53 protein-coding genes and 1 tRNA gene (1 of these 54 only partly in view) are annotated in these 56,853 nt (G+C 63.9%); 25 read left to right on the top strand and 29 right to left on the bottom strand.

Going from position 1 to position 56,853, the window contains the following annotated elements; all coding sequences use genetic code 11:
* Positions 1–84: 84 nt before the first annotated feature.
* Together FLO80_RS01405 and FLO80_RS01400 are read right to left on the bottom strand one after the other, a co-directional pair.
* Entirely contained in the window at positions 85–462 is a 378-nt protein-coding gene (locus FLO80_RS01405; protein WP_146610993.1) for a hypothetical protein, read from the bottom strand.
* Between the two features lie 588 nt (positions 463–1,050).
* The gene (locus FLO80_RS01400; protein ID WP_111362118.1) at positions 1,051–1,476 is read right to left on the bottom strand and encodes a PaaI family thioesterase; all 426 of its coding nucleotides are present in this window, start codon (positions 1,474–1,476) and stop codon (positions 1,051–1,053) included.
* 58 nt (positions 1,477–1,534) lie between these two features.
* Between FLO80_RS01400 and FLO80_RS01395 the strand changes: the two genes are divergently transcribed.
* The 4 genes from FLO80_RS01395 to gluQRS all read left to right on the top strand — a co-directional run bounded on the left by FLO80_RS01395 (position 1,535) and on the right by gluQRS (position 5,514).
* Positions 1,535–2,320, top strand: a complete 786-nt coding sequence (locus tag FLO80_RS01395) for an enoyl-CoA hydratase (protein WP_111362119.1) — start codon at positions 1,535–1,537, stop codon at positions 2,318–2,320.
* 326 nt (positions 2,321–2,646) lie between these two features.
* Positions 2,647–4,002 carry a methylenetetrahydrofolate--tRNA-(uracil(54)-C(5))-methyltransferase (FADH(2)-oxidizing) TrmFO gene (gene trmFO / locus FLO80_RS01390; protein WP_111362120.1) on the top strand — a complete coding sequence of 452 codons (1,356 nt, stop codon included), beginning with the start codon at positions 2,647–2,649 and terminating at the stop codon, positions 4,000–4,002.
* Positions 4,003–4,024: 22 nt separating this feature from the next.
* Positions 4,025–4,639: a class I SAM-dependent DNA methyltransferase gene (locus FLO80_RS01385; protein ID WP_111362387.1), complete on the top strand. Its 615-nt coding sequence runs from the start codon at positions 4,025–4,027 to the stop codon at positions 4,637–4,639.
* Positions 4,636–5,514 carry a tRNA glutamyl-Q(34) synthetase GluQRS gene (gene gluQRS / locus FLO80_RS01380; RefSeq protein WP_111362121.1) on the top strand — a complete coding sequence of 293 codons (879 nt, stop codon included), beginning with the start codon at positions 4,636–4,638 and terminating at the stop codon, positions 5,512–5,514. The genes FLO80_RS01385 and gluQRS overlap by 4 nt, the downstream gene beginning before the upstream one ends.
* Positions 5,515–5,569: 55 nt before the next feature.
* Here the strand turns inward: gluQRS and FLO80_RS22800 are convergent, their stop codons facing one another.
* The gene (locus FLO80_RS22800; protein ID WP_188078184.1) at positions 5,570–5,743 is read right to left on the bottom strand and encodes a hypothetical protein; all 174 of its coding nucleotides are present in this window, start codon (positions 5,741–5,743) and stop codon (positions 5,570–5,572) included.
* A gap of 145 nt (positions 5,744–5,888) precedes the next feature.
* Here FLO80_RS22800 and FLO80_RS01375 point away from each other — a divergent pair, with 145 nt between their 5' ends.
* On the top strand, positions 5,889–6,797 hold the full coding sequence (locus FLO80_RS01375) for an MBL fold metallo-hydrolase (RefSeq protein ID WP_188078183.1): 909 nt from the start codon (positions 5,889–5,891) through the stop codon (positions 6,795–6,797).
* 51 nt (positions 6,798–6,848) lie between these two features.
* On the opposite strand, the gene FLO80_RS01370 is transcribed toward FLO80_RS01375, so the two are convergent.
* The 3 genes from FLO80_RS01370 to FLO80_RS01360 all read right to left on the bottom strand — a co-directional run bounded on the left by FLO80_RS01370 (position 6,849) and on the right by FLO80_RS01360 (position 10,219).
* Positions 6,849–7,892, bottom strand: coding sequence for a succinylglutamate desuccinylase/aspartoacylase family protein (locus FLO80_RS01370; protein WP_111362123.1), 1,044 nt, complete (start codon positions 7,890–7,892; stop codon positions 6,849–6,851).
* Between the two features lie 174 nt (positions 7,893–8,066).
* Positions 8,067–9,206 (bottom strand): M24 family metallopeptidase, encoded by a 1,140-nt coding sequence (locus FLO80_RS01365; RefSeq protein ID WP_111362124.1) that lies wholly within the window; start codon positions 9,204–9,206, stop codon positions 8,067–8,069.
* Positions 9,203–10,219 (bottom strand): pyridoxal-phosphate dependent enzyme, encoded by a 1,017-nt coding sequence (locus FLO80_RS01360; RefSeq protein WP_111362388.1) that lies wholly within the window; start codon positions 10,217–10,219, stop codon positions 9,203–9,205. Before FLO80_RS01360 ends, FLO80_RS01365 begins: the two co-directional genes overlap by 4 nt.
* 214 nt (positions 10,220–10,433) lie before the next feature.
* Here FLO80_RS01360 and purL point away from each other — a divergent pair, with 214 nt between their 5' ends.
* From purL to grxD, 4 genes are all read left to right on the top strand, one after another.
* On the top strand, positions 10,434–12,599 hold the full coding sequence (gene purL, locus FLO80_RS01355) for a phosphoribosylformylglycinamidine synthase subunit PurL (protein WP_111362125.1): 2,166 nt from the start codon (positions 10,434–10,436) through the stop codon (positions 12,597–12,599).
* A gap of 131 nt (positions 12,600–12,730) precedes the next feature.
* The gene (locus FLO80_RS01350) at positions 12,731–12,967 is read left to right on the top strand and encodes a BolA/IbaG family iron-sulfur metabolism protein (protein WP_111362126.1); all 237 of its coding nucleotides are present in this window, start codon (positions 12,731–12,733) and stop codon (positions 12,965–12,967) included.
* A gap of 19 nt (positions 12,968–12,986) precedes the next feature.
* Positions 12,987–13,226 (top strand): hypothetical protein, encoded by a 240-nt coding sequence (locus tag FLO80_RS01345; RefSeq protein ID WP_111362127.1) that lies wholly within the window; start codon positions 12,987–12,989, stop codon positions 13,224–13,226.
* A gap of 63 nt (positions 13,227–13,289) precedes the next feature.
* A complete protein-coding gene (gene grxD, locus FLO80_RS01340; protein ID WP_111362128.1) occupies positions 13,290–13,652 on the top strand; it encodes a Grx4 family monothiol glutaredoxin in 363 nt (120 codons plus the stop codon).
* A 27-nt stretch (positions 13,653–13,679) separates the two neighbouring features.
* Here the strand turns inward: grxD and FLO80_RS01335 are convergent, their stop codons facing one another.
* From FLO80_RS01335 to purC, 10 genes are all read right to left on the bottom strand, one after another.
* Entirely contained in the window at positions 13,680–15,092 is a 1,413-nt protein-coding gene (locus tag FLO80_RS01335) for a cytochrome P450 (protein WP_246156506.1), read from the bottom strand.
* Entirely contained in the window at positions 15,070–16,296 is a 1,227-nt protein-coding gene (locus FLO80_RS01330) for a hypothetical protein (RefSeq protein WP_111362129.1), read from the bottom strand. Before FLO80_RS01330 ends, FLO80_RS01335 begins: the two co-directional genes overlap by 23 nt.
* 73 nt (positions 16,297–16,369) lie before the next feature.
* Positions 16,370–17,113 (bottom strand): cytochrome c biogenesis CcdA family protein, encoded by a 744-nt coding sequence (locus FLO80_RS01325; protein ID WP_111362130.1) that lies wholly within the window; start codon positions 17,111–17,113, stop codon positions 16,370–16,372.
* 151 nt (positions 17,114–17,264) lie between these two features.
* A complete protein-coding gene (locus FLO80_RS01320; protein WP_111362131.1) occupies positions 17,265–20,132 on the bottom strand; it encodes an Rne/Rng family ribonuclease in 2,868 nt (955 codons plus the stop codon).
* Positions 20,133–20,583: 451 nt separating this feature from the next.
* The gene (locus tag FLO80_RS01315; RefSeq protein ID WP_111362132.1) at positions 20,584–21,918 is read right to left on the bottom strand and encodes a sigma-54-dependent transcriptional regulator; all 1,335 of its coding nucleotides are present in this window, start codon (positions 21,916–21,918) and stop codon (positions 20,584–20,586) included.
* A 39-nt stretch (positions 21,919–21,957) separates the two neighbouring features.
* On the bottom strand, positions 21,958–23,730 hold the full coding sequence (locus FLO80_RS01310; protein ID WP_111362133.1) for a sensor histidine kinase: 1,773 nt from the start codon (positions 23,728–23,730) through the stop codon (positions 21,958–21,960).
* A gap of 154 nt (positions 23,731–23,884) precedes the next feature.
* Positions 23,885–24,553, bottom strand: coding sequence for a phosphoribosylformylglycinamidine synthase subunit PurQ (gene purQ, locus FLO80_RS01305; RefSeq protein ID WP_111362134.1), 669 nt, complete (start codon positions 24,551–24,553; stop codon positions 23,885–23,887).
* A 17-nt stretch (positions 24,554–24,570) separates the two neighbouring features.
* Entirely contained in the window at positions 24,571–25,614 is a 1,044-nt protein-coding gene (locus tag FLO80_RS01300; protein WP_111362135.1) for an alcohol dehydrogenase catalytic domain-containing protein, read from the bottom strand.
* Positions 25,615–25,675: 61 nt separating this feature from the next.
* Positions 25,676–25,903 (bottom strand): phosphoribosylformylglycinamidine synthase subunit PurS, encoded by a 228-nt coding sequence (gene purS / locus FLO80_RS01295; RefSeq protein WP_111362136.1) that lies wholly within the window; start codon positions 25,901–25,903, stop codon positions 25,676–25,678.
* Between the two features lie 87 nt (positions 25,904–25,990).
* Entirely contained in the window at positions 25,991–26,752 is a 762-nt protein-coding gene (gene purC / locus FLO80_RS01290; protein WP_111362137.1) for a phosphoribosylaminoimidazolesuccinocarboxamide synthase, read from the bottom strand.
* Positions 26,753–26,908: 156 nt separating this feature from the next.
* Between purC and FLO80_RS01285 the strand changes: the two genes are divergently transcribed.
* The 4 genes from FLO80_RS01285 (at position 26,909) to FLO80_RS01270 (ending at position 30,895) form a co-directional block, all read left to right on the top strand.
* Positions 26,909–27,223 carry a DUF1476 domain-containing protein gene (locus FLO80_RS01285; protein WP_111362138.1) on the top strand — a complete coding sequence of 105 codons (315 nt, stop codon included), beginning with the start codon at positions 26,909–26,911 and terminating at the stop codon, positions 27,221–27,223.
* 177 nt (positions 27,224–27,400) lie between these two features.
* Positions 27,401–28,411, top strand: coding sequence for a betaine--homocysteine S-methyltransferase (bmt, locus tag FLO80_RS01280; RefSeq protein ID WP_111362139.1), 1,011 nt, complete (start codon positions 27,401–27,403; stop codon positions 28,409–28,411).
* A gap of 298 nt (positions 28,412–28,709) precedes the next feature.
* Entirely contained in the window at positions 28,710–29,993 is a 1,284-nt protein-coding gene (locus tag FLO80_RS01275) for an alpha/beta hydrolase family protein (protein WP_111362140.1), read from the top strand.
* An 11-nt stretch (positions 29,994–30,004) separates the two neighbouring features.
* The gene (locus tag FLO80_RS01270; protein ID WP_111362141.1) at positions 30,005–30,895 is read left to right on the top strand and encodes an alpha/beta fold hydrolase; all 891 of its coding nucleotides are present in this window, start codon (positions 30,005–30,007) and stop codon (positions 30,893–30,895) included.
* Here FLO80_RS01270 and FLO80_RS01265 read toward each other — a convergent pair.
* Complete coding sequence (locus tag FLO80_RS01265) at positions 30,877–31,962, bottom strand: PA0069 family radical SAM protein (protein ID WP_111362142.1); 1,086 nt, start codon at positions 31,960–31,962, stop codon at positions 30,877–30,879. The genes FLO80_RS01270 and FLO80_RS01265 overlap by 19 nt on opposite strands.
* A gap of 216 nt (positions 31,963–32,178) precedes the next feature.
* Between FLO80_RS01265 and FLO80_RS01260 the strand changes: the two genes are divergently transcribed.
* Together FLO80_RS01260 and FLO80_RS01255 are read left to right on the top strand one after the other, a co-directional pair.
* On the top strand, positions 32,179–32,883 hold the full coding sequence (locus FLO80_RS01260; protein WP_111362143.1) for a corrinoid protein: 705 nt from the start codon (positions 32,179–32,181) through the stop codon (positions 32,881–32,883).
* A gap of 129 nt (positions 32,884–33,012) precedes the next feature.
* Positions 33,013–33,657, top strand: a complete 645-nt coding sequence (locus FLO80_RS01255) for a DUF1638 domain-containing protein (protein ID WP_111362390.1) — start codon at positions 33,013–33,015, stop codon at positions 33,655–33,657.
* Between the two features lie 221 nt (positions 33,658–33,878).
* On the opposite strand, the gene tig is transcribed toward FLO80_RS01255, so the two are convergent.
* Both tig and FLO80_RS01245 read right to left on the bottom strand, forming a co-directional pair.
* On the bottom strand, positions 33,879–35,213 hold the full coding sequence (gene tig / locus FLO80_RS01250; RefSeq protein ID WP_111362144.1) for a trigger factor: 1,335 nt from the start codon (positions 35,211–35,213) through the stop codon (positions 33,879–33,881).
* 140 nt (positions 35,214–35,353) lie between these two features.
* Positions 35,354–35,438: transfer RNA gene (locus FLO80_RS01245), tRNA-Leu, on the bottom strand.
* 141 nt (positions 35,439–35,579) lie between these two features.
* On the opposite strand from FLO80_RS01245, the gene FLO80_RS01240 reads away from it, so the two are divergent.
* Positions 35,580–36,083 carry a Hint domain-containing protein gene (locus FLO80_RS01240; RefSeq protein WP_111362145.1) on the top strand — a complete coding sequence of 168 codons (504 nt, stop codon included), beginning with the start codon at positions 35,580–35,582 and terminating at the stop codon, positions 36,081–36,083.
* 9 nt (positions 36,084–36,092) lie between these two features.
* Here the strand turns inward: FLO80_RS01240 and FLO80_RS01235 are convergent, their stop codons facing one another.
* Positions 36,093–37,619 carry an NAD(P)H-hydrate dehydratase gene (locus tag FLO80_RS01235; RefSeq protein WP_111362146.1) on the bottom strand — a complete coding sequence of 509 codons (1,527 nt, stop codon included), beginning with the start codon at positions 37,617–37,619 and terminating at the stop codon, positions 36,093–36,095.
* A 169-nt stretch (positions 37,620–37,788) separates the two neighbouring features.
* Between FLO80_RS01235 and FLO80_RS01230 the strand changes: the two genes are divergently transcribed.
* The gene (locus tag FLO80_RS01230; RefSeq protein WP_111362147.1) at positions 37,789–38,127 is read left to right on the top strand and encodes a P-II family nitrogen regulator; all 339 of its coding nucleotides are present in this window, start codon (positions 37,789–37,791) and stop codon (positions 38,125–38,127) included.
* Between the two features lie 90 nt (positions 38,128–38,217).
* A complete protein-coding gene (gene glnA, locus FLO80_RS01225) occupies positions 38,218–39,624 on the top strand; it encodes a type I glutamate--ammonia ligase (protein ID WP_111362148.1) in 1,407 nt (468 codons plus the stop codon).
* Positions 39,625–39,716: 92 nt separating this feature from the next.
* Here the strand turns inward: glnA and FLO80_RS01220 are convergent, their stop codons facing one another.
* The gene (locus tag FLO80_RS01220) at positions 39,717–40,781 is read right to left on the bottom strand and encodes a CNNM domain-containing protein (protein ID WP_111362149.1); all 1,065 of its coding nucleotides are present in this window, start codon (positions 40,779–40,781) and stop codon (positions 39,717–39,719) included.
* A 340-nt stretch (positions 40,782–41,121) separates the two neighbouring features.
* Positions 41,122–41,901: a hypothetical protein gene (locus FLO80_RS01215; protein ID WP_111362150.1), complete on the bottom strand. Its 780-nt coding sequence runs from the start codon at positions 41,899–41,901 to the stop codon at positions 41,122–41,124.
* 196 nt (positions 41,902–42,097) lie between these two features.
* Here FLO80_RS01215 and infC point away from each other — a divergent pair, with 196 nt between their 5' ends.
* Complete coding sequence (gene infC / locus FLO80_RS01210) at positions 42,098–42,646, top strand: translation initiation factor IF-3 (RefSeq protein ID WP_111362151.1); 549 nt, start codon at positions 42,098–42,100, stop codon at positions 42,644–42,646.
* Between the two features lie 81 nt (positions 42,647–42,727).
* The gene (locus FLO80_RS01205) at positions 42,728–43,321 is read left to right on the top strand and encodes an SAM-dependent methyltransferase (RefSeq protein WP_111362391.1); all 594 of its coding nucleotides are present in this window, start codon (positions 42,728–42,730) and stop codon (positions 43,319–43,321) included.
* Positions 43,322–43,368: 47 nt separating this feature from the next.
* Here FLO80_RS01205 and FLO80_RS01200 read toward each other — a convergent pair whose 3' ends face one another.
* The 7 genes from FLO80_RS01200 to FLO80_RS01170 form a co-directional block, all read right to left on the bottom strand.
* Positions 43,369–44,160, bottom strand: coding sequence for an FAD binding domain-containing protein (locus FLO80_RS01200; protein WP_111362152.1), 792 nt, complete (start codon positions 44,158–44,160; stop codon positions 43,369–43,371).
* Between the two features lie 13 nt (positions 44,161–44,173).
* Positions 44,174–46,540, bottom strand: coding sequence for a xanthine dehydrogenase family protein molybdopterin-binding subunit (locus FLO80_RS01195; RefSeq protein ID WP_111362153.1), 2,367 nt, complete (start codon positions 46,538–46,540; stop codon positions 44,174–44,176).
* A 45-nt stretch (positions 46,541–46,585) separates the two neighbouring features.
* Positions 46,586–47,071: a (2Fe-2S)-binding protein gene (locus FLO80_RS01190; RefSeq protein WP_111362154.1), complete on the bottom strand. Its 486-nt coding sequence runs from the start codon at positions 47,069–47,071 to the stop codon at positions 46,586–46,588.
* A gap of 102 nt (positions 47,072–47,173) precedes the next feature.
* Entirely contained in the window at positions 47,174–48,202 is a 1,029-nt protein-coding gene (locus FLO80_RS01185) for a molybdopterin-binding protein (RefSeq protein WP_111362155.1), read from the bottom strand.
* Entirely contained in the window at positions 48,199–49,161 is a 963-nt protein-coding gene (locus tag FLO80_RS01180) for an XdhC family protein (RefSeq protein ID WP_111362156.1), read from the bottom strand. Before FLO80_RS01180 ends, FLO80_RS01185 begins: the two co-directional genes overlap by 4 nt.
* A gap of 184 nt (positions 49,162–49,345) precedes the next feature.
* On the bottom strand, positions 49,346–50,602 hold the full coding sequence (locus FLO80_RS01175; RefSeq protein ID WP_111362157.1) for a vWA domain-containing protein: 1,257 nt from the start codon (positions 50,600–50,602) through the stop codon (positions 49,346–49,348).
* 85 nt (positions 50,603–50,687) lie between these two features.
* Positions 50,688–51,596: an AAA family ATPase gene (locus tag FLO80_RS01170; RefSeq protein ID WP_111362158.1), complete on the bottom strand. Its 909-nt coding sequence runs from the start codon at positions 51,594–51,596 to the stop codon at positions 50,688–50,690.
* A gap of 253 nt (positions 51,597–51,849) precedes the next feature.
* Here FLO80_RS01170 and FLO80_RS01165 point away from each other — a divergent pair, with 253 nt between their 5' ends.
* The 5 genes in view from FLO80_RS01165 to FLO80_RS01145 are tightly spaced (at most 1 nt apart) and all read left to right on the top strand, a layout consistent with a single transcriptional unit that may run on beyond the window.
* Positions 51,850–52,881: a glycosyltransferase family 2 protein gene (locus tag FLO80_RS01165; RefSeq protein WP_111362159.1), complete on the top strand. Its 1,032-nt coding sequence runs from the start codon at positions 51,850–51,852 to the stop codon at positions 52,879–52,881.
* Complete coding sequence (locus FLO80_RS01160) at positions 52,878–53,534, top strand: sulfotransferase (protein WP_111362160.1); 657 nt, start codon at positions 52,878–52,880, stop codon at positions 53,532–53,534. The genes FLO80_RS01165 and FLO80_RS01160 overlap by 4 nt, the downstream gene beginning before the upstream one ends.
* A complete protein-coding gene (locus FLO80_RS01155; RefSeq protein WP_111362161.1) occupies positions 53,534–55,924 on the top strand; it encodes a glycosyltransferase family 2 protein in 2,391 nt (796 codons plus the stop codon). Before FLO80_RS01160 ends, FLO80_RS01155 begins: the two co-directional genes overlap by 1 nt.
* Position 55,925: 1 nt before the next feature.
* The gene (locus tag FLO80_RS01150) at positions 55,926–56,654 is read left to right on the top strand and encodes an FkbM family methyltransferase (RefSeq protein ID WP_111362162.1); all 729 of its coding nucleotides are present in this window, start codon (positions 55,926–55,928) and stop codon (positions 56,652–56,654) included.
* Positions 56,633–56,853: the 5' portion of a glycosyltransferase family 2 protein gene (locus FLO80_RS01145; RefSeq protein ID WP_111362163.1), read on the top strand. Its footprint extends 880 nt past the window's final position; the window shows 221 of its 1,101 coding nt (coding positions 1–221); its start codon is at positions 56,633–56,635; the stop codon falls past the right edge of the window. Before FLO80_RS01150 ends, FLO80_RS01145 begins: the two co-directional genes overlap by 22 nt.

The raw sequence follows: 56,853 nt of genomic DNA, 5'->3' as shown, positions 1-56,853 counted from the left end.
GCGCAGGGAGCGGGCTTTGCAAACACTAGGCGGTTTCCCGACAGCAGACCTTCGCGCAATGCGCGGCGATCAACGGCAGGGACCCTAATTCACTTTATCCATGAACATCGCGATCATGTCCTCGGGGCCAGATAGTGCTTGCAGTGCAGGATCACTGCTCATCGTGCAGCCAACAACACCGGCAAGTTTTTCTTCAATCCTGATATGGAACATGCCTGATGCGTCTGGCCCGATCTGCGATGAAGCAATGCCCATCTCTCTGGCGATCTCTGGTCCACCAAGGTAAGTTTCGACAACTTCTCCAATCATCGAGCGACAGGCATCGATGGTCGCAATTTCACGAAAGACTGAGCGCCAGCCATTCGCGTCCGCCGCTACGTCGAGATATCGCCATTCTGTTGGGTATTGCTGAGCGCCAACCGGTGCCGCCATTACGGTAAGTGCTAGTAGTACACGCCGCATTTGTCCCGTCCTCAATGAATATGGTTTGGTTTGAGGTTCTCAGATTTATGGGGGTATGGCAACGGCAGCTCTTTCGCATGGCCGACGGCAATCAGTCCTGACGCATCCCTTGATGAACGACCGGTCCGGTGAAGTAGCGTCGCGGCATCAGCGCAAGTTGTGAATAGCCGCCTAGGGCTGCCTGCCGACATCGCCTCGGATCTCGCGAACGACAGTTCCGACCCGCAGTTTGCCAGTTCACTGCTCATCCGGCGAAGGTCAGCTATCGCGGCCTAGCACCGGGAGCGACGGTTCCGCTTCGGGGCTGGCAGCCGTCATCCGCTTTCAGTTGGTTTCAACACAGTCGCAAAATTTCGCGATCTCGTGTGACCAGCAAGAGCAGCCATAAAATTCGGATACCTATCCGATCAAACGCAACCTGCCCCAACGCGTTTCAGGTCTGCACGAAGACACCCCGACCGAAACGCGCTCTCCGCCCACCCTATTAACCTTTCCACGGTTAACAAATGGTTGATTTCCCCGGCAGCCGGGCGGCAGCCGGAAGTCAGCCGGATGTCACCCCCCCGTTTTCCGGCCATGATTCGAGTGTTAACCGCCCCCCGGCGGCAGCGAATAGGTGAGTGATGCACGCGCCACCGGCGCCGCCTCGCCTTCCGAAAAGATCAGCACATCGCCCACCGCCAGCACCCGCCCGAGCTTGAGCAACCGGCACTGCGCAATGAGGTCCGCCCCCGCCGCGGGCTTGCGCATGAAGTCGATCGTGGCATTGGTCGTCACCGCCAGCGCGCGGCGCCCCACCATGGCCAGCGTGATCGCGTAAACCGCGCAATCTGCTAGAGAAAACATGCTCGGCCCCGAAACCGTGCCGCCCGGTCGCAAGTGCCGATCCGCCACCTTGAGCCGCAGATCGACCTCCATCTCGGCCAGCCGGTCCACCGCGAAATCGCTGCGCACCTGGGGAAAGACCTCCTCGAGATAGGCCATCAATTCCTCGGCGTTCATCTGTAGCGGCATGTCTTCCCTCCTCGCCCGTTCCGCCCTAGGATTGCCGCCAAAGAGAGGGGAGAACAAGATGGCTCTGCTTGAACGTAACGACACCGGCCCAATCGCACACCTGCACCTCAACGACCCGACCCGCCTCAACGCCCTGTCCGACGAAATGCTCGCCGCCCTGCAATCGCAATTTGATGCGTTGAAACAGGACGTTACGATCCGCGCCGTGGTGATCTCGGGCGAGGGCAAGGCGTTCTGCGCCGGCCACGATCTCAAGCAGATGCAGCAGGGGCGCCAGGCCGAAGATGGCGGTCGCGCCTATTTCAAGGATCTCTTCGACCGCTGCACACGCGTGATGATGAGCATTCGCGAAATGCCGCAACCGGTCATCGCCATGCCCCACGGCATCGCCACCGCCGCAGGTTGCCAGCTTGTCGCCTCCTGCGACATGGCCGTCGCGGCTGAAGGCACACGCTTTGGTGTCAACGGCGTCAATATCGGGCTGTTCTGCTCGACTCCAATGGTGGCCCTCTCGCGCAATGTCCCGCGCAAGCAGGCGTTCGAAATGCTCACCACCGGGGAATTCATCGACACCGACCGCGCCCTTGCCATCGGCCTGATCAACCGCGTTGCATCGCCCGACAGCCTCGAGGCCGAAACCATGCAACTCGCCGAAACCGTCGCGTCCAAGCTTTCGGCCGCCGTCACCATCGGCAAGCGCGCCTTCTACGACCAGGTCGAGATGACCCTGGACGAGGCCTATGCCCATACCGGTGCGGTGATGGTCGAAAACATGCTCTGGCGCGACACCAACGAAGGCATCGCCGCCTTCATCGAAAAGCGCCCGCCCGACTGGCAAAGCTGATGCCCTGAGCGGGCATGCCGTCCGGTTGGTTTGTTTCCATATGACTGCCTCATATTTTCCGCATTCGTCATTGTTTTGCTCCAATCGAGGGTGCTAACCAAAACCCGACCAAGGGCATGGATGAAATGACTGCCGTCATGCACAAGCGGGTCATCGGCGGTAATATGTCTCTCCAAGCCTCTCTCTCGGGCTGCCGAAATTCCGGAACCGGTGACCCGCTCTGCTTTCCACGCCACCGGCACGCCACGGCGCTGGTCGCCGCACTCAACCTGCTGACCATCAACGGACCCTTTCCAAACCCCGCTCGATCCCCTACATCCGGCGTCATGACGGAAACGCTTCACATCATCGGTGGCGGGCTCGCCGGGTCCGAGGCCGCATGGCAGGCCGCCCGCATGGGCATACCTGTCATCATCCACGAAATGCGCCCCCATGTCGGCACCTTCGCCCACAGAACCGGCGACCTCGCGGAAATGGTCTGTTCGAATTCATTCCGGTCGGATGACAGCGAGCAGAATGCCGTGGGCCTCCTGCATTGGGAGATGCGACAGGCCGACGGGCTCATCATGGCGACGGCTGATCGCCACAGGCTGCCCGCAGGCGGTGCGCTGGCGGTGGATCGTGATCCCTTTGCCCAATCCGTGACACGCACGCTGCTCGATCATCCGCTGATCACGCTGGAAACCGGCGAGATCACCGCCCTGCCCGATCATGGCCACTGGATCATCGCCACCGGGCCGCTGACCTCATCCGCGCTCGGCGCCGCGATCCAGGCCGAAACCGGCGCCGAACGGCTCGCCTTTTTCGATGCGATCGCGCCCATCGTCTATGCCGACAGCATCGACATGTCCGTCGCATGGATGCAATCGCGTTATGACAAGGGCGAGACCGAGGCGGAACAAAAGGCCTATCTCAACTGCCCGATGACCCGCGATCAATACGAGGCGTTCATCGACGCGCTTCTGGCCGCCGACAAGACCGAGTTTCACGAAGGCGAGACCGCAGGATATTTCGACGGCTGCCTCCCCATCGAAGTGATGGCCGAACGCGGTCGCGAAACCCTCCGCCATGGCCCGATGAAGCCGGTGGGCCTTACCAACGCGCACAAGCCCGATGAAAAGCCCTACGCGGTGGTGCAGCTACGCCGCGATAATGCGCTGGGCACGCTCTATAATATCGTAGGTTTCCAAACCAAGATGAAGTATGGCGCGCAAGCCTCTGTATTCAAAATGATTCCGGGACTTGAAGATGCCAGTTTCGCGCGCCTTGGGGGTATTCATCGCAACACGTTCATCAATTCCCCGACGCTGCTCGACAACCAGATGCGCCTGCGTTCGAAGCCCCATATCCGCTTTGCCGGTCAGGTCACCGGTGTCGAGGGCTATGTCGAATCCTCGGCCATGGGGCTTTTGGCGGGACGCATGGCCGCCAGTGCGATTCTGGGCCACGACCTGCCCCCACCCCCGCCGACAACGGCCATGGGCGCGCTGATCACCCACATCACCGGCGGCGCCGAGGCCAAAACCTTTCAGCCGATGAACGTCAATTTCGGCCTTTTTCCCCCGGTCGAGGGGCTCAAGGGCGGGCGGCGCGGCCGCAAGGATCGCTACCAGGCCTATACCGACCGCGCCAAAACCGATTGGCGCGACTGGCTCGCCCAATATGCGCTGGACGCGGCGTGACCCTGCGCATTATGATCGTCGCATGTCCAAGGAATATCTCGACAAGGTCTATGAACTGACCGAAGGCGGCGACAGCCGCGCACTCTATGCCGAATGGGCCGAAACCTACGAGGCCGAGCTGGCCGCGAACGGTTACGCGACACCCACCCGCATTGCCACCGCCCTGGCCCGGTTTTCGAAGGATAAATCGGCGCCCCTTCTCGATTACGGATGTGGCACGGGACTGTCTGGCGCCGCCCTGCACAAGGCGGGTTTCACGACCATCGACGGCATCGACGCGACCCCGGAAATGCTCGAAATCGCGCGCACCAAATCGGTCTATCGCAACCTCGATCTGGCCAACCCGGCGCAACCCGCCCCGATCACACCCGGCGCCCACTCCATGATCGCGGCCATCGGCGTCATCGGCATCGGCGCGGCGCCGCTCTCGCTATTCGACGAGTTGATGACGGCATTGCCACGCGGTGGACTTTTTGCCTTTTCGTTCAACGATCACTCACTTGAGCAGCCGGAATACGAGGCCAAGATCATGGAATGGACCGATGGTGGCGCGTCGCGGTTGCTGTGCCGGGAACATGGCGACCATATCCCCGGAAAAGACCTTAAGTCCAACATCTACGTTCTTGAAAAAGCGTGACTTTCCGAACCCGCTTTGCCCCGTCTCCGACCGGTCCGCTACATCTGGGTCACGCCTATTCGGCTTTGCTCGCCGATGATCTTGCACAGCGCGCCGGGGGCGAATGCCTGCTCAGGATCGAGGATATCGACCAGAGCCGTTCCCGCCCCGAATGGGAGGCACAGATCTACGACGATCTCGCATGGCTGGGCCTTGCATGGCCAGAGCCTGTCATGCGCCAATCCGACCGGCTGGCCGACTATCGTGCGGCGCTCGCCCATCTCTGGTCGCGTGGCCTGCTCTATTCCTGCTCCTGCAACCGGCGCGACATTGCCGCCGCGGCCAGCGCCCCACAGGAAGGCGGCGCGCCCCTCATTGGCCCCGATGGCATCGTCTATCCCGGCACCTGCCGCCCTGCGCATCCACCCTCGGGGCCGTGCCCCGACGCTGCCCTGCGCCTCGACATGGCCCGCGCCACGGCATTGATCGCGGCCCAGCCGATGCGCCCACCGCTCGGGTTCACCGAAGAGGGCGCAGGCCCCGATGGCGAAACCGGCCTGATCGACATCCCGTTCGACTGGTTGCTCTCGCATGTGGGCGACGTGGTGCTCGGGCGGCGCGGCATGGCGGGGTCGTATCACCTGTCGGTCGTGCTCGACGACGCCGCACAGGGCATTACCCATGTCGTGCGCGGTGAGGATTTGTTCAGCGCAACCGCGATTCACGTCGTGTTGCAGCGACTCCTGCAACTCCCCACCCCGGTCTATCACCACCACCGTCTGATCCGCGACGAGGCCGGAAAACGCCTTGCAAAACGCGACGACGCCCGCGCCATCGCCACCTACCGCACAGAAGGCAGCAGCCGACAGGACATTTGCGCCCTCGTCGGGCTCTGACAAGTGGCATGCTGTGCAAACACGACGTCGCATGACGGCTCGATAGACGAAACAGTTACGCCCAACCTTCCGTAGAACAGCCCTCAATCTGTCCGGGGTGATTGTCCTCGCGCAGATATTGACGCTGCGTCCGATCGCCATCTTCATCGCCGCCGTGAACGCGGGTATCCTGGCGTTCGACTTTCTCTTCAAGATTTTGTTCTGAAAGGATTCCCATGAAGCCCGTCAAGGCAGATGGCCCCGGCTACAGACACTGTGCGGCAGGCAGGCAAATGGTCCGCAGCGCGGCCACCAATCCGCATCGAAGCCGATGGCAAGCTTGCGCACGCTGGCAGGCTGTCCGACACGACGCGGCGCGAAGGCTGTCTCGCGGCATGATCCGGGTCCTGATTACCGCTCTCATCGCCGCGCCGGGCTTGGCTGCCGCGCAAACCCTCGATATCCAGCCGGTGGCGCAAGGCATCTGGGCGCTTGTTGGTCCCAAGGAACAGCGCAACCCCGAAAATCTCGGCAACAACGCCACCTTTGGCGTCGTGGTCACCGACGATGGCGTGGTGCTCATCGACCCGGGCGGATCGTGGCAGGGGGCCGCGATGATCGACGCCACCATCGACACGATCACCGACCAACCCGTGACCCACGTGATCAACACCGGCGGGCAGGATCACCGCTGGCTCGGCAATGGCTACTGGCAGGCGCAGGGCGCGACCATACTAGCCTCGAAAGCCGCGATCGAAGACCAACAGGATCGCGGCTCGATGCAGATGAGCAATCTGTCACAACTGATCGGTGACGGGCTTGAAGGGACCATGCCCTCCCACGCGGATGTCACCTTCGAAACCAAGCACACGCTTGCAACTGGAGGAGTCACCTTCGAGATCATGCATTTCGGACAGGCCCATACGCCCGGTGACAGCCTTGTCTGGCTTGCCGACCATGATGTGATGTTCACCGGCGATATCGTCTATGTCGACCGCATACTTGGCGTCGGGGGCCAGTCCAATGTCAAAAGCTGGATCGCCACCTTCGAGGCCATGGAAGCCTTCGATCCCGGCCATATCGTGCCCGGCCACGGACAGGCGACCGACCTCTCCACCGCACGCCGGGACAGCTATGATTACCTTGTCAACCTGCGCACGAGAATCGGTGCATTGATCGACGCGGGCGGGGATATCATGGATGCGCCGGGCATCGACCAATCCGCCTGGTCTTACCTCGAACAATTCGAAAGCCTCGCAGGCCGCAACGCGCAAACCACCTACGAACAGATGGAGTGGGAATGAACCAGCGCGCACCGGGGCACGCGCCTCCCGGGCGCGTGCGGCTCGGATTCATCAAATGATGGCATCCTCATCAAAAAGCGGGTCCTCTTCGAGTTGCGTCGAGAGAAATTCCAACGTTTCCTCCGCGTCATCCGTATCGGCGACCTGCGCCACATGAAACAGCGCATCGCCCTCGTTCACGCTCGGAAACACGGTGCGCCCGACGATCAACCCCGCACGGTCCGCATCGACGGGTATTTCGACCTCGCCGAACGGGTCCGAGACAACGGCCAGTGTCTCGCCCGCCTCGACCATGTCGCCCTCGGATTTGAAGGATCTGAGCAACCCGCCCTGTGGCGCGCGCAGCCAGCGGCTGGATATCGACACCAGCGACTTGCGTCTCGGTTTCGATATACCCTTTGACGGAAGCATCTGCCGATCCCGCAACACCCGCAGAATGCCGCTCACACCGGCCCGCACGGCCATCTCGTCAAAGCGCAACGCCTCGCCCGCTTCATAAAGCAGGACATCGACACCCGACTCCTTGGCCGCCGCGCGCAAAGAACCCTCACGCAACCGCGAGTAAAGAATCACCGGCGCGCCAAACACGCGGGCCAATCGAAATGTTTCGCGATTGTTGGGTGAAATCCTGATCTGGGGCATGTTCGTGCGATGCACGGCAGCCGAATGCAGGTCGATTCCCAGATCACAGCGCGCGACGATTTCATCCATGAAGATATGCGCCAGACGCGACGCGAGCGAGCCACCCTCGGTGCCGGGAAAACACCTGTTGAGGTCGCGACGGTCGGGCAGATACCTGGAATTGCTCAGGAAACCGAAGGCATTGACGATCGGCACCGCGACAAGCGTGCCACGCAGACTTTTCAGGCTGGGCATGCGCAGCAGGCGACGCACGATCTCGACGCCGATGATCTCGTCCCCATGCACCCCCGCACTCACGAACACGACCGGCCCATCGCGCCGACCATGGATGACGTGGGTCGACATCGTGACCGGGGTGTGATCCGACATTACGCTGACCGGAAGGTCGACCGTGCGGCGTGTGCCGGGAGCGACCGTCTGCTGGCCGATCCGGAAAGGGGCACGCTTTACCATCTGCTAGAGCTTCTCGTGCGAGTCACCCGTCTCATCCCGTGATGCGGCCAGAAGCATGTTGCGTCTCCTGACAACTTCGACACCGCCTCGATTATCGGCATCGCCCGCCCCCATGACAACCGCCAACGGGGCGTAGGCCCTGCGTTCGTCACCGTCTGGCCCGGTATCATCCCCCTACCTCCCGATCACCGGCAACGGGCCGCTGGCAAACGGGCTGAGCCGTTGTGGACCATCCGCGCGAATAACGATGTTTTCCTCATGCACCATGAAAACCCCCTCCGCCGTCTCGATCCCGGGTTCAAGCGTGATCACCATCCCCGGTTGCAGTTCGGTATCATCCCGCGCGCTCAACGACAGCCCCTCGGTCAGTTGCATCCCCAACCCGTGGCCCAGCCGCCCGGCGGTTTCACCTGTGCCCACGACGCGCGCCATCGCCGCCCAGACGTCGCGCGCCCGCGCACCGGGCTGTGCCGCCGCCTCGCCCGCCAGCGTCGCCTCGATCAGATGCGACCACGCGGCCTCGGCCCTCGGATTGGCCGTGCCAATGGCAAAATTCCGGTCGAAATCGCAGAAATACCCGTCCCACACCGCGCCGGTATCGAGCATCAGAACATCGCCTTCGGCCAATGGCGTCTCGTCAGCGGGCGAAATCACATCGGAATAGCCCAACGGCCCCGCCCCGCCCGCCACGTAGGGCACCCAATCCGCGCCCTCCTCCAGCAGCAGACGCTGGAACCCGCGAAACACCTCCTCCATGGCGACGCCCGGGCGCGCAACCTCGCCCATCCGCTCGAAGGCCCGGCCCGCGATGGCACAGCTTTGCGCGATCTTGGCGATTTCATCCTCGGATTTCACCGCCCGCAGCCGCGCAACAATGCCGTCATCGTCGCCGAAATCAATGCCCACGGCCTGCAACCGCCCGAAATCGGCCAGCGGCATCCGCAGATGTGTCTCAGGGCCCGACGGAATGCCGACCTTGCCACCCCGCGCCACCTCGTGCAGCGCCTTGCCGAGCAGGCTCACCCCGTCATCGGCAGGGTTGGGCGCGGCCCATGTGCGGATGTCGCGCAACCATGTCCGCCCCATCAGGGCCGCCCCGATCGACGGGATCACCGCGATCGGCTCGCCCGCCATGGGCAGGATCACAAACCACGGGCGCGACGGGCTTTCCCAGAACCGCGTGAGAAATCCGGTGAAATAACGAATATCGGGTTCGGTCGTCAGCAACAGCGCAGCGAGCCCCAACCGCTCCATGGCGGCCTGCGCCCGGTCGACGCGCGCGCGATACTCCGCCTCGGAAAAGCCGCGCATCATTCCGGCGCCTCGCTCAGGATGCACAGCACCCGCGCATCCGGCCCCAGCGGTTCCATCGCCAAAAGCGCCGCCAGCCCGGCCCCACCCGACGGCGTGCTCGCCAACCCCGCCTCGGCCAGTCGCGGCATCGCCGCCGCCGCCTCATCCTCGCTGATCGTGACGAAATCATCCGCATCGCGCGCCAGCCCCTTGAGCGCGATGAGCGAGGGTTCCTTGCAATCGAGCCGCCCCATGGCCGAAACCGGCCCTTGCGTGACCACCGCTCGTCCCGCCCGCACGCTCTCCATCAACGCCGGAGCCGCGTCCGGCTCGACCACCACGATCTGCGGGTAATCACCCCATGCCGCGCGGAACGCGGCCGCACAGGCCCCGGCCAGCCCGCCAACACCCGCCTGCAACAGGATATGGGTGGGCGGCTCGTCCATCGCCTGCACCACCTCGTCGGCCAGCGCCAGGTATCCCTCCATCACCCGCCATGGCCGGTCGAAATAGCCGGGCCAAGACGAATCGGACAACAGCATCCACGCGTTATCTTCAGCCGCTTGCATCGCCGCGCGCATGCTCTCCTCATAGGTGGCGCCGGCACGCTCCACCTGTGCACCGATCCCACGCAGGCGCGCGGCAAAGGTTTCGGGCACGGCATCGCTCAGATAGATCGCCGCACGTGCGCCGAATGCCATCGCGCCCGCCGCGACCGACAGCCCGTGATTACCCGCGCTCGCCGCGACATAGGTGCGCCCCCGCGCCCGGCCCTCTGCCGCATCGCGCGCGATCACATAGGCCGCGCCAAGCGCCTTGAAACTGCCCAGCCCCATCCGGGTGCGCTCATCCTTGACAAAAACCTCACCCGCACCTGCAAAGCCGTCACACCGGACAAGTGGGGTCGGATCATGAAACGGGCAGCGTGCCAGGAGCGCGCCCACGTCGCGCGCGTCTGCGGCGGGCCAGGGCACATCCCCAAGCGTCCCCTCTGCCAGTCCCCTGCCTCGCCACGGATTGTTGAATTTGCGCATGCCCTGCCCCCTTTTTTCGTCGCCAGTCTTGGTCTTTTGCCACACGGCTGCAACCCCATAGCGCGTGCCATCCGCATCCTGTCCCGAATACGCTCCGCCGGGCATCTCGCACAGGCCATAAACGCGGTGCTTGCCCCTTCCATGCCCCGCTCCCTTGTCGTATGAGGACGCCAGCCAACGGACAAGGGCGCCGGAACCCGGGGGACACGCGAAAATGACCGAACCTGCCATCACCGAAGACCTGATCGACGCGCATGGGCTCAAACCCGACGAATACGCGCGCATCCTTGAAATCATCGGGCGGCAGCCGACATTTACCGAGCTTGGCATCTTCTCGGCCATGTGGAACGAACATTGTTCCTACAAATCCTCCAAGACATGGCTGCGCACCCTGCCCACGACCGGGCCACAGGTGATCTGCGGACCGGGCGAGAACGCCGGCGTGATCGACATCGGCGACAACCAGGCTGTGATCTTCAAGATGGAGAGCCACAACCATCCCTCCTATATCGAACCCTACCAGGGCGCGGCGACCGGCGTGGGTGGTATCCTGCGCGATGTCTTCACCATGGGCGCGCGCCCCATCGCCGCGATGAACTCGCTGTCCTTTGGCGAAACCAGCCACCCAAAGACCCGGCAACTGGTGCATGGCGTGGTCGAAGGCATCGGCGGCTATGGTAATTGTTTCGGCGTTCCCACGGTGGGGGGCGAGGTCCGGTTCGATCCAGCCTATAACGGCAATTGCCTCGTCAATGCCTTTGCCGCCGGGTTGGCCGATGCGGATCGCATCTTCTATTCCGCCGCCAGCGGCGTCGGCATGCCGGTGGTCTATCTCGGTGCCAAGACCGGGCGCGACGGCGTCGGCGGTGCCACCATGGCCAGCGCCGAGTTCGACGAGTCGATCGAGGAAAAACGCCCCACCGTTCAGGTCGGCGACCCGTTCACCGAGAAACGCCTGATGGAGGCGACGCTTGAACTGATGGCCACCGGCGCGGTCATCTCGATCCAGGATATGGGCGCGGCGGGCCTGACCTGTTCGGCGGTCGAGATGGGCGACAAGGGCGGGCTTGGCGTCAAGTTGCAACTCGACGACGTGCCCCAGCGCGAGGCGGCGATGACCGCCTACGAGATGATGCTCTCGGAAAGCCAGGAACGCATGCTGATGGTCTTGCGCCCCGAGAAAGAGGCCGAGGCCCGAGCGGTGTTTGAGAAATGGGATCTCGATTTCGCCATCGTCGGCGAAACCATCCCCGAAGATCGCTTCCTGATCCTGCACGGCAATTCGGTCATGGCGGATCTGCCGCTCTCCAAGCTTTCTTCGGAAGCCCCGGAATATGACCGCCCCTGGGTCGAAACCCCGCCCGCCGAACCGCTCGATCCCGAAAGCGTGCCGGGGATCGACCCGATCGACGGGTTGCGCGCGCTGATCTCATCGCCAAATTATGCCGCAAAGCAATGGGTTTACGAACAATACGACACCATGGTCATGGCCGACACGGTACGCACGCCCGGCTTTGGCGCGGGCGTGACCCGGGTGCATGACACCGGCAAGATGCTGGCTTTCACCTCGGACGTGACCCCGCGCTATGTCAAGGCCAACCCTGAAATGGGCGGCAAGCAGGCCGTGGCCGAGGCCTATCGCAACCTCACCGCCACCGGCGCCACGCCGCTGGCCAGCACCGACAACCTCAATTTTGGCAATCCCGAGAAGCCCGAGATCATGGGACAGTTCGTCGGCGCGATCAAAGGCATCGGCGCGGCGGTCGCCGCACTCGACATGCCGATCGTGTCGGGCAATGTCTCGCTTTACAACGAAACCGACGGTGTCGCGATCCTGCCCACACCGACGATTGCCGCCGTCGGCCTGATCAAGTCCGAGGACGAGGCCATTCTCGGTCTGCCGCGCGATGGTCACGTGGCCCTGCTCATGGGCGAGACCCAGGGTCATCTGGGTCAGTCGGCCTTGCTCGCCGAGGTCTTCAACCGTGTTGAGGGCGACGCCCCGCCGGTCGATCTCGACGCCGAAAAGCGCAATGGCGATTTCATCCGCACCAACCACGCGCTGATCAAGGCCTGCACCGACCTCTCCGATGGCGGCCTCGCGCTGGCCGCGTTCGAGATGGCCGAAGCAGGCGGCGTCGGCGTGCAGATCGACAGCGACGACATGGCCGATCTCTTCGGCGAGGATCAGGCGCGTTACCTCGTCGCCTGCAACTTCGATCAGGCCGAGGCGCTGATGCTCGCCGCCGGTCAGGCGGGCGTGACCATCCGCACGGTCGGGCGCTTCACCGGCACAGATGTCAGGTTCGGCAAAAGTGCCGCCCCGCTCGAAGATCTTGCCGCGACCTATCGGGCATCCTTCGAAACAGTGCTGGGCTGATCATCAGGGCAGCACCCGGAAATCCAGACGCACATCCGCAAGATGTCTTTGCACAACAACCGGCAACCTCCCTTGCACCCACGCCGCGCGCGACCTAGATTCACCTGAAACCATGAGGGAGAACCATCGAAATGCCGCTTTATGCGCATGAACTCGAAAACCTGCTCCGCGAGAGCTTCCCGAACGCCCAGATCACGGTCGAGGGCGCAGACGGGCGTCACATGTCGGCCCTCGTGATCGACGAGGGATTTCGCGGAATGAACCGGGTGCAGCAGCAACGCACCGTTTACGCCGCACTCAAAGGCAAGATGGACGGCCCTGAAGGAGAACTTCACGCGCTGGCCCTGACCACACGCGCACCCGACTGACCCTGAAGGAGCGCCGCTCATGGACCCCCGCCTGATCGCCGCACTGATCCTGTCACCCTTTGTGCTGGTGTTTCTCTATGCCGGTATTCACGAATACAGGCGCTACAAATCCGAAGGACGCGCCCAATACGGGCTTCAATATGACGAGGAAACCGGCACGACCCATGTGACCGCCCTGTCAGAGGATGAAGACGGGTATGACCATGAGGATTTTGACCCGAACGAGGTCAACGCCAACAAGGATGACAAGAACGTTTGACGCCAAGGCCCCAAGCCCATCGCGCCGGATGAAATCGGCGCAGCCCAAGCAAAGGATAATGACATGACCGACGCAAAGACACAGATCAACGAAACAGTCACAGCCAACGACGTGGTGCTTTTCATGAAAGGCACCAAGGCCATGCCACAATGCGGTTTCTCCTCGCGCGTGGCCGGGGTGCTGAACTACATAGGCGTCGATTTTCTCGATGTGAACGTGCTCGCCGATGACGCCATCCGTCAGGGCATCAAGGACTATTCCGACTGGCCCACCATTCCCCAGCTTTACGTCAAGGGCGAGTTTGTCGGCGGGTGCGACATCATCACCGAGATGACCCTCTCGGGCGAGCTTGACCAGCTTTTCGAGAAGAGCGGCGTGACCTATGACAAGGACGCCGCCGAGAAGATCCGCGAAGCCAACGCGTAAAGTCGACCGGGGCCGCGTGGCCCCGCTTCACGGCCCGGCCGGGTCACGCTTGCCGATACGAAGCCATATCCCGTCCTTGCCGCGCACCGTCAGATGGGCCACCGGCATGGCCGGGCGCTCGGCAACCAGATCGAACCGATAGGCCCGTACCAGCATCGACAGGATGAGCGGCCCCTCGATCATCGCGAACCCCGACCCCGGGCAGACGCGCTGCCCGGCCGAGAACGGGATATAGGCATTGCGCAAACAGGTCTTGCCGTTCTCGGTCTGAAACCGTGCCGGATCGAACGCATCGGGCCGCTCCCAAAGCCGTTCATGCCGGTGCAGATGCCACGGCGACAGCACGATCTGGCTGGCCTTGGGCACATCGCGATCGCGGAAACGTTCCGGGCACGTCGCCTCGCGCACCATCATCGGCACCGGTGGATAAAGCCGCATCGCCTCGCGAAAGACATCGCGCGAGACCCTGAGCTTCGACACGGTCGAGAAATAGACCTTTTCGGGATCGAACGCCGCCCGCGCCTCGTCCGCCACCCGCTCCTGCCACTCGGGATGCATCGCCAGAAGATAAAGCGACCATGCCAGCGCACTCGCCGATGTTTCATGTCCGGCGAGGAAAAAGATCGCCACCTGATCGACCATTTCATCGGTGCCGAACCGCTCCCCGGTCTCGGGGTCGGGCGTGGTCATGATCTTGGTGGCCAGATCATCAGGCGCGCGCTCCGCTTCGATCGCGCGCATCCGTTCGGCAGTCAGTTGCGTGATCAGCGTCCGGATCTTGCGCGCGGTGCGCCGCGTCTCGCGGCTGTGAAAGCGCGGGAACCATTTCGGCAGGGGCAGAACCGCGCCGAGATTGAGCACCGGCTGGGCACGCTGATGCTCGCGAAAGGTCTCGAACACCTGCCCCGCCACCTGGTGCTCGATCGGGATGGAAAACAACGTGCGAAAGATCACATCCGCCGCCGCATGGCTGGTCTGGGCCTCGATCTCGACCGGCACACCCCCCGCCAACGGGGCCAGCCGCGCCACCGCCGCCTGTCCCGCATCCCACATCGCCGGAAACACATCGCGCAACCGCCCGCCCTCGAAGGCCGGGTCGATGATCCGGCGCTGGCGTTTCCAGGTCTCGCCATTGGTGACAAAGACCGAGTTGCCCAGAAGCGGCGCCAGCCCCTCGCGAATCCGGTCAGACTTGGGAAAATCATCCGGTCGCTTGCGCAGCACCAGATCGACCAGCTCGGGCTGATTGCACATGTAAGAGCGAAAGAACGGCGTTCGAAACTCGGCCATCCACGCGCGATAAAGCCGGGCCGGCTGGGCCGAAAGGATATCCGCGCGAAACAGCCTGGCATAGCGCCAGAGCGACACGCGCCCCACGCGCGCCGGCGGCTTTGGCGGGCGCGGTGGCTGTGGCGGATCAGGCGGCAGAGCGGTCATCATCCCTCACGGAAGCATATTTCGACGCGGGCTTTTCAATCCGCGATTTCGATGGGTTCCGTCCTGCAAATCGCGCCGCCAGAGTGCACGGCCCGGCGGTGATGCGAAAGTAGTCATAATCGCGCACCCGGTCGAACGCGCAAAGATACTGGAAATGCAGCCGGAAGAACCGCCAGCGCAGTTCCTTCCAGCGCTCGGGGCTCAATGTCTGGGTGAAGGCCGCCGAGATCACCAGCGGCCAGCGTTTGTCTGGCGGCGCCACGCCCGAAACCGCAACCGGATCGCAAAGCGCAAAGGCGCAGCCATCACCGGGCGCGGTCACGTCGACCCACGTGATTTCCTCTCGGGCCGAGAGATAGCGCAGATCGGTGCGCAGCCGGTCGGCACGCGGCAGGAACGACACCATCGGCACCACCTGCCCGAGGCTCAGAAATCCGAGCGCCGGACCATCCTTCGGCAATCGGCCCGCGCGGATCAGATCGGCCAGGATCGACACCGCCAGATGCGCGCCCGACGAATGCCCCACCACCAGAACTTCGTCCACGTCCTCGCGCAACGCGGCGGCGATGATATCGCCGAACTCTCTCAACCGCTCTTCCAACTCGGGCGGGTTCTCCCCGCGGAGCTGGGCCGAATAGGCATAATCATGCATCAGGTAATAGGCGAAAAATCGACCGTCGCGCTTGCGGAACCACTCCAGCACGAAGGGCACAACGATCAACCCGCCCCATGCCGCCCAGGGGTGCAGCAGGGCCAATCCTCGGCCCAGACCCCATGCGATCCCCAGCGCCAGCGCCAGTTGCACGAGCAGGAAAACCACCGGGTAAAGCGCCGCGATCACCGGACCCTTGCGCAGACGCATCAACCGCCACAGCGCACCCGATCCGATATATATCCACGCGGTGCGCAGCAGTTGCACATAGGTCGCCACGATCCCAAGCCCCATGCTGTCGCGCACGATATCCGACCAGACCAGAACCTCGACATCGGTCTCGGTCTCGGCCCCGTCCATCTGCGCGATGACATGCCAGCCATAGGCGCCACCGCCGGTCTTGGGAGTCAACGCGATCTCGTAACCCGACAGCGCCGCCTGCGCCGCGCCCTCCTTGCGGTAAAGCTCGCGATATCGGCGGGGGTGAATCGGATCATAGCCGGGGATGTAAAACACCCGGCGGCGCTTCACGGCCTGTGACGGTTCCTTGCGCATCGACTGCCCCTTTTCGGACAAAGCCTAGCCGATCACTTGGGCAAGAGTAAGACGCAAGACGATCCCGCCCGCCTTACCCCAGCGCGGCCAGCCCCGGGAACGTCTCAAGCAGCCAGTAAGAGAAGCTCGCAAACCCGCCGGTCAGCATCAACAGGCCAATGGTCCACAGCAGCAAGCCCATCACCTTTTCGATCTGTTCGAGATGGCGCTTCATCCAGCCCATGAACCCGTCCAGGCGCGGCAGGAAAGCAGCGACAAGAATGAACGGCACCCCCAGCCCCATGGCATAGATCCCCAGAAGGAACGTGCCGCGCGTCACATCTGCCTCGCTCGCCGCAAGGCTCAGGATCGCGCCCAGTTGCGGCCCGATACAGGGGGTCCAGCCAAAGGCAAAGGCCAGCCCGAGGATATAGGCCCCAAAGGCGGTTCCGCCGCGGTCGCCCGCATCCATCCGCGCCTCGCGATCAAGAAACCCGATCCGGTAAATCCCGATGAAATGCGCCCCGAACCCCATGACAAGAATACCGGCAATCGCGTTGAACCAGCTCTGATATTGCAGGAACAGCGTTCCCGCCACCGAGGCGGTGAACCCGAGCATCAGGAACACGGTTGAAAGCCCCAGCACGAAGAACAGCGCCGGCCCGATCGCGCGATTGCGCCCCTCGTTCAGATCCGAGACGGAAACCCCGGACAGATACGCAAGATAAGGTGGCACGATAGGCAGCACGCAAGGGCTGAGAAAGGACAGCACACCGGCGAAAACCGCCACCAGCATCGCGGGCAAAAGGCCCGCATCTATGATCTCGATTCCGAACATGTCTTCCCCTTACGCCATCGCGCGCACGGCGTCACGCGACGTGATGTCACAAAGCCGTTGGCCGTAATGTGAACATGAACGAGCCGCGTTTCAAAAGCAGAACGCCGCGCGGTTTCGCGCGGCGTTCACCCGTCATTTCGTCGTCACCGTCTCAGCCGCGGCCAAGCGACCACCAACCGCGCTTCTTGGGCGCTTTCTTGGCCGGCGCCTTCGTCGCGTCCTGCTTGGTGTCCTCCGCCGCCGCCGCCTGCGTGACCGACGATGCGTCTTCCGTCACCTTCGCATCACCGTCTCCGGCGCTGGCGGCAACCGCCTCGGATTGCTTGGCCGTTGCCGGTTCCTGGGGGGCTTGCTCAGGCGGGGTATCCACCCCGTTCGACTTGGCTTCCGCCTCGGGTGCGCTGTCTGCCGCGGCAGCGGTCTTGGTCGTTTTCGACCGCGAAGAGGTGCTGCGCTTCGCCCTCGGCTTGGGCTTCGGCTTTTCGTCCGGCTTCACAGCCGCCGCATCCGCCTCGGCCGACTCGTCGGCGGGTTTTTCCGCCACGGGCGCAGCGGCCTCCACAGGGCCGGTCGCCGGTTTCGCCGTGCTCTTGCTGCGTGTGCGCGACACGGTGGTGCCGGATTTGGCCGTCCTCGATCTGGACGGTTTGGGCTTTTCCGCCTCCGCATCGGCCGGTTTGCCATCCTCGCCAGCCTGGGCAGCCTCGTCCACTCCGGCCGCTTCGGCCTCCTTGGCCGGAGCTTTGGCCGTCGATTTCGATCTCGACGAGGACCGGGTCGATTTCGCCTTGGGCGCATCGGATTTCTCGGCGGTCGTCTCTTTGGCCGGTTCTTCCGTGGGCGCGACCGCATCGGACTGCGCCACTTGCTCAGCCTCGGACTCGGTGTTGCGATCCTCGCTCGACGTCTCGGCCCCGTTGCCGGATTTGGACGACCGGCTCCGACGACGACGGCGGCGGCGCTTCTTGGGCTTTTCCTCTTCGCCCTCGGCCTGCCCCGTTTCCACCTGCGTGGGCGCGCTGTCCTCTTCGGTTTCAACGTCGCTGTCGATATCGTCCATCAGGGATGTATCGACCGACACCACATGTGCGCTGACATCCGCAACGACCCGCGAGGCGGTCTTGAACTTCTCAAGGCTGAAATCGGGCGAGATCAGCATCGGATCGCCTTCGATCCGCACGCTCAGAGTATACCGCGCCTCGATCTGTGCGATGTGGTCGCGCTTCTGGTTCATCAGGAAATTGGCGATCCCCACCGGGCATTTCACCAGAACCTCGCGCGAGCGACCGCGCGTGCCCTCTTCCTCGATCTGCCGCAGAATGCTCAGCGACAGGCTGTCATCCGAACGGATGAGCCCGGTGCCGTGGCAATGCGGGCACGGCTGCGTTGTCGCCTCGATCATGCCCGGGCGCAGCCGCTGGCGCGACATTTCCATCAGGCCAAAGCCCGAAATACGCCCGACCTGAATACGCGCCCGATCAGTCTTGAGCTTGTCCTTGATCCGCTTTTCAACCGCCGCATTGTTGCGGCGCTCGTCCATGTCGATAAAGTCGATCACGATCAGCCCGGCCAGGTCGCGCAGACGCAACTGGCGTGCCACCTCTTCGGCGGCCTCCAAGTTGGTCTTGAGCGCGGTCTCCTCGATCGAGCCTTCCTTGGTCGCCCGTCCCGAGTTGACGTCGATCGCCACCAGCGCCTCGGTCACACCGATCACGATATATCCGCCCGACTTGAGTTGAACACTCGGGTTGAACATCGAACTGAGATAGCTCTCGACCTGGAACCGCGCAAAGAGCGGCAGCCCCTCGTGGTAATGCTTCACGTTCTTGGCGTGGGACGGCATGATCATCTTCATGAAGTCCTTGGCGATGCGATAACCGCGCTCGCCCTCGACCAGAACCTCGTCGATCTCGCGATTGTAGAGGTCGCGGATCGAGCGTTTGATCAGGTCGCCCTCTTCATAGATCTTTGCCGGCGCGATGGATTTCAGCGTCAGCTCGCGGATCTGTTCCCACAGCCGTTGCAGATACTCGTAATCGCGCTTGATCTCGCTCTTGGTGCGCTTGGCCCCCGCCGTGCGGATGATCAGGCCCGCACCCTGCGGCACGTCGATCTCGTTGGCGATTTCCTTGAGCTTCTTGCGGTCCGGCGCGTTGGTGATCTTGCGGCTGATGCCGCCGCCCCGCGCGGTGTTGGGCATGAGCACGCAATAGCGGCCCGCAAGCGACAGATAGGTGGTCAGCGCCGCACCCTTGTTGCCGCGCTCTTCCTTGACGACCTGCACCAGGAGAATCTGGCGCACCTTGATCACTTCCTGGATCTTGTAGCGGCGCGCACGCGGTTTGCGGGGCGGGCGGATGTCTTCGCTGTCATCGTCATCTGCAACAGATTCGATGCTGTCATCCTTGGCGGCGGCATTAGCGGCCTGCGCGTTGCCGTTGCCCACGTCATTGTCGGTATCGCCGTTTGCGGTATCATCCGGCTCTTCCACCGGGGTCTCGCCCACCATATCCATCGGCGAGGCGCCCTCGGGAACCTCTTCGCCTTCAAGGTCGATGGTCTCCATTCCCGAGATGTCACGCCCGCCTTCACCCGGCTGCGCATCGCTCGACGCGACCGCATCGTCGGACTTGATCGCCTCGGCACTGGTCTTCTTCGAAGACGAGCGCCGACTGCGCGAACGCGAGGGCTTTTTCTCGTCTTCTTCCTCGCGCGCCTTCAGCGACTCGACATAGGCGCGCTCTTCTTCCATCAGCTTTTCACGGTCGGCGACCGGGATCTGGTAGTAATCGGGATGAATTTCCGAAAAAGCGAGAAAGCCGTGGCGGTTGCCGCCGTAATCGACAAAGGCCGCCTGAAGCGACGGTTCGACCCGTGTAACCTTGGCTAGGTAGATATTGCCAGCAAGCTGGCGTTTGTTCTCGGACTCGAAGTCGAATTCCTCAACCTTGTTTCCGTCCACCACCACGACGCGGGTTTCCTCCGCGTGGGTGGCATCGATAAGCATTTTCTTGGCCATGTGATCCATTTGCATGACAACAGGACCGCCACCACCCCGGGGGGCGCGATCGGTCTTGCGGCATGTCTGTTTCTGGCAACGAACGCCGCGCGGCAGGCGCGGGCAACAAGGCCCCCTGCTCTCACACTCAATGGTCGCGCGCGCTTCATCGCGGTTCTTCTCCGGCTGCGCCCGACATGCGGTGCCGCAGCCCGTTCATTCGTCCGGAGCACCCCATGGGGTGACGGACCTTTCATGTGGCCCCAAGCGGGACCCATTCATCCTGTCCGAACATGCCGGTTTTGAAACCTACACCTGTCCTGACAGTGAAACTCTCTCGGCACTCGGCAGACGGGCCTGTGCCATACTCCTACATAAGGGCATGGATGGGGCGATTACAATGCCGAAATGAGCATAGCGCCATTTTGGCAAAGGCCCGGACGCCCCGCAAACCCGCCCCGGCAGCCCGGTTTCACAGGTAATCGGACCGTTGCAGCCCGTATTTCGCCATCTTCTCGTTGAGTGTCCGGCGCGGCAGGCACAGCTCGTCCATCACGTTGGAAATACTGCCCTTGTGGCGGCGCATCGTGTTGTCGATCAGCATCCGCTCGAACGCCTCGACATATTCCTTGAGCGGCTTGCCCTCGGTCGTCATCACCGGTTGCATGTCCTCGTGATCGCTCATCAGAAGCGAGGTGATCGACCCCTGCCCGCGTCGCGATTGCAACACCGCGCGTTCGGCCACGTTGATCAATTGCCGCACATTGCCCGGCCACGGCGCCTGCAAGAGCTGCGCGGCTTCCTGTGCGCTGACCTTGGGCGCATCACAGCCATATTCATCGGCGAACTGCTCCGAGAGCCGGGTAAACAGCGTCAGGATATCCTCGCCGCGCTGACGCAGCGGCGGCACGGTGATACGCAGCGCGGCCAGGCGATAGAACAGATCCGCGCGCAACGCATCCTCGCAGGTCTTGCCCTGCTCCTGGAGGTTGGAAATGGCGATGATCCGGGTTTCGGGCGGCGTGCCCTCGTCGTTGACAAAGCTCAAAAGCTTGCCCTGCACCGCATCGGGCAGGGCCTCGACATCCTCAAGGATGAGCGACCCCCCACGTGCCTCCTCGACCGCCGGAAGCTGGCTGTCCTCGGGCATCATCGGCCCGAACAGCCGCTTTGACAACGCATCCTCTTCCAGCGCCGAACAGCTCACCAGCACGAATTTCTTCCCGGCCCGCGCCCCCACCGCATGCAGCGCGTGCGCCACCAGCGTCTTGCCGGTGCCGGTCTCGCCGTCGATCAGGACATGACCATCCGCCTGCCCCAAATCGAGGATATCCTCGCGCAGCCGCTCCATCACCGGGCTCACCCCGATGAGCTTTTTCATCAGCTGCCCGCCATCGCTGAGCTCCCGGCGCAGCGCGCGGTTGTCCAGCACGAGGCGCCGCGCATGGGCGGCCTTCTTGGCCAGTTCGCTCATCCGGTCGGGGTTGAACGGCTTTTCGAGGAAATCAAAGGCGCCTACGCGCATCGCCTCAACCGCCATCGGCACGTCGCCGTGACCGGTGATCATGATCACCGGCAGGGCACTGTCCTGCCCCATCAGCTTCTTCAAGAACTGCATCCCGTCCATGCCGGGCATCTTTATGTCGGAAATCACGATGCCCGGGTAATCCGGGCCCAGTTTCTTCAGCGCATCCTCGGCGCTGGCGAATGTCTCGGTGTCATAGCCCGACAACGCCAACCACTGGCTGATCGACTGGCGCATGTCCTGCTCGTCATCGATGATCGCGATCTTCATAGCCTTGGCCATCACACTCTTCCCTTGATGCCATACGTACAACCTTGCGGGCTACTCGGCCGCGCGGGTCTCTTCCTCTTCAAAGATAGGCAACCGCATTTCGAATACAGCCCCTCCGCCTTCGGCATTGCGCGCCGTCAGACGTCCGCCAAGGTCGTTCACGATCCCGGAGGAAATGGCAAGCCCCAGCCCGACCCCCTCGCCCGGTTGCTTGGTGGTGTAGAACGGCTCGAACAGGGATTCGAGATTCTCGATCCCGTGCCCGTTGTCACGCACGCTGAGCGTGGCGGTTTCACCCGCAGCCAGAAGAATGTCGATCTCGGGGGCGTCCACGCCCTGCGTCGCATCGAGCGCGTTGCGCAGAAGGTTGATGATCACCTGCTCGATCCGCAGCCGGTCACCCATCACCCTCACCGGCCGGTCGGGTATCGCGCGGGTGATCCGCACCTTGCGGCGCTTGAGTTGCGGCTCCATCATCGCCAGCGCCGAAACCACCGCTTCGCCCATGTTTACAGGGGCAAGTGAATCGCCCGCCTTGCGCGCATAGCTCTTCAACTGTCGCGTGATCGCCCCCATCCGCTCGATCAGGTCGTCGATCCGCTGAAACGACGACAGCGCCTCCTCGGGCCGGCTGCGCTGCAACAGGAGGGCAGCCCCCGCCAGATAGGTCTTCATCGCCGCCAGCGGCTGGTTCAACTCGTGCGAAACCGCCGCCGACATCTCGCCCAGAACCGCCAGTTTCGAGCTTTGCTCAAGGGTCTGCTCGGCCACTTCCAGCTTGCCCTGCATCCTCTGGCGTTCGGCGATTTCCCGCTGCAGACGCTGGTTCAATGCGCGAAGTTCGGCCGACTCGCGTTGAAACAGCGCCATGCGCACCGCCGTCTTGCGGCTGAGAAAGTAGAACGCCAACGCCAAGAGGATCGCGAATCCCATGATCTCGAGCGCCAGAAAGGCGTTCACCTTCTCGCGCACGCTGGCATAGGGGGTAAAGGTCGCGATCCGCCAGCCGCGAAACGACACCCGCCCCTCCATCCGCATCACCGCCTCGCCCTGCACATAGGCATCGGCCGGCAGCGACGTCCAGTCGGCGGTGGCGCGGATCGCCCGCTCTATGGCACTGCCCACCGGGGCACGTCTCAACGCCTCGGCCTCGGTCAGCCCACGCCAGCGCGGCTCCGTCGCAAGAACGATCGTGCCGGTCGAATCGATCACGATCACCGCTTCGGAAATCCCCGCCCATGCGCGTTCGAATTTTTGCAGATCGACCTCGACCGCGATCACGCCCAGCGTCTGCCCCTGCCAGTCCACCCGCCGCGCATAGGTAAAGCGATAGCCCCCCGCCTCGCGCTCCGTGACCGAGAACACCGTGCTGCTCGATCGCAGCGCATCGACGAAATACCGGCCCTGCCGATGGCTTTCGCCCAGCCGATTGCGATCGGTCGCGGCCACCGTGCGCCCGTCTCGGTCCAGCAGCATGAGAGACGCCGCACCGATTTCCTCGACGAACGAGATAAGCCGTTGGGTCGACTGGCTGAAATCGCCGGAATTGAGCGCCCCGATCAGCGCCGGATCGCGCGCCAGAAGCTGCGGCACGATGGCATTGCGCCGCAGTTCGCTGACAAGATTGCCCGAATAAAGCGCAAGGCGCAGCTCGGCCCGATTGCGCGTGGTCTGGGTAAACCGCTCGGTCAGCAGGTGGTTGGTAACAACCACCGTCGCCACCGCGATAATGATCAACAGCCCCAGCGCGATCCGCGTCCGCCACCCGGTCAGGCGCGTGCGACGCTCACGTGGATCAGAACTGGGAACCGGAAGCCTTGCCATCACACCAGCTTACGCCCCGCCGTGCGCCCGCTCAAGCGCGGGAACGCCCGGGACGCACACCAGAACGGCCTCGCCACCCGAAACGCGCAGAATACCGCCGATCCTTACGGACACCCGCCCGCAAAGGCCCGCTTTGCCCGGCGCATTCCGCCCCTCAGGCCAGCGCCAGCGCGTCCATCAGGCCATCGAACATCGCCTTGCCGTCGGTCCCGCCATGGGCCGCCTCGGCCATGCGCTCGGGATGCGGCATCATCCCCAGCACCCGACGGTTCTTCGAGACCACACCGGCGATATCGGCCACCGACCCGTTGGGATTGTTCACATAGGAAAAAGCAATCCGCCCTTCGTCTCGCAACTGCGCCAGCTTGGCGTCGTCCACGAAATAATTCCCGTCATGATGCGCGATCGGCACGGTAATCACCTGCCCCGGCTTGTATCCGCGCAGGTAAACCGTATCGCAATCCTCGACCCGCAATTCGACCGGCTTGCAGATATACTTGAGATTGCCATTGCGGCGCAGCGCCCCGGGTAGCAGCCCGGTTTCGGTCAGCACCTGGAACCCGTTGCAGACGCCAAGAACATACCCGCCGCGCTCGGCATGGGCCACGACCGAGCGGCAGATCGGCGAATTGGCCGCGATCGCCCCGCAGCGCAGGTAATCGCCAAAGGAAAAGCCCCCGGGGATACCCACCATGTCGACGCCCGCGGGCAGGTCGGTATCCTTGTGCCAGACCATGCTGACCTTCGCCCCCGCGCTCTCAAGCGCCACGGCAAGATCACGGTCGCAATTCGACCCCGGAAAGACGATGACGGCTGCATGCATGGACCCGGCTCCTTGTCCTATCGCGTGAAATCGGTGATCACCGCCACCCCCGGCGGCGCAGGGGCATCAAAGGCGGCCAGCTCACCGCTCACCTCGCCCAGGGTGATATGCCGCGTGACCAGCGGTGACAAGTCCACCTGCCCACCCTCGATCAGCGAAAGCAGGCTGGGATAGCGCCACGCGGGCATGCCGCGCGTGCCATAGATCGCCAACTGCCCGGAATAGACCGCATCCATCGGCAGATGCATCTTCACATGATCGCCCGCGGGCATGCCGACCATGACCATCCGCCCCAGCTTGCGCAGGCTCTGGATCGCACCCACCACCGTCACCTCGATCCCCAGCGCCTCAAGCGCCACATCGGCGCCACCGCCGGTGATCTCGCGCACCGCCTCGGCCGCGTCCACGTCCGCCGCATTGACCACGGCATCGGCACCCAGCCCGCTTGCATAGTCGAGCTTGTCCTGCACGACATCCACCACGACGACCCGCGCACCCAATGCCCGCCCCAGCAAAAGCGCCGCCGTGCCCACGCCACCACCGCCAAAGACCGCCAGCCATTCGCCAGCACGCAACCCCACCCGCCCGGTCAGCGCATGCCAGGCCGTGGTGACGCGACAGCCCAGCCCGGCGGCCAAGGCCGGCGCGATGCTTTCGGGCAACGCGGTCAGGTTGTGATCGGCAAAGGGCACCGCGATCCGTTCGGCAAAGGCCCCCGGGATGGTAAAACCCGGCACCGCCTGATCGGCACAGGCGGTCTGGTTGCCCGCCGCACAGTCCGGGCATTGCCCACAGGCCAGGATGAACGGCGCGATCACCCGGTCGCCGACGCGCCAGCGCCGCACCCCGGGGCCGACCTCGACCACCTCGCCACAGAACTCGTGCCCCGGCACATGCGGCAGATGCACATCCGGGTCCGCGCCGGTCCACGCATGCCAATCGCTGCGACAGACCCCACAGGCCAGCAGGTTGAGAACCACACCGCCCGCCCCCGCCACCGGCTCGGGCAGATCCACGATCTCAAGCGGTGCACGCCACGCAGTCAGTTGAGCAGCCTTCATTGCGCCCCCTATCACGGGATGGAGTTCATTCCACGCGCCCCGCCCCAACCGGCGCCGCGCATCACATCTCGATCCGGTAACTCTCGATCACCGTGTTGGCGAGCAGCTTCTCGCACATCTCGCGCACCGTCGCCTCGGTCGTGCCGGTCGCGAGGTCAAGCTCGATCACCTTGCCCTGCCGCACCCCTTCGACACCGTCGAACCCCAACGCGCCAAGCGCATGCTGCACCGCCGCCCCCTGCGGGTCGAGCACACCCTCTTTCAGCATCACATAAACCTTCGCCTTCATGGCCTGACCCCCGTCATCCTGCGCAGGCGCGCCTGCTTCATCTTGCCCAAAATACTCAATCCCGCCCGCGTCGCGGGCATTGTCGCCTCAGTTGATCAAGGTCGGCTTGATCGGCACCGCCGACCCCTTGGGCATCACGCCCAGCCGCCGGGCCACTTCCGTATAGGCATCGGTGAGCGACCCAAGATCACGCCGGAACACGTCCTTGTCGAGCTTCTGCCCCGTCGCCACGTCCCACAACCGGCAGGAATCCGGGCTGATCTCGTCGGCCACGATCAACCGCTGGAAATCGCCGTCATAGACCCGGCCCACCTCGATCTTGAAATCGACGAGCTTGATCCCGACCCCGTACATCACGCCCGACAGGAAATCGTTCACCCTGAGCGCGAGGCTCACGATGTCGTCCATGTCCTGCTGGCTGGCCCAGCCGAAGGCGGCGATATGCTCTTCCCCGACCAGTGGATCGCCCAGCCCGTCATCCTTGTAGCAATATTCGATGATCGGGCGCGGCAGGGCCGTGCCCTCCTCGATCCCCAACCGCTTCGACAGCGATCCGGCGGCAAAGTTGCGCACGATGATCTCGAGCGGGATGATCTCGCAGGCGCGCACGAGTTGCTCGCGCATGTTGAGCCGCCGGATGAAATGGTTGGGCACGCCGATATTGGTCAGCCCGGTCATGAAATATTCGCTGAGCATGTTGTTGAGCACGCCCTTGCCCTCGATCACGTCTTTCTTTTCCGCGTTGAACGCGGTGGCGTCATCCTTGAAATACTGAACGATCGTGCCGGGCTCGGGTCCCTCGAACAGGGTCTTGGCCTTGCCTTCGTAAATCTTCTTGCGACGTGCCATGGGGGCTCCTCAAGCGTGGCCGCGGCTGAGTCCCCGGCCATGCGTTCTCATATTCCATAGGCCGCAATGTCGCAAGATGCGGTCCGGGTCTTGCGCAGACCGCCCCGGACCGGCATATCAGGAACAACCGAAACGCCATGCGGAGACATGACCCCCATGACCACATTCGACGACCGTGAAAGGGCATTCGAAAACAAGTATGCCCATGACGAGGAAATGAAGTTCCGCGCTGCCAACCGCGCCAACAAGCTTCTGGGCCTCTGGGCGGCCGAACTTCTGGGCAAGACCGGTGAAGACGCAAACACCTACGCGCTCGAAGTCGTGAAATCCGATTTCGAGGAACCCGGCCACGAAGATGTCGTGCGCAAGGTGGCCGCCGATCTGGGCGACATCGCCGATGCCGACACCATTCGCGCCAAGCTGACCGAGCTGGGCCCGGTGGCCAAACAGCAGGTCATGAACGAGGTCTGAGCCCGAACCGGCCGCCGCAGGCCGATCCCTCCGCGCGGGCGTTTTGCTCCGCGCGATTTTCTCTCGGTCATCCCTCACGCCGATCTCGCGCCCATAATCATCATGCGTGATTTGAAATTGCGCGCAGAATGCGGGTATGTAAGGGGACGATCCGACAATCCTTGAACGGGGCCCGACATGACCAATCCGCTGCAACGCCTGCTTGACACCCGCGATTGGCTGATGGCCGATGGCGCGACCGGCACCAACCTGTTCAACATGGGGCTGGAATCCGGCGAACCGCCCGAAATGTGGAACGTCGACCACCCCGACCGCATCCGCACGCTCTATCGCGGCGCGGTCGAGGCCGGGTCGGACCTTTTCCTGACCAATTCCTTCGGTGGCAACGCCGCGCGCCTCAAACTCCACGGCGCCGAGAAACGCGCCCGCGAGTTGTCGCGCATTTCCGCCGAACTGGGGCGCGACGTGGCCGATGCCGCCGGACGCACGGTGATCGTGGCCGGGTCGGTCGGCCCGACGGGCGAGATCATGGCGCCGATGGGCGCACTCACCCATGACCTCGCGGTCGAGATCTTCCATGAACAGGCCGAAGGTCTCAAGGAAGGCGGCGCCGACGTGCTCTGGCTCGAGACCATCTCCGCCCCCGAGGAATACAAGGCTGCGGCCGAAGCATTTTCGCTCGCCGGGATGCCGTGGTGCGGCACGATGAGCTTTGACACGGCAGGCCGCACCATGATGGGTGTGACCTCTTCGGCCATGGTCGATATGGTCGAAGGATTGCCCAACCCGCCGATCGCCTTCGGGGCGAATTGCGGCGTCGGCGCCTCCGACCTGCTGCGCACCGTTCTGGGATTTGTCGCGCAAGGCTCCGAACGCCCGATCATCGCCAAGGGCAACGCGGGCATCCCGAAATATCACGACGGTCATATCCACTATGACGGCACGCCCGAACTGATGGCCGATTACGCCGTTCTGGCCCGCGATTGCGGGGTGAAACTCATCGGCGGGTGTTGCGGCACCATGCCCGATCACTTGAGGAAAATGCGCGAAGCCCTTGAAAACACGCCCAAAGGCCCGCGCCCGACACTGGACCAGATCACCTCGCGCCTGGGCGCCTTCTCGTCGGCCGCCGATGGCACGGGCGAGGATGACACGCCCAAACGCCGCCCGCGCCGCCGCCGCGCCTGATCGTCACGCTCCGGCCGCGCGCATCCCCGCGCGCGGCGCGGCAGCCCTCGGGTTAGCCGCGGCGCGTCGACGCCGGGTGGCACCGCGCCCCCCCTTTGATGGCAGGCTTGGTCACTCTGGCTCGCCCCATCACCGAATACATTCGCATGTCGGCAAATCTCCTCGCCCAACGGCTTGCCCCCTGTCAAACCCGCATATGACGCAACGGAATCCCGCCAATGGTTGCAGGGTTGTCATGAATTCGGTGTCATGGTCCTCAAGCGAACAGCGACGGACAAGGACAGGGAAGGAACCGCACATGAACACCCTCACCACAGCAACGCTGGCCCTCGCACTGGGGGCCGGGTCGGTCATGGCCGAAAACCGCATCGACACGATCCGCCCCGACGCGCCCGAACGTGCCGCCATCGGGGATTTTCCCGTCGGCGTGCAGGAGCGCAGCTTCACCATGCCCGACCGCGTCGATATCCTGAACGTGACCGAAGACGCCACCCCGACCTACGAGCGCCCGCTCACGGTGGAAATCTGGTATCCGGCCGCCCCCGGCACCGAGCCGGGCACCACCTACGAGACCGTGATCCGCGACGGCCAGACCCCGACCACCCTGCATGGCCGCGCCGCCCGCGACGCCGCCCCGGCAACAGGCACGTTCCCCCTCGTGGTGATCAGCCATGGCTATCCCGGCAACCGGTTCCTGATGTCGCATCTCGGCGAAAATCTCGCCTCCAAGGGCTATGTCACCGTCTCGGTGGATCACACCGACAGCACCTATTCCGACCAGGCGGCATTCGGCTCGACCCTCCTGAACCGCCCTTGGGACCAGAGGGCAGTGATCGACTTCATGGCCGGGCTCGATGACCCGATCGGCGACATCACCGATGCGACCACCACCGGCGTGATCGGCTATTCCATGGGCGGCTACGGCGCGCTCATCTTCGGCGGTGCGGGCGTCACGCAACAGGCGGTCGACTACACCTGGGGCACGCCAAAGGGCCTCTTGGCCGCCAACATGGCCGGCACCGACAGCCACGAGTCACTCATCGACGAGCGGGTCAAGGCCATCATCGCCATTGGCCCCTGGGGCAAGAACCGCGCGTTCTGGGATGAAACCGGGCTGGCCGGGCTGCGCAAGCCGACGCTGATCATGGCCGGATCGGTCGATGACGTGTCAAGCTACCCCGCGATGCGCCAGATCTTCGAACAGGCCACCGGCACCGACCGCCACCTCCTGACCTTCATCGGGGCCAATCACAACGCCGCCGCCCCGATCCCCGCCCCGGCCGAGAGCTATCAACCCTCGCCGCATCTCGATTTCATCCCCTTCTCCCATTACGCCGACGCGGTCTGGGACACCGCGCGCATGAACAACATCACCCAGCATTTCGCCACCGCCTTCATGGACCTGCACCTGCGCAACGACACCGAGGCCGCGCAATTCCTCGATCTCGTCGAATATGCCGAGGACGGGGTGCATGCGCTGAACGACGATGGCAGCCCAAAACCCGAACACAGCCATTGGGCAGGGTTTGCTCCACGCACCGCCGCCGGTCTGCGGTTCGAAACGCGGGCCAAGGGCGAATGAAAGGCCAGGCCATGCGCGAACGCGACATCACGCTGAACGGACAGCCATTCCACCTCCACGAATGGGGCGACCCCGGCCAACCGGTGATCCTCTGCCTGCACGGCTTTCCCGAATATGGCGGCGCATGGGCCGATCTCGCCCCGCATCTCGCGGGCTATCACCTGATCGCCCCCGATCAACGCGGCTATGGCCAGAGCTGGGCACCGCATGACGTGGGCGAATACACCGCCTCGAAACTCGTGGGCGACATGGCCGAGCTGATCGCGGCGCTCGACATCGCGCCCTGCACCGTGCTGGGCCATGACTGGGGCGCGGCGGTGGCCTACGGGCTGGCGATGATGCGGCCCTACCTCGTGGCACAGCTCGTTATCGTCAACGGCGTCCACCCCGCCCCGTTCCAGCGCGCCATCGCTGCCGGCGGGGCCCAGACCGAAGCGTCGCAATATATCCACTACCTGCGCCGCGACGGCTCCGAGGATGCGCTTGCCGAAAACGATTTCGAGAAACTGCTGGCGCTCTTCTCCGCCAAGATGGACCTCTCATGGCTCTCCGGCGACCGCCTGGCCGCTTACAAGGCGGCATGGTCAGGCCCCGGGCGACTGCGCGGCATGATCAACTGGTATCGCGCCTCGCCGCTGCGCGTGGCCAAACCGGGCCAGCCCATCACCGACCTGCCCGACCTGCCCCGCGAGCGGCTCATGGTGCGCCAGCCGCACCTGCTCATCTGGGGCGCGGATGACACTGCCCTGCTCCCCGACGCGACCGAGGGGCTCGAAGACTATGCCCCGAACCTCACCCGCGTGGAGATCGACGGGGCCGATCACTGGGTCTGTCACCAGAAACCCGAAACCGTCGCCCGCGCGATCCGCGTCTGGCTCGAGGCTCAGAACAAGCGCAACTGATCACCGACGCGCGGCGGCACCCGAAAGAGATCGCAGCGCAATCCCGGCTGCCCCTCGGCCAGCCCGAGTCGGCGCGCCGCCGTCTTGAACCGCGCGCCGATCATCCGCGCATGCGGCCCCTCGCCCCGCATCCGGTGGCTCCAGCGCGCATCATATTCCTTGCCCCCGTGCATCTCGCGCAGCCGCGCCATCACCTTGCCCGCCCGCCCCGGTTCATGCGCCTGCAGCCATTCCTGCACCAGCGGCGATACCTCGCGCGGCAGCCGCAGCATGATCCAGCTCGCCGCATCCGCACCCGCATCCCGCCCCGCTTCCAGGATCGCCTCGATCTCGTGATCGGTCAGCCCCGGCACCACCGGCGACACCATGAGCCGCACAGGAATACCCGCCTCCGAGAGCCGCCGGATCACCGCCAACCGGCGGGAGGGGCGCGGCACCCGCGGCTCCATCCGGCGCGCGACATCGTTGTCCAGCGTCGTCACCGACACGCCCACCCGCACCAGCCCGTCGCGCGCCATAGGCGCCAGGATGTCGATGTCACGCTCAATGAGCGCTCCCTTGGTCACGATTGCAACCGGGTGCCGGAAATCGCGCAACACCTCCAGACAACGGCGCATGATTTCCTGCGTCTTCTCGACCGGCTGATAGGGGTCGGTATTGGTCCCGATGGCAAGCGGCGCCACCCGGTAGGATCGTGCCGACAATTCCCGCGCCAGAACCTCCGGCGCGTTCTCCTTGGCCACCAGCCGTGTCTCGAAATCAAGCCCCGGCGACAGGCCCAGATAGGCATGGCTCGGCCGCGCGAAACAATAGACACAGCCATGTTCGCATCCCCGATAAGGGTTGATCGACCGGTCGAACGGCAGGTCGGGCGAGCGGTTATAGGTGATGATCCGCCCTGCCCGCTCCACCCGCAGTTCTGTCCCGAACCCCGCGCGGGCCTCGGGAATGTCCCATCCGTCATGCGCCTCGACCCGCGCCAGCCGTTCGAACCGCCCCGCCACGTTCGACAGCGCGCCGCGCCCGCGCCTGCGCGTGTGCTCCACGATGTCACCAAATTCGTCCATGATCCGCAAAATAGAACATACCGCGAACATCTGCAATGAAACTCATGTTCCACATGCAGATTTTTCGCGCCGTGCTGACGGGAATTCACGGTATAAGTCGGTCAATGCGTCGCGCATGTCGCAATCCGGACAGTCCGGTTGCGACAATCCGGCAATAGCATCGGGAAACCCGCGCCACCCGATCAACCGCGGCGCCCAACGACAAAGGAAACACCCATGTCCGAGGAAGAAGAAGACATCATCCTCAGCGAACTCGACGACGACGATCTCGTCGCCCAGATGTTCGACGACCTCTATGACGGCCTCAAGGAAGAGATCGAGGAAGGCGTGAACATCCTTCTCGAACGCGGCTGGACCCCCTACAAGATCCTGACCGAGGCGCTGGTCGGCGGCATGAAGATCGTCGGTGACGATTTCCGCGACGGTATCCTTTTTGTCCCCGAGGTGCTGCTCGCGGCCAACGCGATGAAAGGCGGCATGTATATCCTCAAGCCGCTGCTCGCCGAAACCGGCGCGCCGCGCATGGGCAAGATGGTGATTGGCACGGTCAAGGGCGACATCCACGACATCGGCAAGAACCTCGTCTCGATGATGATGGAAGGCGCCGGGTTCGAAGTCGTCGACCTTGGCATCAACAACGCGGTCGAGGCCTATCTCGAAGCGCTCGAGGCCGAGGAACCCGACATTCTCGGCATGTCGGCCCTGCTGACGACCACCATGCCCTATATGAAGGTCGTGATCGACACGATGATCGAACAGGGCAAACGCGACGATTTCATCGTGCTCGTGGGCGGCGCCCCGCTGAACGAGGAATTCGGCCGCGCGATCGGCGCCGACGCCTATTGCCGCGATGCCGCCGTCGCGGTGGAAACCGCGAAAACCCTCGTGTCGCGCAAGCACAACCAGGGCGCAACGGTCTGAGGTGTTTCGGGAAACACCCGATACACACGGTATCGCCGATATCGCAAGAGCGCCAAGCGCGGTAGACTCGAGGCGATTCGAATGTTGCCCGAAACGCTATGGGCGGCGCGCAATGCGCCGCGCTGTGCCATGATACCCGACGACGAAACCCTGACAGAAGCCGGCCTTGCCCTCACGGGCGCCAGGGCGCGGCTTCTGCTCGTGGCCTGCGGCGCGCTCGCCCGCGAGATCATCGCGCTGAAAGAGATGAACGGCTGGGATCACGTCGATCTGGTCTGCCTGCCCGCGATCCTGCACAACACGCCCGACCGGATCACCGAACGGGTGGCCGAAACGGTCACGGCCCACCGCGACCGCTACGACCGGATCTTCGTCGTCTACGCCGATTGCGGCACCGGCGGGCAATTGTGGGAAAAATGCAGGGAACTGGGCGTCGAAATGATCCCCGGCCCGCATTGTTATTCGTTCTTCGAGGGCAACACCGCCTTCGCCGCCCGTTCCGAGGATGAGATCACCACCTTCTACCTCACCGATTTCCTTGCCCGCCAGTTCGACGCCTTCGTGTGGAAACCGCTCGGCCTCGACCGCCACCCGCAATTGCTCGACACCTATTTCGGCCATTACGAGAAACTGGTCTATCTTGCCCAGAGCGAGGATGACGCGCTCACCGAAAAGGCCCGAGAGGCCGCCACCCGGCTCGGCCTGAGCTTCGAGCGCCGCTTCACCGGCTATGGCGATCTTGCAACGCAACTGGCCAAACAGGCCCGCACCTGACCCGGTGACCACCCCCGCCCCCCTGCGCATGACACGGCCCGGGTTTTCGAGTATTTTTCCCAAGAAAGAACAGACAGTTGGGCAAGGCCCCCTGCTCTTTCCTGGTGGAAATACTCGAATCCCCGCCCGAACACCGCCATCCCGCACATGAAAAGGCCGCCCCGGCGGGACGGCCCTTCTGGTCTGTGCGGCTTGTCGATGCGGCGGGCCGGAGGCCCGGCTTATTCGTCGTCCAGCGTCTCGACGACCTTTTGCAGCTCGTCCTTGCTGACCTCCTTCTCGCTGACCGTGGCCAGCTCGAAGGCGTAATCGACAACCTTGTCCTCGAAGATCGGCGCGCGCAGTTGCTGCTGCATCTGCTGGTTCTGCTGGATGAACTCGAAGAACTGGCGCTCCTGACCGGGGTATTGCCGTGCCTGGTTCATGATCGCCTGCGTCATCTCGGCATCGGTCACCTCGACCTCGGCCTTCTGGCCCAGCTCGGCCAGCAACAGGCCGAGACGCACCCGGCGCTCGGCCAGCTTGGTGTGCTCGTCGCTCACCTCGACCTCGCCGTGGTCATGGCCTTCCACCTCGGGGTTTTCCTCGTGCCAGAGCTGATGCGCGATCTGCTTGGCCTCGGCCTCGACAAGGCTCGGCGGCAGATCAAAGCTCACCGCCTCGTCGAGCGCGTCCAGCAGCGCGCGTTTCATCACCGCGCGGGCCGCACCCGAATATTCTTCCTCCAGCCGCTTGGCCACGTCGGCCTTGAGCGCGGCCAGGTCCTCGGCGCCGAATTTCTGCGCCAACTCGTCGTTGATCTCGGCCTTCTTGGGCGCCTTCACCTCTTTCACGGTGCAGGAGAACACGGCCTCTTTCCCGGCCAAGTGCTCGGCCTGGTAATCCTCGGGGAAATTCACCGTCACATCGGGCTCGTCACCGGCCTTGACGCCGACCAGTTGCTCCTCGAAGCCGGGGATGAACGACCCCGAGCCCAGAACCAGCGGGTAATCCTCGGCCGACCCGCCCTCGAAGGCTTCGCCATCGACGCGGCCGACAAAATCGAACACCACCTGGTCGCCGTCCTTGGCCTTGGTGCCCTTCTTGCGCGGCTCGAAATCCTGCGCCGTCTCGGCCAGGTTCTCCAGCGCCTCGTTCACCTCGTCCTCGCCGGCCTTGACGACCATCTTTTCAAGCGAGATCGCCTTGAGATCGACCTCGGGGATCTCGGGCAGCGCCTCATAGGACATCTCGACGGTGACGTCGTCGCCCTCTTTCCAGTTCTCGCCATCGACCATCTCGATCTTGGGCTGAAGCGCGGGGCGGTCGCCGGTCTCCTCGAAATGCTGGCCCATCGCCTCGTCGATCGATTCCTGCATCGCTTCGCCAAGGATGCGCTGGCCGAACTGCTTTTTCAAAAGCGCCATCGGCACCTTGCCCTTGCGAAAGCCCTTCATCTCGATATCGGGCTGGGCCTCGGCCAGTTTCTGGTTGACCTTGTCATCCAGTTCCTGCGCCGTGAGCAGCAGTTGATAGGCGCGCTTGAGGCCGTCGTTCAGGGTCTCGGTGACTTGCATGTGCTTCCTCGCATGAGCTTAACAGGCCGCCCGTCCGGCAGCCTGACGAAATTTGCGCCTTCCTAATGGCGGCATTGGGGGGGATCAACCCTGAATCGCCGCCACCCGTCTCTGGCCGGAAAACGCCGTGTCGGGGCTTTTGGTGCGGGTGAGAGGACTCGAACCTCCACGCCTTGCGGCGCCAGAACCTAAATCTGGTGCGTCTACCAGTTCCGCCACACCCGCACGCGCCCGCCTTCTAGCAAAGCCCCCTGACCATGGCGAGGGCAAATCCACCGGATGTGTCGACGAAAAAACAGGCGACATTAACCCGCTCTTGTCATAAGCTGTGACAAAACAATAAGGCAGTAAGAGCAGGTTTGCCCAATGACACAGATCCCCAAGGGGTCGTTCGCCGCGTCACCGCGCGTCGACGATCCAGAACGTACATCCATCTCCAACGGTTTTCCCATCGGCAGCACGATCCTCACGCTCGACGGCGCGCTGCCGGTCGAACATCTGAGCCCCGGTGACAGGATCATCACCCGCAATCGCGGCATGGTGCTCCTGCACGGGCTGAAAGCCCGGCGCGCGCGGGTCGAAACGGTGCAGATCGCCGCCGGATCGCTGGGCCAGGGCGTCCCGGCGGCCGACATTCTCATCCCCGCCGATCAGCGGGTTCTCCTGCGCGATTGGCGGGCCGAGGCGCTCTTTGGCCGCGAACAGGCCCTCGTCGCCGCGCGTGACCTGGTCGATGGCGAATTCATCCGCCGGGGTCCGGTCCGCGACCTGCGGCTCTTCGACCTCATCTTCGACGCGCCCCATATCCTCTATGTCGACGGGCTCGAACTGTCCTGCGAGCCCCCCGAACCGCTGCGCCGCGCAGCCTGAGCATCCGGCTCAGACGCCAAGCGCGCGCAACACCCGGGGCAATTCTTCGGACAGGTCTTCGGCAATCAAGCCGGGGCCAAAGCTGCGGGCACATTCCACATGCAGCCATGCCGCCGTCTCGGCGGCCTCAAGCGGTGCAAACCCGCGCGCCAGCAGCCCGGTGATGAACCCTGCCAGCACATCACCCGACCCGGCGGTGGCCAGCCACGGCGCGGCGCGGTCGTAAACCGCCCCGTTGATGACGCAGGCCCCGTCCGGCCCCGCGATCACCGTATCGGCCCCCTTGAACAGGACCACGCACCCCGCCCGCGCCGCCGCCTCGCGCGTCGCATCCACCTTGGAAAACCCCGGGCCTTCGGTGGCAGGCGCCGCCAGCTTCTCGGCAAGATCGGGAAACAGCCGCGCAAACTCGCCCCCGTGGGGGGTGAGAACGCAGCCATCATGCAGCCGTTTGAACAGGTCTTGCGGATCATCCTCGAACGCCGTCAGCGCATCGGCATCCAGCACCAGCGCCCGCGCCGGACCGTCAGGATCGTCCGCGCCCAAGGCCGCCGCCACCAGATCGCGTGCGCGCCCGACCCCCAACCCCGGCCCGAGGCAAAGCGCGTTGATCCGCCCATCCTCCAGCACCCGGGCCAGCCCCGCGCCATCCTCGACGCGGGCCAGCATGATCGCGGTGATCTGGCTCGCCACCTCCATCTGCGCCGACCCCGGCACCCCCAGCGTGACCAGCCCGGCGCCCATCCGAAGCGCCCCCCGCGCCGCCAGCCGCGCGGCACCGCTGCGCCCGGCCCCGCCCGACAGGACCAGCGCGTGACCGCTGGCATATTTGTGCCCCGCCACCGCCTTGCCGGCGCAAGACGGGTGCGCGATCCGAACCGCGCCCGAGGCCGCCCCGCTCAACCCGATATCACAGACCCGCAACCGCCCCGACCGCCCCGGCCCCTCGGCGAGGTAATGCCCCAGCTTGGCACGATGAAACGTGACCGTCAGATCGGCAAAGCCGACAGGCCCCAACGCCCGCCCGCTATCGGCATCCATGACCGAGGCGATATCCACCGCCACGATGCGCGGGCGATTCCGCGCACCCGCGCAGGCCCGGATCGGCGTGGTGGCATCCTCGGACACCGGTCGTGTCAGCCCGGTGCCGAACAGCGCATCCACCACCAGGTCGGCCTGCATCGCGCCCCCGGCCCCGGACCAATCCCCGACCGGCCCCATGGCCGCCCATCGCACGCAATTCGCCTTCGCATCCGGCGGCAGCCGCTCGGCGTCGCCCACAAGGAACAGCGCCACCTCCCAGCCCCAGTCCTTCAGGAGCCGCGCCACCACGAACCCGTCGCCACCGTTGTTGCCCGGCCCGCACAGCACCACCGCACGATGCGGCGCCGCCGCCAGTTCCGGCCATTCCTCGAACAGCGCCGCGACCACGCCCCGCCCGGCGCGCTCCATCAGTTCGCGCCCCGAAACCGCGCCGCTTTCGATCGCCGCGGCTTCGATTGCCCGCATCTGCCCCGCCGTCAGCACCTCGGTCATGTTCCGGCCTCTCCCGATTCACTTTCGCCCAGAATAAAGGCTCCGTGCCTAAATTTTAGGCGCGCCTTCGTTTTCACCCCGACAGCACCGCCCGGCACCAGCCTATCGAATTGTGCCCGCCCACGGGAAGTGCTGAGTCACACCCGAATGCATTGCGAGGGAGGCCCCCATGAAAAAGATCGAAGCCATCATCAAGCCATTCAAGCTCGATGAAGTCAAAGAGGCGCTGCAAGAAGTCGGCGTTCAGGGGCTCTCGGTGATCGAGGTCAAGGGTTTCGGCCGCCAGAAAGGCCATACCGAGCTTTACCGCGGCGCCGAATACGTGGTCGATTTCCTGCCCAAGGTCAAACTCGAGGTGGTGCTTGACGACGATCTCGTCGAACAGGCCATCGAGGCCATCGTCGAGGCCGCCAAGACCGACAAGATCGGCGACGGCAAGATCTTCGTCTCGCCCATCGAACAGGCGATCCGCATCCGCACCGGCGAAACCGGCTCCGACGCGCTCTGACGCGCCGCTTCATCACGGCCCGGCGGCGCAGCCACAGGCCCAGCCACAAACACACATCGAACCATTCTACAGACGAAAAGGACCAACGGAATGAGCATCAAGGACATCCTCAACACGATCAAGGACGAGGCGGTCGACTATGTCGATATCCGTTTCACCGACCCGCGCGGCAAGCTCCAGCATGTTACCGTCATGGCCGATCAGGTCGACGAGGATTTCCTCGAAGAGGGCTTCATGTTCGACGGCTCCTCGATCGCCGGCTGGAAGAGCATCGAAGCCTCCGACATGAAGCTCATGCCCGACACCGAAAGCGCCTATCTCGACCCGTTCTATGCCGAGAAAACCCTCTGCGTGCATTGCTCGGTCGTCGAACCCGACACCGGTGAACCCTATGCCCGCGACCCGCGCGGCACCGCCCAGAAGGCCGAGGCCTATCTCAAGGCGTCGGGCATCGGCGACACCTCGTTCTGGGGGCCCGAGGCGGAATTCTTCCTGTTCGACGACGTGCGCTTTTCCAACACCATGAACAAGGTCAGCTACGAGGTCGACGCCATCGACGGCGCGTGGAACTCGGACACCGAGTACGAAATGGGCAACACCGGCCACCGCCCCGGCGTCAAGGGCGGCTATTTCCCGGTCAACCCGGTCGATGACGGCCAGGACATCCGCTCGGAAATGCTCTCGACCATGAAGCGCCTCGGCATGAAGGTCGACAAGCACCACCACGAAGTGGCCTCGTGCCAGCACGAGCTCGGCCTGATCTTCGACAGCCTCACCAAGCAGGCCGACGAGCTTCAGAAATACAAATACGTCATCCACAACGTCGCCGCCGCCTATGGCAAATCGGCCACCTTCATGCCGAAACCGATCTATGGCGACAACGGCACCGGCATGCATTGCAACATGTCGATCTGGAAAGACGGCAAGCCGCTCTTCGCCGGTGACAAATATGCCGACCTCAGCCAGGAGGCGCTCTGGTTCATCGGCGGCATCCTCAAGCACGCCAAGACGCTCAACGCCTTCACCAACCCCTCGACCAACAGCTACAAGCGCCTGATCCCCGGCTTCGAGGCTCCAGTGCTGCGTGCCTATTCCGCCCGCAACCGCTCGGGCTGCGTGCGCATCCCATGGACCGAAAGCCCCAAGGCCAAGCGCGTCGAGGCCCGATTCCCCGATCCTTCGGCCAACCCCTACCTGTGCTTTGCCGCACTGCTGATGGCCGGGCTCGACGGCATCAAGTCCAAGATCGACCCGGGCGAGGCGATGGACAAGAACCTCTACGACCTGCCCGCCGAGGAGCTCGCCGGCATCCCCACCGTCTGTGGGTCACTGCGCGAGGCGCTCGACTGCCTTGCCAACGATCACGACTTCCTGCTTGCGGGCGACGTCTTCACCAAGGACCAGATCGAGGGCTATATCGACCTCAAGATGGAAGAGGTCGAACTCTTCGAGCACACCCCCCACCCGGTCGAATTCGGCATGTATTACAGCTGCTGAAGCCCGGCATCGGAATCAACGAAGGGCGCCCCCAGCGGGCGCCCTTTTTCGTTGCGCAGATGACGGGCCACCGCGCCCCCCCCGCCGCGCAGCTACGCGCCCTGACCCTTCTTGCGGGCGAGGCGTTTCTTGCGCAATTCCCGCGCCTTGTCCTGCATGTCGACGGTCCTGTCCGTCTCGTCGACGATTTCCGCCCCGAGAAGCGTCTCGATCACGTCTTCGATGGTCGCGATTCCGGCCGTGCCACCATAGCTGTCGACCACAAGGGCCACATGCTCGCGCCGCTTGATGAAATCGTTGAACAACTGGAAGACGTTGTAATCTTCCGGCACCACGAGGATATCGCGGATGAACGAACTCAACGGCTTGTCGTCCGACTCGTCGATGAGGTGTTCAAGAACATCGTCCTTGAGAATATATCCGACGATGGTTTCCGACGTTGCTTCTTCGCGCAGCGGAATACGTGAATAGGTCAGCTCGTCCTGGTAATCGTAGAACTCCCGCGCTGTCATCGTCTGCGGTGCGGTCACCAGCACGGTGCGCGGCGTCATGATGTCCCGGATCTTGTGGGCCTTGAATTGCAATATGCTCTCGATGACCTGGATCTCGCTCTGATCGAGATGCCCTTCCTCCGACCCGATCTGCGCCATGGCCAGAAAATCGGTCCTGCTGAAAATCTGCTTTTCCTTGTCGGCGTTGAAGACGCCGGTAACCAACTGGCAAATCCACACGAAAGGCGCCAGCACCTTCACGATCAGGTCAAGCGACCGGGCGGTGAACGGCGCCAGCATGCGCCAGTTGGTGGCGCCGATCGTCTTGGGAATGATCTCCGAGAGGATCAGGATCGCGGCGGTCATCGCGACCGGAACGATCAGCCCGGTGATCAACGGGTTGCTATCGGCCCAGATCTGGGTCGCCTGCGCACCGACGCCGATCGCCCCGACCGTGTGCGCGATCGTGTTCAGCGTCAGAATGCCCGCCAGCGGGCGGTCGATGTTGTTCTTGAAATCCTTCAGGATCTGGCCGGACCTGCTCCCCTTGTTGAGCTCGATCTGCATGTAGGAGGGCGAAATGCTCAAAAGCACCGCCTCCCACAGCGAACAGAAGAAGGAAACCGCAATGGAAAGAGACAGGAAGGCGATGAACAGGCTAATCATGGTGTCCTTTTCTCGAAATCTGGTTTGTCCAAGGGAACAATGGTCTGATGACCCGCGAGGTTACTGTTGCTCCTGTTGCAATACAACATGGAAGGGCCCGGTCAAACCGGCATCTCCACCCATCACCGCGCGCCCCGTTAACCTAACAAAGGGTTAACCGTCGCCCTGTCACCCGGCAGCCGGGCGGCAGCCGGACAGCAGCCGGATGTCACCCCCCCGCAAATCGGGTCCCGGGCGACGTTAACCATTGTGGGCGCGGCATCGCCACGCACGAAAAACCCCCGCCCGGACAACCGGACGGGGGCAACCAAAGACCCGGAAAACCGTTTGGGGAAACTGGTTACATATCAAGCGCTTGCTTGATCTCGTTCAGGATTTCCTCAAGCATTTCAGGATTGTCGCGCGCGCTCTCCAGCCCGGTCTTGAGCAGCATCTTCTCACCCGAACCAATGCTCTCGCTCCCGTCAATCATCTCCACGACCCGGTCGAAATCGAACCCGTCCACGGTCAACGCCTCACCCGTCTCACCCGCGCTCTCATCCGCCGTTTCACTCATGGCTTCATCGGAGGTTTCTGCAGTAGAATCAGTGTCTTCTGCCGCCGACTCGTCGGTCGTTTCAGGCGCCTCATCCGTGGTTTCGCCACTCGTATCCGTGGTCTCGCCACCTGCATTCTCATCCGTAGTTTCGACACTCGCATCCGCATCCGTGGTCACGTCGGCTGTATCCCCGGTGGCGTCATCATCCGTCGAAGTCTCCTCGGTGGTGTCCGCCGTATCGCTGGTCTCACCTTGCGTGGTGTCGGTCGACTCCTCGTCGGAATCGGTGGCGTTTTCCACAGCATCATCAATGGCTTGTTCGGCATCCTCGACGGCCTCCTCGGCCATCTCGCCAGCGGCTTCGGCTGCCTCTTCGGCGGCTTGCGCGGCCTCTTCGGCGGCCTCGCTCACGGATTCTGTTGCCTCATCCGCGGCATCAGAAGCAGTATCACCCGCTTGCGTACCCGTTTCCGACATCGTTTCAACGGCTTCGTCCACGCTCTGGCCGGTCCACACGAAATACCCGATCCCGAGCACGGCAACCGCCACCACGACCCAAAGCAAATTTTTCATGATCTTCATCCTCTCACACTCGTCGTCCCCACCCTACAAGGGGATCGACCTTGGACATGTCAAATGCGATCCAACCACGCAACCCGCAAGGGGAAAACCTCGGTCAAATGGCCCTTTTCCGCCGAATTTTGCCGCTTGAAGTGCGGCCCGGCCAAGTTTACCGTGCAGACTCGGATTTCCGGAAAACAATCGAAGGACAAAAACCATAGCTCGCAGACCTCACAACGCGCCACCCACGCGCGACACCGGACCCCGCGTCAATGATCGCATCCGCGCAACCGAGATTCGCCTGATCGGCGCCGAGGGTGAAAATGTCGGGGTTGTCACCCCGGAACGTGCCCTTGAAATGGCCGAAGAGGTCGGACTCGACCTTGTCGAGATTTCGCCCAATGCCAATCCACCGGTCTGCAAGATCATGGATTTCGGCAAGTATAAATACGAACAGCAAAAGCGTGAATCCGAGGCCCGGAAAAAGCAAAAGACCATTGAAATCAAAGAGGTCAAGTTCCGCCCCAACACCGATACGCATGACTATGACGTCAAGATGCGCAACGTGGTGAAATTTCTCGAGGGCGGTGACAAGGTCAAGATCACGCTGCGATTCCGGGGCCGCGAGATGGCGCACCAGAATCTCGGGCGCGGGTTGCTCGAGCGGGTCGCCGAAGACGTCAAGGAGATCGGCAAGGTCGAGAACATGCCGAAAATGGAAGGGCGCCAGATGATCATGATGATCGCGCCCCTGCCACAGAAATGACCGGCTGACAGTGCACGCGACGCCCCGCCGCCCGAAAGGTCGCGCGGGGCGTTTTCATTTTCGTAAAGATTGGGCGCCAACATGTGGGAAGAACGTTTCGCGACGCCGGATTATCTCTTCGGAAAAGAACCCGCACAGTTTCTTCTCGATCATGCGGATATTTTTCAACCCGGCCTCTCCGTGCTCTCGGTCGCCGACGGCGAAGGGCGCAATTCGGTCCATCTCGCGCAGCGCGGTTTGCAGGTGACAGCCCTCGAATTCGCCCCTTCGGCCATCGCCAAGGCCCGCATCCTGGCCGATGAGCGCGGCGTTACGGTCGATTTTCGCCGGTTCGACGTTCTGACACAGGAGTTCGACGGGACTTACGACATCGTGCTCGGTGTTTTCATCCAGTTCGTCGGCCCGGCCGAGCGCGCGCAACTTTTCCGCAAGATGCAGGACGCGACGAAACCCGGCGGGCTCATGATGCTGCACGGCTACACCCCCGAGCAGATTGCCCACGGCACCGGCGGCCCGCCTGACGTGCGCAACATGTATACCTGCAAGACCCTGTCCGAGAGCTTCCTCGGATGGGAAATTCATGAATGCCGAGAATACGAACGCGAGGTGCAGGAGGGGCGCGGCCATTCCGGCCTGTCGGCCCTGATCGACTTTATCGCGCGCAAACCGGAATAGAAAACGCGGGCCACCCGGACCCGCGTTTTCCCTGATTTTCCATAACCTTAGCCTGCCGATTCCACCGCGCGACGGGTCATCACGCCAACCAAGTGCGCACGATACGCGGCGCTGCCATGCAGGTCCGACATCATCCCGTCCGCGGAAAGCGCCAGCCCGGCCACCGCATCCGCTGAAAACGCGCCCGAAAGTGCCGCCTCGGCCTCGCTCCAGCGGAACACGCCGCCTTCGCTCGCCCCGGTCACGGCCACCCGCACGCCATCTGCGTATTTCGCGACGAACACCCCGACCAGCGCAAAGCGCGACGCGGGCTGTTCGAACTTCTGGTAGTTGGCCTTTTCAGGGATCGGGAAACGCACCTCGGTGATGATCTCGCCCTCGTCGAGGGCGGTCTCGAACAACCCCGTGAAGTAATCATCCGCCGCGATCTCGCGCTTGTTGGTGACCACCGTCGCCCCCGAACCCAGCACCGCCGCCGGATAGCAGGCCGCCGGGTCGTTGTTGGCGATGCTGCCACCGATGGTGCCCCGGTTGCGTACCGCCGGATCGCCGATATGGCTCGCCAGCGCCGCCAGCGCCGGGTAATCCGCCGCCGCCTCGCGCGCCACCGTCGCATGGGTGGCGCCACCGCCCACGCAAAGCGCGCCGTCATCACCCTTGCGCACGCCCTTGATCTCATCGATCGCGCCAAGGCTTACCAGTTTCGACGGCATTGCAAGGCGCTGTTTCAGCGTCGGGATCAGGGTCTGCCCGCCGCCAAGCGCCTGTGCGTCCTCGGTTGCAAGCGCCTTTTCCGCCTCGGCAAGCGTGGAGGGCCGTTCAAAATCAAATGCATACATGTCCTCGTCCTCCTTATGCGTTCATCGCCGCCCAGACACGCGCGGGGCTCACCGGCATGTCGATGTGATCCACCTTGTGACCGCCCGAATGCAGCGCGTCGATCACCGCGTTCACGACCGCCGGGGGCGACCCGATGGCACCGGCCTCGCCACAGCCCTTCACGCCCAGCGGGTTGTGGGTGCAGGGCGTCTGGCTCGAATGATCGACGTCATAGAACGGCACGTCATCGGCCCGTGGCATGGCGTAATCCATGAACGAGGCGCTCAGGATCTGACCGCTTTCATCATAGACACAGTTTTCCAGCAGCGCCTGCCCGATCCCCTGTCCGATCCCGCCATGCACCTGCCCGTCGACGATCATCGGGTTGATGATGTTGCCAAAATCGTCGGCTGCGGCGAACCGCTTGATCTCGACCTTGCCGGTTTCGGGATCGACCTCGACCTCACAGGCATAGGCCCCGGCCGGATAGGTAAAGTTCGACGGATCGTAAAACGCCGTCTCCTCCAACCCCGGTTCGATCTCGTCGAGCGGATAGTTATGCGGCACATAGGCCGCCAGGGTCACATCGCCCCAGGCCACCGACTTGTCGGTGCCCGCCACGCTGAACTGCCCGTCCTTCAACTCGATATCCGCCTCGCTGGCCTCCATCAGGTGGGCGGCGATCTTCTTGGCCTTGTTGATCACCTTCTCGGCGGCGCGCACCATGGCGCTCCCGCCCACTGCGATCGAGCGCGAGCCATAGGTACCCATGCCCATCGGCGTGTTGGCCGTATCGCCATGCTCGATCTCGACCATATCCGCGTCGATCCCGATCATGTCGGCGATCACCTGCGGGAATGTCGTCTCGTGGCCCTGCCCGTGACTGTGCGATCCGGTCATGACCACGATCCCGCCGGTGGCGTTCACCCGCACGGTCGCGCTCTCGTAGAGCCCGGCCCGCGCGCCCAACTGGCCCACCAATTGCGAGGGCGCGATGCCACAGGCCTCGATATAGCAGTTGAGCCCGAGACCCCGCAGTTTCCCACGCGCCTCGCTCTCCTTGCGCCGCGCCTCGAACCCCGAGAGATCGGCCATCTTTTCAAGCACATCCATCGTGCCGTTATAATCGCCCGTGTCATATTCCACCGCCACCGGCGTGGCATAGGGGAACTCGGTCACGAAATTCTGCCGGCGCAGTGCGATCGGGTCCACGCCCAGCTCGCGCGCGGCCTTGTCGATCACCCGCTCAAGCTGGAACGTCGCCTCGGGCCGCCCGGCACCGCGATAGGCATCGACCGGCACCGTGTTGGTAAAGACCGCCTTGACGTTCACATAGATGAGCGGCGTCTTGTAATTGCCTGCCATCAACGTCCCGTGCAGCCATGTCGGCACCGAAGGCGCGAAGGTCGAGAGGTAAGCCCCCATATTCGCATAGGTTTCGGTGCGGATCGCGGTGAAATTGTTGTCCTTGTCCAGCGCCAGTTCGATCTTCGTCACATGGTCGCGACCATGCGCGTCCGAGATGAACGCCTCGGACCGGCTGGATGTCCACTTCACCGGCCGGTTCACCGCCTTGGCGGCAAAGGTGCAGAACGCCTCTTCGGCATAGTGAAAGATCTTCGAGCCAAAGCCACCGCCCACATCGGGCGCCACGACGCGCAGCTTGTGCTCGGGAATGCCCAGCACGAAAGCCCCCATCAGAAGGCGGATCACATGCGGGTTCTGGCTCGTGGTATAAAGCGTGTGCTCACCCGTGGCGCGGTTGAAATCACCCACCGCCACGCGCGGTTCCATCGGGTTGGCGACCAGCCGCTGGTTCTTCAATTCCAGCGTGGTGACATGCGCGGCCTCGTTGATGGCCTTGTCCACCGCCTCGCGGTTCTCCTCGACGAACCCCCAGTCATAGCAGAGGTTCGAGCTCAGATCGTCATGCACCTTCGTCGCATCATCCTTGAGCGCCGCTTTCATGTCGACCACCGCCGGAAGGTCCTCGATATCCACCTCGATCGCCTCGGCGGCATCGCGTGCCTGCTCGGCGGTCTCGGCCACCACGGCGGCAATCGGGTCGCCCACGTGACGCACCTTGCCCTGTGCCAGAACCGGGTGCGCCGGTTCCTGCATCGGTTGCCCATGCCGGTCGGTCACGCACCAGCCGCAGGGAAGCCCGCCCACGCCCTCGAAATCCGCCCCGGTAAAGACGCGGATGACACCCGGCATGCCCTCGGCTTCGCTGGTGTCGACCTTGGTCAACCGGCCATGCGCCACGTCCGAGCGCAGGAAATGCACATAGGCCTGGCCGTTCACGTTGATATCATCGGTATAATTGCCCGCGCCGGTCAGAAACCGCACGTCCTCGCGCCGTTTGCTACTGGCGCCAATGCCTTCATGATCCTTCGGCATTCCAAATTCCTCCCATTTGCGGCGGGATCACACCCACCCTACGCCTCATTCGGCGGCAATCGCGCCCACGTTCTGGCCGGATGCGGCCATGATCGCCTTGACGATGTTGTGATAGCCGGTGCAGCGGCAGAGATTGCCCTCGAGGTAGTCGCGGATCTCGGCCTCGCTCGGCTTGGGGTTGTCTTTCAGAAGCGCCGCAGCGCTCATCACCATACCCGGTGTGCAGAACCCGCATTGCAGCCCGTGATGCTCCTGAAAGGCGGCCTGGATGGCGTTCAACGTGCCGTCCGGCGCAGCCTGGCCCTCGATGGTGGCCACCTCGGCCCCCTCGGCCTCGAGTGCGAACATGGTGCAGGCTTTCACGGCCTCACCGTCCACATGCACCACGCAGGCGCCGCATTGGCTGGTGTCACAGCCGACATGCGTGCCGGTAAGGCCCATCGTGTCGCGAAGAAATGAACTCAGCAGCGTGCGCCCTTCGACATCGCCGGACGCAGGTTTGCCGTTCACGGTCATGCTGACCTGTGGCATAGGCTCCTCCCAGATTTGGTTTTGTGTTGTTCTGGTGCAAGTTAAACACGGGTCACCCCGGTTGAGAACCCAGAATTTTTCCGCTCGGCGTTTTTCCCGCCCTCACGATTTCGTGCCCGGCCCCGGCGCCTTGCCCGCGCGCGCCTTGCCGCGCCGCGGCATCGGGCGCGTCGGAATCTCCTTGAGAAGCCCGCCCACCCCCATCGCGGCAATGTCTTCGTGGCTGACCTCAACGCCACAAACCACCCGGCTCAGCACCCAGTCGGCCCCGTTGAGCGCGGGCGAGCGCGCACAACCCGGCAGCCCGATCACCGGGCGTTGACCAAGTGCGCCGATAAACAGAAGGTTTCCTGGATCAACCGGCATGCCGAAACGATCGACACGGCCCCCGGCCCGGCGCAACGCCTCGGGGCCAGTATCCGCCGAATCCGAAGTCGCCGATCCGGTCAGGATCAGGATCGCCGCACCCCGCGCCCCGGCCAGGGCCTGCGCCAGCGCCCCGGTCTCATGCGGCACACGCACCACCTCGGCCAATTCCACGCCTAATGCTTCAAGCCGCCCGGCAATCGCATCACGCCCCTTCTCGCCCGCGCCACCCGCGATCTCGGTGACGATCAGGCTCGCACTGGCGATTTCCGGCCGGGCCAGCCGCAGCGATCCACGCGCATGGTCGGCGGCGCGCGCCACATCCTCGCCCGGCACCCCGTATGAAATGATCTTGACCGTCGCGACCATCCCGCCGCTCGCCATCTGTTGAAACGGCGGCACCGTCGCCACGGTAATCATCGGGTTCACCCGGTTGGCCTCGCGCAACCGCACCGCGTCCAGGAGGACGACACCGGGGCCATCGGCAATCACGTTGACCCGGCCGGTAAAGGCACGGCTGAGGCTCAGCCCATCGCCCATGCCCTCGATCGACGCCGCGGCGACAAGGCTTGCGGCTTCATCCTCGTGCAGATCACCGGGCCCGAGCCGCGCCACCGTCACATCCGTGATCCCGGCCTCCTCAAGCGACACGATATGATCCGCACTCAGAACCTGCCCCTTGCGCAGTCGCTTTTTTCCAACCGTGACGGAATGCGCCAGTATCGCCCCTTCGGCATCCTTTATGGCAGCCGGGCCAAACTTCATCCCTTCCTCAACACCGTCAGGCACTCGGCCAGGATCGACACCGCGATTTCCGCCGGTCCCGCCGCACCGATATCCAGACCCACGGGCGCATGAATCCGCCCGATCTCCTCGTCGGAAAACCCGGCCTCGTCGAGGCGCGCCACGCGCTTGGCATGGGTCCGGGTCGATCCCAGCGCACCGATATAGAACACCTCGGATCGCAGCGCCGCCATCAGCGCCGGATCGTCAAGCTTCGGATCATGGGTCAGCAGAACCAGTGCCGTGCGCCCATCGAGCCCCAACGCGGTCACCGCCTCATCGGGCCAGTCATCAAGAATGGTCTCACCCGGAAACCGCTCGGACGAGCCAAAGGCCGGGCGCGGGTCGACCAACAGCGGATCGAACCCCGCGAGCCGCGCCATCGGCACCAATGCCTGCGCGATATGCACCGCGCCCACGATGATCATGCGCAGGGGCGGATTGTGGATGGTCACGAAACTGCCATCCTCTTCAAACCCCGAGCGGTCCATGCGGAAGCGCTGCTCGAACCCCTCGCGCACCAGCCGTCGAGCGCTCTCTTGCGGTGGCGAGACCACCGCGACCCGCTCGCGCGCCGCCCGCGCCGTGACCAGCTCTTCCAGCAGGGCCACCGGCAGAACCGGGCCGACCGGCTCGACCATCACACGAATCGTGCCACCACAGGCCAGCCCCACGGCAAAGGCATCCCCGTCCGAGACGCCATATTCCAGCATCCGCGGTGCGCCGTCCTCCAGCGCCTCCAGCGCCTCGGCCACCACCGCACCCTCGACACAGCCGCCCGAGACCGACCCTTCGATCGTGCCTTCGTCCGAGATCGCCAATTGCGCCCCCACCCGGCGCGGCGCGCTGCCCCACGTCTCGACCACCGTGGCCAGCGCCACCTTGCGGCCCGCCTGCATCCAGTCGAGCGCGATTTCGGGAATGTTGTCGAAACGGTCCATGGTTTTCCCCCAATCAGGCCCCCCCTCACCAAACAAAAGAAAGCAGTCACCCGCAAGGGGCAGCCGTTCGCATTTGCATGATCGGTCAAATTTCGCTCTGCCGACGCCTCGGCGATCAGCGTGACACCCTCGCGGCCCGGCCACGTCAACCCGGCTCCGCAAAAATGCCCCCTCGGACCGTCAATCACCCGTCAAGCATTGCCATCAGCCGCGACTTCTCGCCCATGTCGTCGGGGCGCGAAATCGCGATGGCAAGTTCCTCCAGCGTGGCGACAGAATGGCCCGCGCGGAAACTGTCGACATGCGGCAACATCGCGCGGATGCCCGCGGCCCTGGGTGCGAACCCGTCCCAACGCAGCAGCGGGTTGAGCCAGATCAGGCGACGGGCCGAAAGATGTAGCCGCTCGATCTCCTTTTCCAGAAGCGCCGTATCGTCCCGGTCAAGCCCGTCGGAGATGAGCAGCACCACGGCCCCCTGCCCCGTCACCCGGCGCGACCAGTCACGGTTGAACGCATGCAGGCTCTCGCCGATCCGCGTGCCACCTTCCCAGTCCTGCGCCTGTGCCCCGGCGGCCTTCAGCGCCTGATCGACATCGCGGGTGGCGAGATGCCGGGTGATGTTGGTCAGCCGTGTGCCAAAGGTGAAGGCATGCACCCTGGACCAGCCCGCACCCTTGTGATTGGCCACTGCGTGCAGGAAATGCAGCACCATACGGCTATATTGGCTCATCGAGCCGGAAATATCGCACAGCACCACGAGGTTGGGCCAGCGCGGGCGCGGCGCCTTCATCTGGAGCTTGCGCAATTCGCCCCCGGCCCGCATCGCCGCGCGCAGCGTGCGCCGCCCGTCGATCTCGCGGCCATGGATCGCGGCCATGCCTCGGCGCGTCGGGATCGGTTTGACCGGCAGCCGCAACCGCGCCAGCATGCGCTTGGCCTCGGCGATCTCGGCGGTGCTCATCTGCTCGAAATCAAGCGTTCTGAGGCGCTCCTCGCGCGACATGGTGCGCGAGGCGTCGATCTCGATCTGCACCTCCTCGCCGCTCTCCTCGATCTCGGGCAGGTCACGCTCGACCCCGTCGAGCAGCGCCTCGGCCGCGCGTTTCTCGGCCGCCTCGGCGCGGCGTTCCTCCTGCACGCCGCGAATGGCGGGCAGCATCATCGACATCATGTGCTCCATGTAGCGCGGATCGCGCCAGTAGAGGCGGAAAAGCTGGGCAAAGACCCGGCGATGCTCGGGCCGGTTCACGAAACAGGCATGCAGAACCCAGTAGAAATCGGTTTTCTCGGTGAACCCGGCTGCCTCGACCGCGCGGATCGCGTCGATCACCCGCCCCGGCCCGATCGGCAGACCGGCCTTGCGCAGCGCCCGCGCGAAATGGGTGATGTTATGCGCCAGTCGGGGCTGCTCGGGCAGATCGAGCGGCGGCAGTTCCGTCATCGACCGTCCTGGGGGCGCTGCCCCCAAGGCGCAAAACGCGCCGCGTTTTGTCGCCCCCCCGGAGTATTTCGGGCAAGATGAAGCATCACGCCGGTTCGAGCGAGGATTTCACCTCATCCAGAATGCGCTTGGCCTCGGACCCCTGGAGTTTCTGGATGTCGTCCTGATATTTCAGGATCGCCCCCAGCGTATCGGCAATGACCTCGGGGCTGAGGTCGAGCACATCGAGCGCCAAGAGGCATTTGGCCCAGTCGATGGTTTCCGCCACACCCGGTTTCTTGAACAGATCCTCGGAGCGCAACCTCTGAACGAAGGCCACGACCTGTTGCGACAGGTGCTCGGCCGCCTCTGGCGCGCGGGCATGCAGGATCTCGATCTCGCGCTCGAAGCTGGGGTAATCGACCCAGTGATAGAGACAGCGCCGCTTCAAGGCGTCATGCACCTCGCGCGTGCGGTTCGAGGTCAGGATGACGATCGGCGGCTCGGGCGCGCGGATCGTGCCCAGCTCCGGGATCGTCACCTGGAAATCGCTGAGCGCCTCCAGCAGGAATGCCTCGAACGGCTCGTCGGTGCGATCGAGCTCGTCAATGAGCAGGATCGGCGCACCACCCGGCTGCGGGCGCATCGCCTGCAGGAGCGGGCGCTCGATCAGGTAATCCTCGGTGAACAACTCGGTCTTGAGCATGTCCGCATCGGCCCCGCCCGCCGCCTCGGCGGCGCGGATCGCGATCATCTGCTCGGCGAAATTCCATTCGTAAACCGCCGTGGCCGCATCGAGCCCCTCGTAGCATTGCAACCGGATCAGCCGCCGCCCCAGACCGCTGGCCAGCGCCTTGGCGATCTCGGTCTTGCCGACCCCCGCCTCGCCCTCGAGAAACAGCGGTCGGCCCAGCCGGAGCGCCAGGAAAACGACCGTGGCCAGCGCCCGCCCGCAGACGTAATCCTGCCCGGCCAGCATCGCCTGTACGTCGTCAATGGATGTCATGTCGCGCATGGCGGTCCTCCCTGCGACAACGACTGCATGGCCCGCGCCACAAGGTCAAGTCACAGCCTGTCACGGAATTGTCCCACCACGGGGCGGACCACGGGGCTGAAATTCACGAAAGATTGACGTTTTTCACCCCGGATGCCATGGTTCAGGGAAAGAACAAGATGCCAGAATGGTCGTGAATGGCCATGGCACCAGGGCGGGCAATGACGGGCAGAGGCATGCGTGAAGGTTCCGGCACAAGGGCGGGGGTGCGTCAATGCGCATAACGGCCGTCACCTGCGTCAAGAACGAGGGTCCGTTCCTTCTGGAATGGATCGCGTTCAACCGCCTGATCGGCGTGACCGATCACCTGTTTTACTCCAACGACTGCACTGACGGCACCGACCGGCTGCTCGATGCGTTGCAGGCCCGCGGGATGGTGCAGCACCTGCCCAACCCGGCCGAGGGGCGCAATTACCAGATGGAGGCGCTCAAGGACGCCAAGAAGCGCGAGATCGTGACCGAGGCCGACTGGCTCTGGGTCGCCGATGTCGATGAGTTTCTCAACATCCATGTGGGCGATCACACCATCCCGGCCCTGATCGCGGCCTGCGGCGATCCACAGGCGATATCCCTCACCTTCCAGTTCTTCGCCAATTGCGACATAGACACCTTCGAGGATCGGCCGGTGATCGAGCAATTCACCCGCTCGCACAATCCCGACCTGTGGGGTGGCGAAACTGCGATCGAGGTCAAGACACTGGTGCGCCACGATTTTCCGGTGCAGTATTACGGCGCGCACCGGCCGTTTTTCCGCGACAAGCTGCCAAAGAAGAAACGCCCCGCATGGACCGACGGGTCGGGCCGCGAGGTGTCGCATCGGTTCCTTGTCGCCGCCAATCCGCGCCGCATCCGCAGGTTTCCGGCCAAGGGCGCGCGCGCGTTTGCCACGCTCAATCATTACGCGCTGCGTTCGCTCGACAGCTATCTCGTCAAGAACGACCGCGGCGACGTCAACCGCGAGAACCGCGCCTTCGACGACACCTATTGGCGCGAGCGCAATGACGATGCCTTTTCCGATCTCTCGATACAACGCTACCTGCCCGCATTGCGCGACGCCTTGGCCGAGATGAAAAGCGATCCCGACATCGCCGCCCTGCATGACGAATGCGTCGCCCGCCACATCGCCAAACGTGATGAGCTTCTGGCCCGTGAAGAATATCGCGCGATGCGCGCGCAGTTGCGCAGCGCCTCGAAACTGCCCCCCGAGGAAGAAGCGATGCTGATCGACCTGGGGCTGGCTTCATGAACGAATTGATCGTCGTCAATCTCGGCCTGCCCAAATCCGGCACCACGACGCTTGCCAATGCGTTGCGCAAGGCCGGGTTCAGCGTGGCCGACTACCGCATCCGGCGGCGCGACACCGACCGGCCCAAACTGCGCGGGCGCTTTGTCGCGGGGCAGATGTATCACGGCTATTTCACCACCGGCGACCCGCTCGAAACGCTGGATGAATTCAACGCCTTCACCGAGATCAGCCTGATGCGCCGCGGCCAGTCGATCTGGCCCCAGACCGACTGGGGCGTGATCGACGCGATCCGCCAGCATCATCCGCAGGTTCGCTTTCTCGCCTCGTCCCGCGACCCGATGGATCAGGCGCTGAGCATGCTGCGCTGGTCCGACATGGGCACCGAGCGGCTACCGCGCCTGACCGTGCCGGGCCTGCCGCGCGGCTATGGCCAGACCACGCATGAGCGTGCCAAATGGATTGCCGCGCATCACGCCTTTCTGCGCAAGGTGTTCGAAGGCGACGCTGCGTTCCTCGAATACGATGTCGCCGATCCCGAGGCGCCGAACAGGATCGGGGCCTTTCTCGGCCACGATCTTCCATGGTGGGGGCGGCTCAACGCCAACCCCGACACGGCCCGCAAGGGCGATGACACGGCAGGCAGGGTGGCGTAATGCGTATCGTGGTCCATATCGGTCTCGAACAGGTCGGCGCGTTGCGCCTGCAACAGGTGCTCGATCAGAAACGCGAGCAATTGCTGTCCAAGGGTGTGCTTTATCCGCGCTCGCCCGGGGGCAAGAACCACACCCGGCTCTACATGGCCGTGACCGACCCCGCCCATATCGACCCGTTGCGCTTCAATCGCGGCTACATCCTCCCCGAGGCACAGGACGCGCTCCACGCCGAAGTCGCCGCCGGTCTCGCTCGCGAGGTCGAAACCCACCGCCCCGAGTTGATGATCCTCTCAGCCAGCCAACTTGGCAGCTCCCTCGCCAGCCGGTCCGAGCTTGAGCGGCTGCACGCCCTGCTGGCGCCGCTCTCCGACGACATCCGCATCCTCGCCCATATCGACGAACAGGGGCGGCTTCTCGCACGGCGCTATGCCGAGCAGGTGTTCGAAGGGCGCGCGGCCTCGCTCGAGCTTGAGCTTGAAATGGCCGGAACCTCGGACTGGTGGGATGACGCGCTGCTTGACGCCCATGCCATCGACCCGCAGGCGGGCCAGTTTCTCGAGACACAGGCGCCGCCGTTCTGGCTCGATTATCCCCGGCTGGTGCGCCATTGGGAGGGGGTGTTCGGCCCCGGCGCGGTCACGCTGCGACCCTATGATCCGGCACTCTTTTACGGGTCCGAGGTGACCGAGGAAATCCGCGCCGCATTCGGCATCGCCCCCACCATCGGCAAGGCCACGCCCGACACCATCCCACCGGAACCCGCGGCGGCATGGCTGGCCCGGGCACGGCAACTCAACGCATTGCTGCTCAAGGTTCTGTCCAGCCGCCAGAAGGTGCTGCCGCGCATGCTTTGGCGCAAGTTCCTCACCGAGATCGAGATCCCCGGAGACCCGATCGCTCCGGGCAGTCTCGCCGAGGTTTCCCGCGCATTCGAACCCGCCAACAAGGCCCTGGTCAAGGCCCACCCGGCACTGACCCCCACCAGCCTCAAACGCGACCGCGCCCTGCCCGCCTGGCAAGAGGTCGACCCCGGCAACGGCTATCGTGCCTCGCAGTATCTTTTGGGTTTCATGTGGCGCATCGACAAGGCCACGCGCGAGGAGCGCAAGGCCAAGCTCGACGCGCTGGCCCGGCTCGAAAACGGCACCGACCCCGCCACCCCCACGCCCCAACCGGACACGGTTACCCCGACACCAGACACCGGCCTCAGCCCCACCGCGCAGATCGTCTTGCCCCCCCTCGCCAAACAGAATTTCGCCAAGCTGCAGCACTCCTCCTTTGCCCCGCACAACCGGCTGGGCGCGGTGAACGAAGAGGAACTGGCCGCCGCCTACACCCCGGTGCCACCGCGCGCCCTGCTGCCCGGGAGCACCGGCAACGTCATCGTCGGCTGCATGAAGAACGAGGCGCCCTATATCGTCGAATGGGTCGCCTATCACCGCGCCATGGGCGTCGACAATTTCCTGATCTACACCAACGACTGCACCGACGGGACGACCGAAATCCTCGACCGGTTGCAAGAGATGGGCGTGCTCCAGCACCGCAACAACGACAACTGGAAAGGCAACTCGCCCCAGCAATACGCCCTCAACCAGGCCCTCAAGGAAGGCGTGATCCGCAATGCCGAATGGATCACCCATATCGACGTCGACGAATTCATCAACGTGCGCTGCGGCAACGGCACGCTGGATGATTTCTTCGAACACGTGCCCGACGCCACCAATGTCGCGATGACATGGCGGCTCTTTGGCCATAACGGCGTGACGCGGCTCAGCGACGATTTCGTCATCGACCAGTTCGACACCTGCGCCCCCAAGTTCTGCCCCAAGCCGCACACCGTCTGGGGCTTCAAGACCATGTTCCGCAACATCGGCGCCTACGAGAAGATCTCGTGCCACCGCCCCAACAAGCTCGACGAGTCGTTCAAGTCCCGCGTGAAATGGGTCAACGGATCGGGCCGCGACATGACCGGCGAGGCAGCCGAGAACGGCTGGCGCAGCTCCAAGAAATCCATCGGCTATGACCTCTTGCAACTCAATCACTACGCGCTGCGCTCGGCCGAAAGCTTCCTCATAAAACGCCAGCGCGGACGTGCGCTCCACGTCGACCGCTCGATCGGGATCAACTACTGGATTCGCATGGACTGGTCCGATTTCCGCGACATCACGATCAAGCGCAACATCCCTCGCCTGCGCGCCGAGTACGACCGGCTCATGGCCGACGACACCCTGCGCACCTGGCATCAAAAGGGCCTCGCATGGCACCGCGCCAAGGCCGAGGAACTGCACGCCATCCCCGAATTCCAGGACCTTTACGACCAGGCGCTCAAGCTGAAACTGACCGAGACCGAGCGCGTCGCCTACGCCCTCGCCCTCGATATGGAGAGTTGACATGGACGCCCCACGCGCTGACCCGCCGGACACGGCAGCAGACCTGATCCAATCGCGCGGGCTGCGCTTTCCCAACGATCCCGCGATCCTCAGTCCCCGCATCCGCCAGTCGCTGCGCAAGAACGCCTATGAAAAGCTCGAATCCGAAGCGGTGCTGCGCGTTGCGCGCGCGGGCGACACCGTGCTCGAACTCGGTGCGGGCATCGGCTACATGTCCACCCTGATCGCGACCAAGAAGCCGGTCACGGCCATCCACAGCTTCGAGGCCAACCCCAACCTGATCGACTATATCCACCGCGTCCATTCCGAGAATGGCGTCACCAACGCCACCGTGCACAACGCGCTGCTGGCCCCCAAGGCCTCCGGGCCGGTCGATTTCTACGTGCGCAAGAACCTGTTGGCCTCCTCGCTCGACAAGACCGCCACCGACGAGTCCGCGATCACCTCGACCGAACAGGTCGCCGTGCGCGATATCAACGACACCTTCACCGAAATCCGGCCCAGCGTTCTGGTGTGCGACATCGAAGGCGCCGAGGCCAGCATCCTGCCCGCGCTTGACTATGAGGGCCTGCGCGCCGCGGTGATCGAGTTGCACCCGCAATGGATCGGCCCCGAGGGCGTGCGCGCCGTCTTTGACGCGATGCACCGCGCCGGACTGACCTATTTCCCGCGCTGGTCGCACCGCAAGGTGATCGTCTTTCGTCGCTCATGGTCGGTTGTGAACCCTTGAAAATCCTCGCCGTTCTCACCGTCCGCAACGAAGCCGCCTACCTCCTGGAATGGCTCGCTCATCACCAGACGGCCGGCATCACCGATTTCCTCGTATTCTCGAACGATTGTGACGACGGCACCGATCTGATGCTCGACCGGCTGGCCGAGATGGGCCTGCTGACCCATGTCCGCAATGACGGCCCGCATGACAAGGGCGG

Origin of the sequence: Aquicoccus porphyridii, from assembly GCF_008369105.1 — a bacterium.
GTDB lineage: Bacteria > Pseudomonadota > Alphaproteobacteria > Rhodobacterales > Rhodobacteraceae > Aquicoccus > Aquicoccus porphyridii.
Note: the sequence above shows the minus strand (reverse complement) of the source record. Positions and strands in the feature narration are given on the sequence as shown.

Bases quoted from the DNA above. Each gene is read 5' to 3' on its own strand.
- FLO80_RS01405 (WP_146610993.1), bottom strand. From the start codon at position 462: ATGCGGCGTGTACTACTAGCACTTACCGTAATGGCGGCACCGGTTGGC.
- FLO80_RS01400 (WP_111362118.1), bottom strand. From the start codon at position 1,476: ATGCCGCTACAGATGAACGCCGAGGAATTGATGGCCTATCTCGAGGAG.
- FLO80_RS01395 (WP_111362119.1), top strand. From the start codon at position 1,535: ATGGCTCTGCTTGAACGTAACGACACCGGCCCAATCGCACACCTGCAC.
- trmFO (WP_111362120.1), top strand. From the start codon at position 2,647: ATGACGGAAACGCTTCACATCATCGGTGGCGGGCTCGCCGGGTCCGAG.
- FLO80_RS01385 (WP_111362387.1), top strand. From the start codon at position 4,025: ATGTCCAAGGAATATCTCGACAAGGTCTATGAACTGACCGAAGGCGGC.
- FLO80_RS01375 (WP_188078183.1), top strand. From the start codon at position 5,889: ATGATCCGGGTCCTGATTACCGCTCTCATCGCCGCGCCGGGCTTGGCT.
- FLO80_RS01370 (WP_111362123.1), bottom strand. From the start codon at position 7,892: ATGGTAAAGCGTGCCCCTTTCCGGATCGGCCAGCAGACGGTCGCTCCC.
- FLO80_RS01365 (WP_111362124.1), bottom strand. From the start codon at position 9,206: ATGATGCGCGGCTTTTCCGAGGCGGAGTATCGCGCGCGCGTCGACCGG.
- FLO80_RS01360 (WP_111362388.1), bottom strand. From the start codon at position 10,219: ATGCGCAAATTCAACAATCCGTGGCGAGGCAGGGGACTGGCAGAGGGG.
- purL (WP_111362125.1), top strand. From the start codon at position 10,434: ATGACCGAACCTGCCATCACCGAAGACCTGATCGACGCGCATGGGCTC.
- FLO80_RS01350 (WP_111362126.1), top strand. From the start codon at position 12,731: ATGCCGCTTTATGCGCATGAACTCGAAAACCTGCTCCGCGAGAGCTTC.
- FLO80_RS01345 (WP_111362127.1), top strand. From the start codon at position 12,987: ATGGACCCCCGCCTGATCGCCGCACTGATCCTGTCACCCTTTGTGCTG.
- grxD (WP_111362128.1), top strand. From the start codon at position 13,290: ATGACCGACGCAAAGACACAGATCAACGAAACAGTCACAGCCAACGAC.
- FLO80_RS01335 (WP_246156506.1), bottom strand. From the start codon at position 15,092: ATGATGACCGCTCTGCCGCCTGATCCGCCACAGCCACCGCGCCCGCCA.
- FLO80_RS01330 (WP_111362129.1), bottom strand. From the start codon at position 16,296: ATGCGCAAGGAACCGTCACAGGCCGTGAAGCGCCGCCGGGTGTTTTAC.
- FLO80_RS01325 (WP_111362130.1), bottom strand. From the start codon at position 17,113: ATGTTCGGAATCGAGATCATAGATGCGGGCCTTTTGCCCGCGATGCTG.
- FLO80_RS01320 (WP_111362131.1), bottom strand. From the start codon at position 20,132: ATGGCCAAGAAAATGCTTATCGATGCCACCCACGCGGAGGAAACCCGC.
- FLO80_RS01315 (WP_111362132.1), bottom strand. From the start codon at position 21,918: ATGGCCAAGGCTATGAAGATCGCGATCATCGATGACGAGCAGGACATG.
- FLO80_RS01310 (WP_111362133.1), bottom strand. From the start codon at position 23,730: ATGGCAAGGCTTCCGGTTCCCAGTTCTGATCCACGTGAGCGTCGCACG.
- purQ (WP_111362134.1), bottom strand. From the start codon at position 24,553: ATGCATGCAGCCGTCATCGTCTTTCCGGGGTCGAATTGCGACCGTGAT.
- FLO80_RS01300 (WP_111362135.1), bottom strand. From the start codon at position 25,614: ATGAAGGCTGCTCAACTGACTGCGTGGCGTGCACCGCTTGAGATCGTG.
- purS (WP_111362136.1), bottom strand. From the start codon at position 25,903: ATGAAGGCGAAGGTTTATGTGATGCTGAAAGAGGGTGTGCTCGACCCG.
- purC (WP_111362137.1), bottom strand. From the start codon at position 26,752: ATGGCACGTCGCAAGAAGATTTACGAAGGCAAGGCCAAGACCCTGTTC.
- FLO80_RS01285 (WP_111362138.1), top strand. From the start codon at position 26,909: ATGACCACATTCGACGACCGTGAAAGGGCATTCGAAAACAAGTATGCC.
- bmt (WP_111362139.1), top strand. From the start codon at position 27,401: ATGACCAATCCGCTGCAACGCCTGCTTGACACCCGCGATTGGCTGATG.
- FLO80_RS01275 (WP_111362140.1), top strand. From the start codon at position 28,710: ATGAACACCCTCACCACAGCAACGCTGGCCCTCGCACTGGGGGCCGGG.
- FLO80_RS01270 (WP_111362141.1), top strand. From the start codon at position 30,005: ATGCGCGAACGCGACATCACGCTGAACGGACAGCCATTCCACCTCCAC.
- FLO80_RS01265 (WP_111362142.1), bottom strand. From the start codon at position 31,962: ATGGACGAATTTGGTGACATCGTGGAGCACACGCGCAGGCGCGGGCGC.
- FLO80_RS01260 (WP_111362143.1), top strand. From the start codon at position 32,179: ATGTCCGAGGAAGAAGAAGACATCATCCTCAGCGAACTCGACGACGAC.
- FLO80_RS01255 (WP_111362390.1), top strand. From the start codon at position 33,013: ATGATACCCGACGACGAAACCCTGACAGAAGCCGGCCTTGCCCTCACG.
- tig (WP_111362144.1), bottom strand. From the start codon at position 35,213: ATGCAAGTCACCGAGACCCTGAACGACGGCCTCAAGCGCGCCTATCAA.
- FLO80_RS01240 (WP_111362145.1), top strand. From the start codon at position 35,580: ATGACACAGATCCCCAAGGGGTCGTTCGCCGCGTCACCGCGCGTCGAC.
- FLO80_RS01235 (WP_111362146.1), bottom strand. From the start codon at position 37,619: ATGACCGAGGTGCTGACGGCGGGGCAGATGCGGGCAATCGAAGCCGCG.
- FLO80_RS01230 (WP_111362147.1), top strand. From the start codon at position 37,789: ATGAAAAAGATCGAAGCCATCATCAAGCCATTCAAGCTCGATGAAGTC.
- glnA (WP_111362148.1), top strand. From the start codon at position 38,218: ATGAGCATCAAGGACATCCTCAACACGATCAAGGACGAGGCGGTCGAC.
- FLO80_RS01220 (WP_111362149.1), bottom strand. From the start codon at position 40,781: ATGATTAGCCTGTTCATCGCCTTCCTGTCTCTTTCCATTGCGGTTTCC.
- FLO80_RS01215 (WP_111362150.1), bottom strand. From the start codon at position 41,901: ATGAAGATCATGAAAAATTTGCTTTGGGTCGTGGTGGCGGTTGCCGTG.
- FLO80_RS01205 (WP_111362391.1), top strand. From the start codon at position 42,728: ATGTGGGAAGAACGTTTCGCGACGCCGGATTATCTCTTCGGAAAAGAA.
- FLO80_RS01200 (WP_111362152.1), bottom strand. From the start codon at position 44,160: ATGTATGCATTTGATTTTGAACGGCCCTCCACGCTTGCCGAGGCGGAA.
- FLO80_RS01195 (WP_111362153.1), bottom strand. From the start codon at position 46,540: ATGCCGAAGGATCATGAAGGCATTGGCGCCAGTAGCAAACGGCGCGAG.
- FLO80_RS01190 (WP_111362154.1), bottom strand. From the start codon at position 47,071: ATGCCACAGGTCAGCATGACCGTGAACGGCAAACCTGCGTCCGGCGAT.
- FLO80_RS01185 (WP_111362155.1), bottom strand. From the start codon at position 48,202: ATGAAGTTTGGCCCGGCTGCCATAAAGGATGCCGAAGGGGCGATACTG.
- FLO80_RS01180 (WP_111362156.1), bottom strand. From the start codon at position 49,161: ATGGACCGTTTCGACAACATTCCCGAAATCGCGCTCGACTGGATGCAG.
- FLO80_RS01175 (WP_111362157.1), bottom strand. From the start codon at position 50,602: ATGACGGAACTGCCGCCGCTCGATCTGCCCGAGCAGCCCCGACTGGCG.
- FLO80_RS01170 (WP_111362158.1), bottom strand. From the start codon at position 51,596: ATGCGCGACATGACATCCATTGACGACGTACAGGCGATGCTGGCCGGG.
- FLO80_RS01165 (WP_111362159.1), top strand. From the start codon at position 51,850: ATGCGCATAACGGCCGTCACCTGCGTCAAGAACGAGGGTCCGTTCCTT.
- FLO80_RS01160 (WP_111362160.1), top strand. From the start codon at position 52,878: ATGAACGAATTGATCGTCGTCAATCTCGGCCTGCCCAAATCCGGCACC.
- FLO80_RS01155 (WP_111362161.1), top strand. From the start codon at position 53,534: ATGCGTATCGTGGTCCATATCGGTCTCGAACAGGTCGGCGCGTTGCGC.
- FLO80_RS01150 (WP_111362162.1), top strand. From the start codon at position 55,926: ATGGACGCCCCACGCGCTGACCCGCCGGACACGGCAGCAGACCTGATC.